Genomic DNA, 56,842 nt, shown 5'->3' with positions numbered 1-56,842 from the left:
GTCGGTCTGCAGGCCCTGGGTCGTCACGTTGACGACGTGGCCGAACCGCCGCCCGGCCATCGACGGCAGGAACCCGAGGATCAGCCGCACCGGCCCGAAGTAGTTGATCGCCATCGTGCGCTCGAAGTCGTGGAACCGTTCGGTGGACAGCGCGACCGAGCGGCGGATCGACCGGCCGGCGTTGTTCACGAGCATGTCGACCGCGCCGTGCTCGCCGAGGACGTCCTTGACCAGCGCGTCGACGGCGTCGCCGTCGGTGAGGTCGCAGGGGTACGCGGCCGCCACCCCGCCGGCCGCGGTGATCTCGTCGCGGACCTCGGCCAGCTCCGACTCCCGCCGCGCCACCAGGATCACCTTCGCGCCCTTGCGCGCCACGGCGAGCGCCGACGCCCGGCCGATGCCCGACGACGCGCCGGTGATCAGCACCGTCCGCCCGGCGAGTCCGCGAGCGCGCCGGGCGCGGTCGGGATCGAGGTGGGCCTGCCAGTACCGGTAGAGCGGCGCCGCGTAGTCCCGCAGCTCCGGCAGCTCGATCCCGCTGCCGAACAACGCGGTGGTGGTCCGCGCGGTGTCGAAGACGACGTCCATGCTGAGGTGCGGCAGCACGTCCAGGGGGACGCCCAGCTCCTCCAGGACGGCGGCGCGGGTGGCGCGGCCGCCGGGCACGCGGTCGACGCCGTTCGCGGCCGCGTGCGCGAGCCGGGTGCCCACGCGCCGCACCACGCCGGGCAGCTCGGCCCGGACCGTCGGGCCGCCGGCCGCGCGCGCGAAGGCGTTGTAGACGGAGGTGAGCGACTGCGGCCGCGCGGCGGCGAGGTGGTAGGTCGCCCCGGACGGCGCGTCCCGGTGCATCAGGAACGCAAGAGCCTCGACGACGTAGTCGACCGGCACCAGGTTCGTCGCGCCCAGGCCGGGAGCGGCCAAGGGGAGCCGCGCGGGCAGGGAAGCCAGCCGCGAGATGGCGGGCAGGAAGAAGTAGGGGCCGTCGACCTTGTCCATCTCGCCCGTGCGCGAGTCGCCGACGACGGCCGAGGGCCGGTAGACGCGGAAGGGCAGGGACTGCTCGCGGACGAGCTTCTCGGCCTGGAACTTCGTCGCGTGGTACGGCGACGAGAAGCGCTGGCCGAGGTCGAAGTCGGCCTCGGTGAACCGCCCGGCGTGGTCGCCCGCGACGGCGATCGAGGACACGTGGTGCACCAGCCCCGCCCCGGCCGCGGCGGCGAAGGCGAGCAGGTGCCGGGTGCCGTCGACGTTGGCGCGCCGGTTGGCCTCCTCGCCCGCGGTGAGGTCGTAGATCGCGCCGAGGTGGACGACGTGGTCGAGGTGGGGGAGCCCGGCGGGGTCGGTGCCGAGGCGCGGTTCGGCGAGGTCGCCGACCACCGGGTGCAGCTTCTCCGCGCCCGGCCAGGCCGCGGCCAAGGCGGTCAGGCGCTCGCGGGAGGTTTCGCGGACCAAGGCGTACACGGCGGACGTCTCCGGCCGCCGCAGCAGGCGGGCGACCAGGCGTTTGCCGATGAAGCCCGTCGCGCCCGTCACGAAGTAGGTCGTCATGGCCGGTCCCTTCGGTAGGGGGCCGACTCTAACCTACTGGAAAGTAGGAACGGTAGTTGTCAGGTTTCGGTCGTCTCGTCGGCGGTCGCCACGACGGCGTCACGCAGGGCGGCGCGCAGCCGTCCGACGTCGAGCGGGCCCAGTACGGCCGCTTCACCCGGCGGCGCGACCAGCACCACCTTGTCGTTGCTGACGAACACCGTCACGTCCCTGCGCCTGCCGGCCAGATCCCGGCAGCCGACCGACCATTCGCCCCGACTCATGGTCGCCGCCCTCCGTTTTTCTCCTCGTGGGTCGTTGCTCCGTGCGTTGAGGGGAGCACGGCGCGGAGGCGCTATGACGCCGGTTCACCCGATCTGCCTACTCGCGGGTTTTCTCTTGCGCTTCGCGGATTTCCGGCGTATCCCCCGGTCGTGGCGACGCCCGTTCGGGAGTACCGTCCGCACCGTCTCGTCGACGTGGGAGGTCACTGATGTCGGAGCCGCGGAAGATCGTCATCGTCGGTGCGGGCCTGGGCGGGGCGTCCGCCGCGGCCGCGTTGCGCGAACGCGGCTACCCCGGCGAAGTCCTGCTGATGGGATCCGACCCGCACCGGCCGTACGAGCTCCCCGCGCTGTCGAAGGGCGTCCTGCTCGGCAACGGCGACGAACCCGACTGGGTGCACGAAGAGAAGTTCTACGCGGAGAAGGACATCCGGTTCACCCCCGGCGTCACGGCCACGCGGATCGAGCTGGGCGCCCGCCTGGTCCTGGACGACGCGGGCGGCGAGCACCGCTACGACCGCCTGGTCCTGGCGACCGGCTCCCGGCCACGCTCGCTCCCGGTGCCCGGTGGCGACCTGCCCGGGCTGTACACGCTGCGCAGCCTCGACGACTCGCTCAAGCTGCGTTCGGCGTTCGCCGAAGCGGAGCGCGTGGTGATCGTCGGCGCCGGCTGGATCGGCTCGGAGGCCGCGGCGGCGGCCCGGACCCACAACGCCGACGTCACGGTCGTGGACCCGGTACCGGTCCCGCTGGCGAACGTCGTCGGCGAGACGGTCGGCGGGGTGTTCCGCGACCTGCACGTCTCCAACGGCGTGCACTACCGCCTGGGCGAGCAGGTCGCGGAGATCACGGGCGGCCCGGACGGCGTCCGCGGCGTCCGGCTCGGCAACGGCGAGGAGGTTTCGGCCGACGTGGTCCTGATCGCGGTCGGCGCGGCACCCCGGGTCGAGCTGGCCCACGCGGCGGGCCTGGAGCTGTCCGACGACGGCGGCGTGTGCGTGGACGCGGGCCTGCGCACGGCGGCCCCGGACGTGTACGCGGTGGGCGACATCGCGGCGCACTTCCACCCGCGCTACGGGCGCCGCATCCGCGTCGAGCACTGGGCGAACGCGAAGGACCAGGGGACGCACGTGGCGCAGAACCTGCTGGGGGAGAACGAACCGTTCCTCGGGTCGCCGTACTTCTTCACCGACCAGTACGACCTGGGGTGCGAGTACCGGGGTCTCGCGGACCCGGCGTCGGACGAGCTGGTCGTCCGCGGCGACCTGGCGGCCCGCGAGTTCACCGCGTTCTGGCTGCGCGACGGCGAAGTCGCGGCGGCGATGAACGTGAACATGTGGGACGACGGCGACGCACTGGGCGCTTTGGTCGACGGCCGCGCGAAGGTGACGGCGGACCAGCTCAAGACGGCTGATCTGGCGTCGCTCGGCTGAGTCCCTCGCGGATCAGCGTGTCGAGCCGCCGCCAAGCGGGGGAGGACGCGTTGACCGCGCCCTGCACCAAAGCCGGGATCGCGGAACCCCGTTCGTACGTGGGCAGATCCGAGCCGTAGCGCGCCCGCGTCGCCGCGAGGAGCTTCTCGGCGAGGGCGTCCACGCGCGGGTCGTCCGGAGGGACGTCGTGCAGCCGGTCGTACTCCAGGACCACGGCGAGCAGGTCCGGATCGTCCAGCATCGACGACTGGTCGCGGAAGTTCGCGCGAGCGGTCTCCGGGTGCGTGGCGAACACCAGCAGCCACAGATCGCTTTGCAGCGCCACCCACCGTTCGGTGAACCCGAGGTCGCGCAAGCGGGACAGGAAAGCCACCACCGGCGCGGGCAGGGCGGACAGGTGCCCGTCCGCGAGCTGCCGCAGCCGGGCCCGGGTGTCCTGCAACCCGCGGATCCGGGCGGCGAGGTCGTCGTCGATCTGCCGGAGCGCCGGCCCGAGGCCGTCGCCCGAACGGAGTTCGCGGATGCGGGCCAGCGGCACGCCCGCCTCGGCCAGCGTGCGGATCTTGATCAGCTCGACGGCGTCGGCCGCGCTGTAGCGGCGGTAGCCGGACGCGTCGCGCGGCGGCTCCGGGAGGAGGCCCTTGGCGTGGTAGACGCGGATCGTCTTGGCCGTCACCCCGACGTACCCGGCGAGCTGTCCGATGGTGAGCACCCCGCCATCGTCGCACTTGACCTTGCCCCTGGGGCAAGGTTGCACGATGGCGGGCATGGCGGACTACGAGACCCTGCGCGCGCTGGCCGACGAGGGCAACGAAACGGCGCTCGACCGGCTCGCCGACCTCGCCGAAGCCCGCGGCGACGTCGAAGAGCTGAGCGAGCTGTTGGACGAAGGCTGCGACCACGCCGGCGCGCTGCTGACCCGCCGCGCGGTCGCCGCGAACGACCTCCTGGAGCTGCAGCGGATCGCCGACGCCGGCCACGAACCGGCCGGCGAAGAGCTGGAGCGCCTGCTCAGGCCGTAGCGGGCCGCGCCAGGGTCAGGTACGCCACCAATGCCAGCGCCGCGAACCCGGCCATGGTCGCGGCCATCGGCACCGCCGTCCCCGGCCCGCCGAGCCCGACCAGCGGCGTCGCCACCGCGCCGACCACGAACTGCAGGACTCCGAGCAACGCCGACGCCGCCCCCGCCGACCGCGCGTGCGACGCCAGCGCCAGCGAACTCGCGTTCGGCATCACCAGCCCGATGCTCGACACGAGCAGGAACAACGACACCAGCAGGAACGCCAGCGGAGCCCGCGTCAAGGCAGCCACCAGAACGAGAGCCCCGCCGAAAACCCCCAGCAGCAGCCCGGAAAGCAACAGTGCTCGCTCGGAAACCCGGCCGACGAGCCGCCCGTTGAGCTGGCCCGCCAGCACGATCCCGACGCCGTTGACGCCGAACACGACGCTGTACGCCTGCGGGCTCAGCCCGTACACGCCCTGCAGCGCGAACGACGACCCGGAGATGTAGGCGAACATCGACGCGAACAGCAGCCCGGACGCCAGCGCGTACCCGGCGAACGACCGGTCCAGCGCCAGCCGCCCGTAGGTTCGCATCACCTGGCCGAGCCGCGCCGGCGACCGGACGCGCGAAGGCTCCGGCAGGAAGAACGCCACCACGGCCAGCAGCAGCGCCCCGAACGCCGTCAGGACCACGAACACCCCGCGCCACGACGTCCAGTTCAGCAGCTGCCCGCCGATCAGCGGCGCCAGGATCGGGGCCAGCCCGCTGACCAGCATCAGCGTCGAGAAGAACTTCGTCATCGCGGTGCCGTCGAACAGGTCGCGCACCGTGGCGCGGGCGATCACGATGCCGGCCGCCGCGCCGACGGCCTGCACCAGCCGCGCGGCGACCAGCAGCCACGCGTCCGGGCTCACCGCGCACAGCACCGACCCCACGACGTACAGCACGAGCCCCACCAGCAGCGGGCGACGACGGCCGAACGAGTCCGACAACGGCCCGACCACCAGCTGCCCGAGCGCCAGGCCGACGATGAACGCGCTGAGCGTGAACTGGACCGTCGTGTCCGCCGCGTGGAGGTCGGCCGCCATCCGCGGCAGCGCGGGCAGGTACATGTCGATCGAAAGCGGTCCGAACGCCGAGAGGCCGCCCAGGATGAGGACGAACTTCAGCTGCGCCCGCCTGCTCGGCGCGGTACGTTCCGCCGTGGTGGTCATGCGCCTCCTGTCGGTCTCGACATCGACCAGCGACGCGATGACCTGCGCTATTCCGGCGTGTGATCGGTGACACGCGGTGCTCGAACGAGCACTGAACCGGTACTGATCCGATCAATTTTCCGACCGATTGGGCGTCAGCTCTGGATCGAGCGAACCGGCTGCGATATACATCGGATGTCTGGTCGGGCGGGTGAAGGGAAAATCCGTGCAGCTTGTGCGTCTCGGGGAGCCGGGGAGTGAGCGTCCGTTCGTGCGTGCCGACGACGGCACGACCTACGAGCTGGGCGGGCTGACCGCCGACGTCGACGGCGGGTTCCTCGCCACCGGCGGCATCGCCCGCGTGGCCGCCGCGCTCGCCGCCGGGGAGCTCCCGAAGGCCGACGTCGAAGGGCTTCGCGTCGGCTCGCCGATCGCCCAGCCCGGCAAGGTCGTCTGCATCGGCATGAACTACCGCCGCCACGCCGAGGAAACCGGCGCGACGCCGCCCACCGAGCCGGTCGTCTTCATGAAGGCGCCGGACGTCGTGGTCGGCCCGTCCGACGACGTCCTCATCCCGCGCGGCTCCACGAGCACCGACTGGGAGGTCGAGCTCGGCGTCGTCATCGGCAAGACCGCGCGCTACCTCGACAGCGTCGAGGAGGCCCTTGACTACGTCGCCGGCTACGTCGTCTCGAACGACGTTTCCGAGCGCGCGCTGCAGTTCCGCACCGCCCAGTGGGACAAGGGCAAGTCGTGCGAGAACTTCAACCCGCTCGGCCCGGCGCTCGTCCCGGCGGATGAGGTGCCCGACCCCCAGGACCTCGGCCTGCGGCTGTGGGTCAACGGCGAGAAGAAGCAGGACTCGTCCACCAAGGACATGATCTTCGGCGTCGCCGAAATCATCCACCACCTGAGCCAGGTGATGGTGCTGCGGCCCGGCGACCTGATCAACACCGGCACGCCCGAAGGCGTCGCGCTCGGGCAGCCCGACCCGAAGCCGTACCTGCGCGACGGCGACGTCGTCGAGCTCGAGATCGACGGGCTCGGCCGGCAGCGCCAGGTCGCGAGGCAGGCCTGACCATGGCGAAGATCACCGGCATGGAGGTCCTCGACGTCCGGTTCCCGACGTCGAGGGAACTGGACGGCTCGGACGCGATGAACCCCGACCCGGACTACTCGGCCGCCTACGTCGTGCTGCACACCGACGGCGGCCCGGACGGCTACGGCCTCGCGTTCACCATCGGCCGCGGCAACGACGTCCAGGCCGCCGCGATCCGGGCGCTCGCCCCGCACGTCGTCGGCCGGGACGTCCCGGAGGACGCGGCCGCGCTCGGCGACCTGTCCCGCACGCTCGTCGGCGACTCGCAGTTCCGCTGGCTGGGCCCGGAAAAGGGCGTAGCGCACATGGCCGTCGGCGCGATCGTCAACGCCGCCTGGGACCTCGCCGCCCGCCGCGCGAACCTCCCGGTCTGGCAGTTCGCGGCACGCATGACCCCCGAGGAACTGGTGTCCCTGGTCGACTTCCGGTACCTGTCCGACGCGCTCACCGAGGCCGAAGCCCTGGAGATCCTGCGCCGCGCGGAACCCGGCCGCGCCGAACGCGCGAAGCAGCTCGAAGCGCACGGCTACCGCGCCTACAGCACGTCCCCCGGCTGGCTCGGGTACGCCGACGCGAAACTCGTCCGGCTCGCCGAACAGGCCGTCGCGGACGGCTTCGAGATGATCAAGTTGAAGGTCGGCGGCAACCTCGAAGACGACGTCCGGCGGATGAAGCTGGCCCGCGAGACGGTCGGCCCGGACGTCCGGATCGCCGTCGACGCCAACCAGCGCTGGGACGTCCAGGCCGCGGTCGACTGGATGACCGAACTCGCGCCGTACGACCCGTACTGGATCGAGGAGCCGACGTCCCCGGACGACGTCCTCGGCCACGCGGCCATCGCGAAAGCGCTTGCGCCGATCCGGGTCGCGACCGGTGAGCACGTCCAGAACCGCGTCATCTTCAAGCAGCTGCTGCAAGCGGACGCGATTTCGGTGCTGCAGCTGGACGCCGCCCGCGTCGGCGGTTTCAACGAGAACCTCGCCACCCTGTTGCTGGCCGCCAAGTTCGGCGTCCCGGTGTGCCCGCACGCCGGTGGTGTCGGGCTCTGCGAACTCGTCCGGCACCTGTCGATGTTCGACTTCGTGGCGGTGTCCGGCACCGACGCGGACCGCTCCATCGAGTGGGTCGACCACCTGCACGAGCACTTCACCGACCCGGCCGTCGTCGAGCGCGGCCGGTACCTCGCCCCGACCGCACCCGGGTTCTCCGCGCGCATGCACGACGCCACGCTGCGCCGGTTCCGGTTCCCGGACGGTCCCGAGTGGACGGAGACCGCAAGTGAGTGAATTCGAGGGCCTGGTGGCCGCCGTCACCGGAGGCGCCTCGGGCATCGGCAAGGCGGCCGCGGACCTCCTGACCGCCCGCGGCGCGCAGGTGGCCGTGCTGGACCTGAAACCGGGGGACGACGGCTTCCGCTGCGACGTCTCCTCCGACGACGAAGTCCGGTCGGCGATCGACGCCGTCGTCGAACGCTTCGGGCGCCTCGACATCCTCGTCAACAACGCCGGGATCGGTGCTCAGGGCGACGTCACGGGCAACGACGACGACGAATGGCACCGCGTGTTCGACGTCAACGTCGTCGGCATGGTCCGGCTCGCCCGCGCCGCGCTGCCGCACCTCAAGAACTCGCCGTCCGCGGCGATCGTCAACACCTGCTCCATCGCGGCCTGGGCCGGCCTGCCCAACCGCGCGCTCTACTCGGCCAGCAAGGGCGCGGTGCTCTCGCTGACCCTGGCCATGGCGACCGACCACCTGCCCGACCGCGTCCGCGTCAACTGCGTCTGCCCGGGCACGGCGGACACCCCCTGGGTGGGCCGCCTGCTCGACGCCGCCGCCGACCCGGCGGCCGAACGCGCGGCCCTCGCCGCCCGCCAGCCCATGGGCCGGCTGGTCACCGCCGAGGAGGTCGCGAACGCGATCGTCTACCTCGCGAGTCCCCTCTCCGCTTCGACCACCGGCACCGCGCTCGCGGTCGACGGCGGCATGTACGGCCTGCGCCCGCGCGGCCCGGTCCAACCCCAGTAGAACTTGATTTCCGCTGTCATCAAGGAGGATGCGGTGCGTGCAGCGTCATTCAAAAGCAGGGTGATCACGGCGGCCGCCACGGCCGCCGTCTGCGGCCTGGTCCTGGCTTCCTGCGGGTCCACAAAGGACAACGCGTCGGCGCCCGCGGCAGGTGGCGGCGCCGGCGGCAAGGTCGGCGCGACCCTGCCCCTGCTGACCTCGCCGTTCTGGCAGGCCTACAACAACTACGTGCCGAAGATGGCCGCGGAAGAGGGCGTCGACGTCCTCCCGACGGTCAACGCCGACAGCGACCCCGCGAAGCTGATCACCGACATCGGCACCTTCCTCAACCAGGGCGTCAAGGGCCTCGTCGTGACGCCGCTGGACTCGGCCGCCATCGTCGCCGGGCTCAAGCAGGCGGAGAACAAAGGCGTGCCAGTCGTCGCCGTCGACGTCGCCCCCGAGAGCGGCAAGGTCGCCATGGTCGTGCGGGCCGACAACAAGGCCTACGGCACCAAGGCGTGCGACGCGATCGGCGCGAAGGTCAAGTCCGGCAAGGTCGTGCAGATCATGGGCGACCTCGCGTCGGTCAACGGCCGCGACCGCTCGGAAGCCTTCCGCGACTGCATGAAGGCCAAGTACCCCGGCGTCCAGGTGCTGGAGATCCCGGCCGAGTGGAAGGCCGACAAGGCATCGTCCGGTTTGGACAGCATGCTGACCGCCAACCCGGACATCAAGGGCGTCTACATGCAGGCCGGCGGCGTCTACCTGGCCCCGACCGAGCAGGCCCTCAAGCGCAAGAACCTGTTCTTCCCGGTCGGCGACCCGAAGCACATCGTGCTCGTGTCCAACGACGGCATCCCCCAGGAGCTGGCCGCGATCCGCGCCGGCGAGCTGGACGCCACCGTGTCCCAGCCGGCCGACGCCTACGCGAAGTACGGCCTGTACTGGCTGAAGAAGGCCATGGCAGGAGAGACGTTCAAGGCCGGTCCGACCGACCACGACAGCACCATCGTCGAGATCAGCCCCGGCATCCTCGAAGACCAGCTGCCCGCGCCCGTCATCACCAAGGACAACGTGGACGACAAGGCCCTCTGGGGGAACAACCTGTGACCGCGCTGCCCGCCGGCGAACCCGCCGTCCCGGTGGTCAGCGCCGTAGGTGTCGGGAAGCGCTACGGCCCCACCGTGGCGCTGCACGACGTCAGCCTCACCGTGCACCCCGGCGAGTCGCACGCGCTCGTCGGGCGCAACGGGGCCGGCAAGTCGACGCTCGTCTCCATCCTCACCGGCCTGTCCGCCACGGACACCGGGCACGTCGAGTTCGGCGGCGAGCCGGCCCCGCCACTGTCCAAACAGGACGATTGGAAGGCGCGCGTCGCCTGCGTGTACCAGCACGCGATGGTCGTCCCGCAGCTCACCGTCGCCGAGAACCTGTTCCTCAACCGGCAGGCCGGCGGCGGGTTCTCGATCGGCTGGAAGTCGTTGCGGCGCAAGGCCCGCGAACTGCTGGATTCGTGGGACGTGCACGTCGACGTCGACACCCCGGCCGGCGAGCTGTCGGTCGAGGACCGGCAGTTCGTCGAGATCGCCCGCGCGCTCTCCTACGGCGCCCGGTTCATCGTCCTCGACGAACCGACCGCGCAGCTGGACAGCCAGGCGATCGAGCGGCTCTTCGAGCGGATGCGCCAGATGCAGGCGGGCGGGGTGACGTTCCTGTTCATCTCGCACCACCTGCACGAGGTGTACGAGGTCTGCCAAGCCGTCACGGTGCTGCGCGATGCGAAGCACGTGCTCACCGCGCCGGTGGCCGACGTCGGCAAGGCCGAGCTGGTCGACGCGATGACCGGCGAGCCCGGCGGTCTCTCGGTCCGTGACGCGGCTTCCCGCGAGTCGTTGGAAGCGGACGCGGCGGAAATCCTTTCGGTGGACGGCTTGTCCGGCGACGGCTTCCGGGACGTCTCCTTCCGGCTGCGCCGCGGCGAGGTCGTCGGGCTCGCGGGCAGCAACGCCAGCGGGAAGCACCAGGTCGCCGAGACGGTCTACGGCCTGCGGACGCCGTCCGCGGGCACGGTCCGCGTCGACGGCTCGCCGCTGCGGCCGGGCGACATCCCGGCGGCGATCCGGGCGGGCGTCGGGTGCGTGCCGCGCGACCGGCACCACGAAGGATTGGTGCTGGAGCACTCGATCGCGGACAACGCCACCCTGTCCATTTTGGACCGGATGGGGCGCGGCGGGATCGCGTCGCCCACCGCTCGGCGGGCGAAGGCGTCGCAGGCGTTGAAGGACTACGACATCGTGGCCGCGAGCGCCGAGCAGCCCGTGTCGGACCTCTCCGGCGGCAACCAGCAGAAGGTCGTGCTGGCCCGGGCCCTGATCGGCGACCCGCGGGTCGTGGTGCTGATCAACCCGACCGCCGGGGTGGACGTGAAGTCGAAGGAGGCGCTGCTCGCGGTCGTCGACCGGGTGCGCGCCGAGGGCAAGGCGGTGCTGATCGTCAGCGACGAGCTCGACGACCTGCGCCTGAGCGACCGCGTCCTGGTGCTGCGCGCCGGGGCCGTCGTCGCCGAACACCAGGCCGGGTGGTCCGACGGCGACCTCGTGGCCGACATCGAAGGAGTCGAGCTTTCGTGACCGACGTGATGACCTCCCCCTCGACGCAGCTGCCCGCGCCACCCCGGCGCCGCAAGGCCGTCTGGCTGCGTGAACTCGCACTCTTGCCCGCCCTGGTCGTGGTGTTCGTCATCGGCGGCCTGGTCGACGACACGTTCGTCGGCTGGAGCAACATCGTCAGCATCCTGACCGCGTCGGCGGCGCTGTCGCTGGTCGTGCTGGGCGAGTCGCTGGTGCTGATCACCGGGAAGTTCGACCTGTCGCTGGAATCGACGATGGGCCTGGCGCCCGCGCTGGGCGCGATGGTCGTGATCCCGGCGGCGTCGGCCGGCTTCGGCATGGAGCTGCCCGCCGCGATCGGGCTGCTGGTGATCCCGCTGTGCGGGGCGCTGGTCGGGTTCGTCAACGGCTTCCTGATCGTGAAGCTGAAGCTGAACGCCTTCATTGTGACGCTGGCGATGCTGACCGTGCTGCGCGGTGTGCAGGTCGGCTCGACCAAGGGCAAGACGCTGTTCAACCTGCCGGACTCGTTCACCAACCTGGCGACGACGACGTTCGCCGGGCTGCCGATGTCGGTGTGGCTGGCGGCGCTGCTGTTCGCCGTGGCCGGCTGGGTGCTGCGCTACCACCGCGTCGGCCGCGCGCTGTACGCGATCGGCGGCAACCGCGAAGCCGCGCGGGCGGCCGGGGTGCGCGTCGACCGGATCGCGTGGGCGGTGTTCGTCGTCGCCGGGATCCTCGCGGCGATCGGCGGGCTCGCGTACACGGGTTATGTCGGCGCGCTGGGCGCGAACCAGGGGTCGGGGATGATCCTGCAGGTGTTCGCGGCGGCGGTGATCGGCGGCGTCTCGCTCGACGGCGGCAAGGGCACCCTCGTCGGTGCCCTGACCGGCGTCCTGCTGCTGTCGTCGGTGTCGAGCCTGCTCAACTACGCGCACGTGACGGCGGAGTGGCAGGGCGCGATCTACGGCGCCATCATCCTGGTCGCGCTGATCATCGCCCGGTACGCGGGCGGAAAGCCCCAGACCTGATGGTCAGCCTGTGATCATCGGATCACTGTCAGGAAGCTTCGGCAGCGGGTTCCTCGGTGGCCGTCGGGTCGTCCGCGGTGCCCAGTGCGTTGCGCAGCCACTGCTCGACGCCCGCGACGTGCACGGTCGCCCACGAGCGGGCCAGCTCCGGCTCGCGCGCCGCGATGGCCTCGTAGATGGCCGTGTGCTGCTCCCGCGTCTTCGCGACCGCGCCCTCCTGGGTGAGGCCGCGCCAGATGCGGGCGCGGGCGGTCGGCCCCGACAGGCTGTCGAGCAGCGAGCACAGCACCGGGTTGCCGGAGCCGTCGGCGATCTTGCGGTGGAACTGCAGGTCGTTGGCGACGAGCGCCTCGACGGTCGGCGAGTCCTCCAGCTCGCCGAGCAGCTGGCCCAGCTCGGTGATGTCGTCGTCGCTCATGTGCAACGCGGCCAGCGCGGTCGCCGCCGGCTCGAGGATCCGCCGCACGGCGAGGAAGTCGAGCACGGTGTCGTCGCGGTGGAAGTCCACGACGAACGTCATCGCGTCGAGCAGCAGGTTCGGCTCGAGGCTGGTGACGTACGTGCCGTCGCCCTGGCGGACGTCGAGCACCCTGATCAGGCACAACGCCTTGACGGCCTCCCGCAGGGAGCTGCGCGAGAGCCCGAGCCGCTGGGCCAGCTCGGCCTCCTTCGGCAGCCGGTCGCCCGGCGCCAGCTCGCCGGAGATGATCATGTCCTTGATCTTGTCGATCGCGACATCGGTGACGGGCATCGCGTCCGCCCTCCCTGCAACAGACCTCGGATGTTTCGGTGTTCGACACCAGCGTGCCATGACCCGGCCAAGGAGTGGTGATGACCCACCAGCCCGCACCGCAAAGAGTGGCTTTGCATACCCGGCTGAAGCCCGGGAAAGAGGCCGAGTACGAGTCCGTCCACGCGGTGATCCCACCCGAGCTGGACACCGCCCTGCGCGAGGCCGGAGTGCGCGAATGGCGGATCTGGCGTAACGGTCTCGACCTCTTCCACGTCGTCGAAGTCGACGACTACGCGGCGATGCGGGCGGCCCTGCGGGACCACCCCGCGAACGTCCCCTGGCAGGCCCGGATGGCCGAGCTGCTGGCCGTCGAAGACGACTACTCCGGCGGCGACACCGGCATCGGGCTGGTCTGGGAACTGCCGGAAAAGGAGTGACGGCGTTGGAACTCTCCCTGTCCCCGCTGGGTCTCGGCTGCGCGCAGCTGGGCAACCTCTACCACGCGATCAGCGACGAGACGGCGGCCGCAACGGTGCGCCGCGCGTGGGACGAGGGCGTTCGCTACTTCGACACGGCACCGCACTACGGCCTCGGCCTCTCCGAGACCCGCCTCGGCGCGGCGCTGCGGTCGTTCCCCCGCGACGAATACGTGCTGTCCACGAAGGTCGGCCGCGTGCTGGAGCCGAACCCGGACGGCGCCGGCGACGTCGACGACGAGGGCTTCGCCGTCCCGGCCGCGTACAAGCGGCGCTGGGACTTCAGCCGCGACGGCGTTCTGCGTTCGTTGGAGGACAGCTTGACGCGGCTCGGGCTCGACCGCGTCGACATCGTCTACGTCCACGACCCCGACGACCACTTCGAGGAAGCTCTGCGCGGCGCGTTCCCGGCGTTGCGCGAACTGCGCGAGCAGGGCGTGATCGGGGCGTTCGGCGCCGGGATGAACCAGGCGCCGATGCTCACGGAGTTCGTCCGCCGGACCGATCTCGACGTGCTGCTCGTGGCCGGGCGCTACACGCTGCTCGACCAGCCGGCGCTCGACGAGCTGCTGCCGCTCTGCCTCGACCGCGGCGTGTCCGTGGTCGTCGGCGGCGCGTTCAACGGCGGCATCCTGGCGACCGCGGAGCCGGGCCGCTTCTACGACTACGCCGAGGCTTCGGCGGAGCTGGTCGAGCGCGCCGGGCGGATCGCGGCGATCTGCGCGCGCCACGGCGTCGAGCTGCCGGAAGCCGCGCTGGCGCTGCCGATGGCGCACCCCGCGGTGGCGTCCGTCGTCGTCGGCGCGCATGATCCTTCGCAGGTCAGCGTGAACGCGCGGCGCGCGCGGGCCGCCGTGCCGCCGGAACTGTGGGCCGACCTGGTCGACGCGGGCCTGCTGCGCGCCGACGTCGTCCTCGCCGAAGGAGTCTCGTGATCGATTCGCACCACCACCTGTGGGACCCGGCGCGGCGCGAGTACCCGTGGATGGCGGGGGAGGCACTGGACCCGATCCGCCGTCCGTACACGGTGGACGACCTGCGCGAGGTGACCAAGGCGGCCGGCGTGCACGCGACCGTGCTGGTCCAGACGGTGTCGTCGGCTTCGGAGACCGAGGAGTTCCTGGCGATCGCTTCCGCGGAACCGGTCGTCGCGGGCGTGGTCGGCTGGGTGGACCTGGCGGCTCCCGACGTCGCGGAGCGGTTGGCTTCTTTGGCCGGCCCGCTGGTCGGGATCCGGCACCAGGTGGAGAACGAGCCCGACGCCGGCTGGCTGCTGCGGCCGTCGGTGCTGGCGGGATTGAACGCGGTGGCGTCGGCGGGCCTGGCGTACGACCTGCTGGTGCGGGTCGACCAGCTGCCCGCGGCGGCGTCGCTGGCGGCACGGCTGCCGGAGCTGCGGCTGGTGCTGGACCACGCGGCGAAACCGCCGATCGCGGCGGGGGAGTGGGAGCCGTGGGCGTCCGGCGTCGCGGCGCTGGCCGCGCGCGAGAACGTCGTGTGCAAGCTCTCCGGGCTGGTCACGGAGGCGGACTGGACGGGCTGGGAGGTCGGGCACCTGCGCCGGTACGTCGACCACGTGCTGGACGTGTTCGGACCTTCGCGGCTGCTGTTCGGCTCGGACTGGCCGGTCTGCGAGCTGGCGGCGTCCTACGAGCTGGTCGTGGACGCGGCGATCGCGCTGACGGGCTCGCTGTCGGACGCCGAGCGGCTGGGCGTGTTCGAGCACAACGCCCGCCGCGTCTACGGCTTGGATGCGGGCGGGGAGACCCCTTCCAGGGGGTAAAAGAGGTTTCCCCGCCCGCCGCTGGGGTGGCTCAGAACTCTTCGTCGCGGATCATGCCGCGCAGCCGGGTCAGCGCCCGGTGCTGCGTCACGCGGACGTTGCCCGCGGAGATCCCGAGCGCTTCGGCGGTCTCCTGCGCGGAGAAGCCGACGGCGATGCGCAGGGTCAGGATTTCCTGCTGCACGCGCGGCAGCGAGGCGAGCAGCCGCCCGAGGCGCGCACCGAGGTCGAGGTGCAGCGCGTGCGATTCGGGCTCGTTGCCGGCGACGAGCGGGCGTTCCGGGAGCTCGGGGACGGGCTCGGAGCGGTCGCGGGCGACGGCGCGGTAGGCGTCGGCGACCTTGTTGGCCGCGATCGCGTGGACGAGGTAGAGGAAGGAGCCGCCGCGGTCCTGATAATCGGGAAGGGCCTTCAACACCGCGAGGCAGACCTCCTGCGCGACGTCGTCGGCCGAGAGGTAGGAGAGGTCGCGGCCGCCCATCCGCGCGCGGCAGTACCGCACCACGACCGGCTCGATCATCTTGAGCAGGGTGTGGACGGCGGCGGGGTTGCCCTCGCCCGCGTCCTTGACGAGCGGGTCGAGGTCCTCCTTCGTCAGCCGTCCGCTGGGCCTCGGAGATGACTCCAGAGTGCGATAATCGCGATCGCTGCCGTCGGATTGCTGGGCGGTCCTCGTCGGTGCTGTCATGAGTCGTCTCCCCGGCCGACCCTCGACCGTCGCTGCCGGGGGTTCCACTCTCCGTGACGTTCTGATCGCAGATACTCCGGCGGACCCGGTCTTACCTGCGTTCCGTGCGACGCTGGGTAATCGTAAGCACCTCATGGGGGATCAGTCCAGATTTCAACGACCAATACCCCGTTAGCAGCAGCGACCGTGATGTTACCGCGACCCGGCCGCGCACATTGCGATTAATCGGTTTCAGGATGTGCCGAGTTCACCCGTCAGTGGAAGACGGCCACGGAAGCGGCAGTCACGGTCACGGCGAGCGACGCGACGGCGGGCAGCATCGAGCCCATCGCAACGGGCCGTCCGGTCCGCAGGGTGCGTTCCCGCCGCACGCCCACGCCCGCGAGCAGGGCCGATGTGACGGCGGCGAACACCACGGGGACCAGGGCGGCACCCCCATGGCGCTGGGCGGCGGAGTGCAGGAGCAGTACGGTGCAGGCGGCGGAGGCGAGGGCGGTCCGCCGCCAGGCGAGCCCGGTCCGCTCGGCTTGAGCCCCGCCGGGGCTGGTCACGCGGGGGTCCGGGGGCGGATGACGGTACTTCTGACGTCGCGATAATCGCGAGGACGCGGTATTCGGGCAGCGAACGGGAATGAAGCCCGGTTGAGCCGAATGGCCGGAGCGACGATTTCGGCGGCGCGGGTAACCCGATCGGGTGGGGTCCAAACGAGTGCGGTCCGTGGTCGCGCGCCCGTCTGGTGCCCGCCCGGCTTGGTGGGCTGCGCGCTCGCGGGTCGCGCGGTCCGGTCGGCCTCGGCCGGCTCAGCGGGGCGCGCGCTGGTGGCCGGTTCAGTTCGAGGCGGCGGGGCCGGCTGGTCGTGCTGAACGGTGCCGGCCGCCTCAAGCCCGGCTGGTTCGGCGGGCCGCGGGCCGGGGGTCGGTTGGGTTCGAGGCGGCGCGGCCGGCGCGCCTTGTTGCGCGGTGTGGGTCGGCTCGCGCTCGGTTGGTGCGGTGCGTCGGGGGCTCGCGGCCGGCTTGGGCCGGCCGGACCTGGCTGGCTCGGTGTGCCGCGTGCCGGCGGCCGGTTCGATCCGAAGCGGCGCGGCTGGCTCAGGGTGCCGCGCATTGGCGGCCGGCTCGGCCTGAAGCCGCGCGGCCGGCTCGCCTTGCTGCGCGGTGCCGGTCGGCTCGCGCCCGGTCGGCTCGGTGTGCCGCGCGCGAGCGGCTGGCTCGATCCGCGGCGGCGCGGCTCGTTTGGTGGGCCGCGGGCCGGCGGCTGGCTCGATCCGAAGCAGCGCAGCCCGCTCGGTGTGCCGGGCGCTCGGCTCGACCCGAAGCACCTCGGCCGCCCGTCCGCCCGTGCGCACCCCGGCCAGCGTCGTCACGACACAACCAACAGCACGGCCGCCGCCACGATCAGCGCCAGCAGGCCGCCCGTCAAAACCACGATCATCCAGCTCCGCGGCAACGGCTCCCCGGCCCGCATGGCGACCTGCACCCGCCGCCACCGCGGATAAGCCGTCGCCGCCAGCGCTGCCGCCAGTACCACGCACAACCCCGCCAGTACCGCGCTTGCCGCCGCGGGGGCCGGCACCAGCTGGTGGACCGCGACCCCTCCCGCCAGCAATCCCAGCGCCGTCCGCAGCCACGCCAGGAACGTCCGCTCGTTCGCCAGCGTGAAGCGGTAGTCCGGTTCGCTGCCGCCCGAGTGCGGGGTGATGTCGTCCGAGGCCACGCCCCCAGACGCTAGCCGGTGTGGGCCGACGCGGCGCCTTCGGTGTGGTGCGCGAACACCCACCAGCGCAGCACCGCGAACCGCACGAACCCGCCGACCAGGCTGGCCAGCAGCAGCGTGCCCGTCTCTTCCCACGACGTCGGCCGGTCGACCACCGCGTCCAGGATCGCCAGCACCGCCGAGCCGTACCCCGCGTAGAACGCGAACGTCAGCAGGTCCTGCAGGTGTCGCTTCCCCGCGTTGCTCTGCCGCCCCGCGAACGTCACGCGGCGGTGGAACTCCGTGTTGCCGATGGTCGTCAGCGCGATCGCGACCAGGTTCGCCACCTGGGAGCCGAGCTGGTCGCGCAGCAGGAGGAACAGCACGGCCTGGACGCCGGTCGTCACCACGCCGGCCACGACGTACCACGCCGCGTGCGTGCCGAGCTCGTGGTGGCGTTCGGGGTCGGTGGCGAGGAGCCGGTGCTCCGGTGCGCACCTGGTGGTGGCCATGATCCCAACCTACCCTGCATTCACAAACTTGTGAATGTGTTAAACCAGTTGAAGAAATGTGATCCCGGCGACACCGCCGGAGTTTCGGCCTTCGGGGCCTCGGGTAGGTCACCACCGATGATGCCCATTGCCTACGCGCCGGGAGAGACCAGTGAGTGACCGTGACGCGGCCGAACCGGAAAGCTTGGACCCCAGCGAAGCGCTGGACGAGGACGAGCTGCGCGTGGACCCCCTCGAAGAGGGTATTGAGCCGCCCGAGCACTGGAGTGCCGCCGACCGCTTCGGCACGACGCCGAGAGAAGTCCGCGAGGGCGAGCCGATGGACCAGCGCCTCGCCGAAGAGGTGCCCGACACCGAGCCGGAGCCGGTCCCGGAGCGCCCGCTCGCGGTGACGCCGGCCGACGAGCTCGACGAGTCCGTCGAGGACGCGCCCGCCGACTTCGAGCCGGTGACCCCGGAGGACGAGGTGCCGCGCCGGCACGCCGACTCCGATCCGCGCGAACAGGCGGATTACGCGGGCGGCTCCGTGGCGGACGCCATCCGCGAGGCGCGGCAGGGCTGATCCGCTCAGACTGCACGTCCGAACGGACGCCCCTAGCGTGGGGGCTTCCAGTGCATCGGACCGCGACGAAGGGAAGGCCGTAGATGCTGACCGTGACCGAAGCCGCCGCCGAGGCGATCACCGCACTGACCAGCCAGGGGGAGGGCGACGCCGGGCTCCGCCTGGCGGTCCAGAACGCCGACGGCGAGAGCGCGCAGCTCGCGCTGTCCGTCGCCCCCGAACCCGCGGAGGGCGACAGCGTGCTCGGCGCCGAGGAAGGCCCGAAGGTCTTCCTGGAACCGCAGGCCGCGGCGCTGCTCGACGACAAGGTGCTCGACGTCCAGGAGGACGAAGCCGGCGGAGTCGCCTTCGCCGTGCTGCCGCAGCACACCAGCTGACCCCGGCGGACGGGCCTTTCGCGACGTGGCGAGAGGTCCGTTCACCGGCGCGCCGATGACATGAACGACTCTTTCATGTCGTCGGACGAGGTGAACGAGTCGTTCACGCCATCCCCGCCAGGCGCGCACCGCCTCTGCAGGCGGACCGCTGGCCCAGGTCAGTCGGCGCCAGGCGCACACCACCTCTGCAGGCGGACGGCCAGCTCGGGTCAGTCGGCGCGCCAGGTGCGCACCACCTCTGCTGGCGGGCAGCCGGACCGGGTCAGCCGGCTCGCCACGCGCGCACCGCCCTCTCCTGGCGGAGCGCCGGCTCGGGATGGCCGGCCAGGCGCGCACCAGCTCTGCCGGCGGACCGCCGGACCAGGTCAGCCCGCTCGCCAGGCGCGCACCACCTCCTCCGCGCGTGCCCGCAGCAACTCCGCGGCATGCGCCCGCGCGTATTCCAGCGACGGCGCGTGGTCGATCAACGCGCTGCTCCCCACCACCCCCAACCGCGCCAATCCCGCGGCATCGAGCTGGATCCGCCCGGCGAGCACCACCAGCGGAATCCCGCGCACCCGGTCCGCGATCCCGGCCGGCGCCTTGCCGTTGAGGCTCTGCTCGTCGAGCGACCCCTCCCCGGTGATGACGAGATCCGCACCCCGCAAGGCCTGGTCCACCCCGGTCAATCCCGCGATGAGGTCGAACCCGGACTCCACGGAAGCCCCGAGCGCGATCGCGGCCGCGGCCACCCCACCGCCGGCCCCCGCCCCCGGCACCCGCGAGACGTCCGGAGCACCACCCACCTGCAACGCGTGCGCCCACCGCCCGAGTGCTTCGTCGAGCAACTCGACCTCCGACGGCCCCGCACCCTTCTGCGGCCCAAATACCGCCGCTGCCCCCGATGGCCCCAGCAACGGGTTCGTGACGTCGGTCGCCACCGCCACACTCACCCCGTCCAGCCGCTCCCGCACCGGCGCCAGCTCGGCCGACGCGACGCGGCCCAGCGTGCCGCCGCCCAAGCCGACCGGTGCGCCGAACGCGTCCAGCACACCCGCGCCGAGCGCGCCCAGCATTCCGGCGCCGCCGTCCGTGCTGGCCGTGCCGCCGACCGTCAGGACGAGCCGGCGGGCGCCGTGCACCAGCGCGTCCATGAGCAGCTCGCCGACGCCCCACGTGTGCGCGGCCAGCGCCGTTTCCGGGCTGGGCTCGACGAACTCGATCCCGCACGCCCGCGCGGACTCCACATACGCCGTGCCGTCCAAAACCGCATAAGACGCCGCGACGGACTCCTCCAGCGGACCGCGGACCGTCAGCCGGACGATCCGCGCGCCCGCCGCTTCGAGGACGTCGAGGGTGCCTTCGCCGCCGTCGGCGACCGGGCACGTGACGACCTCGGCGTCCGGCAAGGCATCGCGCACGCCGAGCGCGATCGCCTCCGCCGCCTCGACCGCGGTGAGACTGCCCTTGAACTTGTCGGGCGCGATGACGACCTTGGTCACGGCTTCACCTCCGTCAGCGGGGCACGCCCGCCCAGCACTTCGACGACGTTGCGCGCGGCCAGCACGGCCATCGCCGTCCGCGTTTCCACCGTGGCGGACCCGAGGTGCGGGCTCAGCACGACGTCGTCGCGGCCGAGCAGCCGCGGTTCGACCTCGGGCTCCTTCTCGAACACGTCCAGCGCCGCCCCGGCGATCTCCCCGGCCTCGAGGGCGTCCGCCAGCGCGGCCTCGTCGACGACCGGGCCGCGGGTCGTGTTCACCAGGTAGGCACCGGGTTTCATGGCGTGCAACGCTGCCGCGTCGATGAGGTGCCGGGTCTCGGGCGTCAACGGGCAGTGCAGCGAAACGACGTCCGACCGCGCCAGGAGTTCTTCGAAGGACACGAATTCCGCGTCGGTGTCCTGTTTCGACCGTCCCGAGTAGACGATCGACATCCCGAACGCCTCCGCGCGGCGGGCCATCGCGCGGCCGATCTGGCCGAGCCCGACGATGCCGAGCGTCTTGCCCTGCAGGCCCGAGCCGAGCAGGAACCCGAGGTGGAACGACCACGGCGTGCGCGAGCGCAGCAGCCGTTCCCCTTCGCCGATCCGCCGCGTGACGGCGAGCAGCAGGCCGAACGCGAGGTCGGCGGTCGCGTCGGTCAGCACCCCCGGCGTGTTCGTGACGACGATCCCGCGCGACGCCAGCGCCGGCACGTCGACGTTGTCGTACCCCACGGCGACGTTCGCCACCACCTTCAGCTCCGGCCCGGCGGCGTCGGCCAGCGCGCCGTCGAGCCGGTCGTGCAGCATCCCGACGACGGCCGAAGCGCCGGAGACGAACTCGTGCAGTTCGCCCGGCGCCAACGGCCGATCGGCGGGCGACACTTCCACGTCGCCCGCCTCGGCGAGGAGCTTCACCGCGTCGTCGGGAATCCATCGGGTCACCACGATCTTGGCCACCCCGACAGACTAGTTCACGGCACCGACAATTTTAGCCTCGCTGAACCGCGTCGAGGACGATCTCCGACTGCGCGGCGGCCCCGGCTCCGTTGGGGTGGAAGGGGAACGCGAGCAGCAGCGGGTTGCTCGTCGAGATCGGGATCAGGCCCTCGACGTACCGGACAGTGGGCGCTTGGCAGGCGTCGTGCCCGAGCGTGGGGGAGTAGGTGTCGACGAGTTCGACGCCGTTGTCCGCGGCCACGCGCGCGAGCATCGCGTTCATCGAAAGGAACTTCGCCTGCAGGTAGGCGACGTCGCCATCGGCGATCGGGATGACCGGCCAGCAGCCCTTCCCGCTCGAGGGCAGCCCGGCGAGGTAGTTGACCAGCAGGATCCGCGCGTTCGGCGAGCGCTCTTTGATCGCCCGCAGCGATGCGGCGACCTTCGGTTCTGTCGCCGCGACAGCGTTTTCCAGCTGGTCGACGCCGCCCGCGGTGAACTTCGCCTTGCACGTGCTGACCGGCAGCAGGTTGAGGCACTTCGTCACGGCGGAGGCGAGTCCGATGTCGTTGCCGCCGATCCCGACGGTGACCAGGTCCGTGGTGGCCGTGAGCCGGTCGAACTGCGGCGGGTTCGTCCCGCCGAGCGGCAGCTTCTGCGGCTGCGTGAAGTCGGTCGTCGTCGCGCCGCCGCAGCTCGCGTCGCGGAACGTCTCGACGCCCAGCGCGCCGGCCAGGTCGTGCGGGTAGTCCGAAGTGGACTGCGCGCAGTCGAGCGGGGTGAACTCGGTGCTGGGCGGCAAGGTGACGAAGACGTCGGCGGTCCACGAATCGCCCAAGGCGACGTACTCGTGGTAGGCCGGGCTCGCCGACGCCGGGGCGGCGAAGGCGAGCACGGCGAGCGCGGGGATGGTGAGCAGGGCGGACAGGCGCTTGCGCATGCTGCCTCCGTTGGCGAGCAGGGTGAAGGACTTACACACTCAGCTCGCACGCGGTGAAAAGTCAATCGGCCTCACCCGGCCCGGTCACGCCGATCGGCGTGGGTAATCAGACCCTGGTCAGCCGCGCCACCGCGCTCGCGTACCCGCTTCCCGGCAGGTCGACGTCGAGGCCGTGGCTCAGCAGCACCGCCCCGTCGTGGACGACGCCGCCGGAGTCGCGGTACCGGGCCGATGGGTCCAAACCGGCCAGCCGCGGCGGCGTCACCGGCCGCGCGAACTCCGTGGGACGCCGCCAGAAGAACACGACGACCGAGCCGTCCAGCACGTACTGGACGGCGGTCAGCGCCGACGTCGCCGGGTCCGCCAGCCGGTACAGCTCGCCGTGCTGCACGACCGGCCGGATCTCCTTGTACAGCGCCACGAGTTCGGCGGCCTCGGACAGCTCGGCGGCGGACCAGCGGGGCAGGTCGCCGCCCAGCCCGAGCACGCCGGCCATCGCGACGTGGAACCGGAAGCTCAGCGGCGCTTCGCGGCCGGTCGTCGGGTTCGGGCTGTCGGTGACCCAGGCCGACATCGTGCCCGCGGGATAGATCTGCCCGTAGCCGTGCTGGATGGTGATCCGGTCGGCGGCGTCGGTGTTGTCGGACGCCCAGATCTCGTCGGTGCGCGCGAGGATCCCGAGGTCGGTGCGCCCGCCGCCGCCCGCGCAGCCCTGGATCCGCAGGGCCGGGTGGTCGGCGCGCAGCCGGTCCAGGATCGTGTGCACCGCGCGGACGTGGTCCACCCACACGCGCCCGGCCTCGCCGCCCGGCCAGCCGGCTTCGGTGAACGCGCGGTTCATGTCCCACTTGAGGTAGTCGATGCCGTGCTCGCCGACCAGCCGGTCGAGCCACTTGTGCGCCCAGTCGGCGACGTCCGCGCGCGCGAAGTTCAGCACGAGCTGGTTGCGCAACGTGGTCCGGGAGCGGTTCGCCATGTGCAGCACCCAGTCCGGGTGCGCGCGGTAGAGGTCGCTGTCCGGGTTGACCATCTCCGGCTCGACCCACAGCCCGAACTTCATCCCGTGTGCGTGGACGGCGTCGGCCAGCGGCCGCAGACCCGCGGGGAAGCGCTGTTCGTTGGGGGTCCAGTCGCCGAGCCCCGCCGTGTCGCCGGTGCGGGCGCCGAACCAGCCGTCGTCCATGACGAACAGCTCGGCCCCCAGCCGCGCCGCCGCCTCGGCGAGCGACGTTTCGGTCCGCTCGTCGACGTCCCAGCCGGTCGCCTCCCATGAGTTGTAGACGATCGGCCGCAGCTCCTCGGGGTACGGCTGGATGAACTCGCGGACGTACGCGTGCCACCGTCGGCTGGTCCCGCCGAAGCCGTCGGCCGCGTAGAGCCCGGCGAACACCGGTGTCTCCCACGTTTCGCCGCGCAGCAGCCGCCAGCCGACGTGATCGTGGCCGAACCCGCCGGTCCACGTGACGCGGCCGGTGTGCGTGTGCTCGACCGTGATCCGCCAGCTCCCGCTCCACGCGAGCGCGGTCGACCACACTTCGCCCGCCGTCTCGGTCGCGTCGCCCGCGTCGAGCATCACCCAGGGGTTCACCTGGTGGCTCGAGACCCCGCGACGGCTGGTGAGCGTGGTTTCGCCGACCGGCACGGCTTCGCGCAGCACGCCGTACTCGGCACTCCACGCGCCCGACGTCCGGGTCAGCCGCGCCCCGGCGCGCCGCGGGAGTGTCCAGGACGCGGAATCCGTGCGCAGCAACGAGATCGGGGCCTCGCCGGTGTTGCGCAGCGACGTCCAGCGCTCGACGACGTCGCCGCGGACGCGGTAGTGCAGCGAGAGTTCCAGGGGGTAGTGCCGGTCGGCGAGCCGGACGACCAGGGAGTCCTCGGTGCTGGTGTGCCCGTCGTACCGCCATTCGAGCGCCGACGTCCCGTCTTCGTAGCGCACGGCCAGGGCGGCGACGCCGAAGAACGCGCCGCCTTCGGCCGGGAATTCCTGCCGCTCGTCGCCCGGCTCGTCGAAGCTGCTGTCGGCCGGGTTGCGGCGCGCGGCGACCTGCGTGGCCTGCGACAACGTCAGCGGCGGGCCCCAGTGGACGTGCCGCGGGCGGTCGTCGGCGTCGAGCCGGAAGGCGTAGGAGCTGTCGGGGGTGCGCAGCAGCCAGAGCCGGTGCGCGGGGTCGTGTTCGACGAGCGACATGATCCGGAGCGTAGGCGTGACCAGCCGAAAAATAAATTCTTGACGAAGTTAATTAATCCTGCCTACCCTTCCGGCCATGCCTCGCAGTGCACCGGCAAGGGCGCCGATCACCAGTCCCGCGGCAGCGACCGTGTTCACCACGGTCCTGACCGAAGGGCCGGTGTCGCGTGTCGACGTCGCCCGGCGCACCGGGTTGTCGTCGGCCGCGGTCACCAAGGCGGCCAGGCCGTTCATCGAGGCCGGCTACCTGGAAGAACTCGCCTCCGAAGGCCGGACGACTCCGGGGGCCGGCCGCCCCGCCAACCCCCTGGCGATCCGGCCGGACCGCGAGTACTTCGTCGGCGTCAAGATCACCGGCGACGACCTGATCGGCGTGGTCACGGACCTGCGCGCCGACGTCCGGGCCAGCGCCCACCACGCGCTGAAGAGCCACGACGTCGGCCACGTCGTCCGCGCGCTGGCCGACCTGGTCGGCGAGCTGCTGGCCGGGCCGACGCCGGACGGCACCAGCAACCTCCGTGACCGCGCCTACTGCCTGGGCGTCGCGGTTTCCGGTGACGTCGACCGCGCTTCGGGCGTCGTCCGGTACTCGCCGTTCCTCGGCTGGCGGGACGTCCCCCTGGCGTCCCTGCTGGAAGACGCGACCGGGCTGACCGCGACGCTGGAGAACGACGTCAAGGCGCTCGCCGTGGCCGAGCAGTGGTTCGGCGAAGGCGTCGGCGCGTCGTCGTTCGCGCTGGTCACGGTGGGTACGGGCATCGGCAGCGCGCTCGTCGTGAACGGCGACCTGGTCCGCGGCGCGCACGGCGTCGCCGGCGAGATCGGGCACGTACCGGTCGCCGACGGCGGCCCGCCGTGCCACTGCGGCGGCCGGGGCTGCGTCGAGGCGATCGCGTCCACGGAAGCGATCCTGACGCTCGCTCGCGACGTCTCCGGCGAACCCGCGCTGACCATGGAAGACGCCGTGACGCGCGCCCGTGGCGGCGACGAGCCCCTGCGCGGGGTGTTCGCCGGGGCCGGGCACGCGATCGGGCTCGGCCTGGCCGCGCTGGTCAACCTGTTCGGTCCCGAGCGGGTCGTGGTCTCGGGTGAAGGCGTCGCCACCTACGACCTGTTCGAAGACCAGATCCGCCGGACCTTCGCGGTCCAGGCGTTCGGCAGCGCCGCCCGCTGCGGCCTGGTGATCCGGCCGCTGCCGTTCGAGGAGTGGGCGCGGGGCGCGGCCGCCGTCGCCATCCAAAGTCTTTTCGTCGCCGAGAGCGTCTAAGGAGTCCCTTGTGAGCCCCATGAACCGCAGAAGCTTCCTGGTCGGTTCCGTCCTCTTCGCCGGTGGTGCCGCCCTCGCGGGCTGCACTTCGGACCCGTTGAACAAGAACGCGGGCGCCGCTTCGGGCGCGAAAGTCACGTTGCAGCAGTGGTACCACGCCTACGGCGAATCCGGGACGCAGCAGGCCGTCCAGCGGTACGCGCAGGAGTTCACCAAGGCCAACCCGGACATCGCGATCAACGTCAGCTGGATCGCCGGCGACTACGAGACCAAGCTGAACTCGGCGATGCTCACCGCGCAGGCCCCTGACCTGTTCGAACTGGGCGACTTCCGGTACCAGAACGTCAAGAACGGCCTGCTCGCGCCGCTCGACGACATCGTGAACCCGGTGAAGGCCGACTTCAGCCCGGCCGCGCTGGACACCGTGACCGTCGACGGCAAGATCTACGGCGTCAAGATGATCGACGACGTCATGATGCTGTACTACCGCAAGAGCGCGCTGCAGGCCGCGGGCGTCCAGCCGCCGCAGACGTTCGCCGAGCTCCTCGAAGCGACGCGGAAGCTGAACAACGGCAAGCAGAAGGGCCTGTACGTCGGCACCGACGGCGTCGGCGAAGCGGCGACGCTCCTGCTCTGGTCGTCCGGCGGGGACTTCTTCGACTCGAGCGGCAAGAAGGTCGCGTTCGCCTCTCCCGAGGCCATCGCCGCGATCGGCGGGCTCAAGCAGCTGCACGACACCGGCGGCCTGCTCCAGGGCTACCCGACCGACTGGTCCGACCCGGGCGCGTTCGCCAACGGCGCCACCGCCATGCAGTGGGGCGGCCTGTGGTCGCTGCCGGACATCAAGAAGGCCCTGGGTGACGACTTCGGCGTCGTCGCGTGGCCGAAGTTCGGGGACACCGGCAAGCAGGTCGCGCGCGTCGGTGGCTGGTACCAGCTGGCCAACGCGAAGTCGGCCAATCTGGACGCCGTCAAGAAGTTCATCGACTGGCTGTGGATCAAGAACGCCGACCTGCAGAAGGACTGGTGCGTCAAGTACGGCTTCCACATCCCGGCCCGCAAGCCGGTCGCGGCGCAGACGACCGAGTTCTCCAGCGGTCCGGCGAAGGACGCCGTGACGATCTCCCAGCAGAACGGCAAGTCGTACTCGGGGCTGTGGAACAAGGCATCGGCGACGCTGTTCCTGCAGGCCGCGACGAAGATCGCGAACGGGCAGGCCGACCCGGCCGCCGAACTCGGCGACGCGGCGAAGAAGGCGCAGGCCGAAGTCGACAAGCAGCTGGCATGACGGCCTTGATGGACGCTCCGGCGGTCCCGGCGGCGGCTGCGAAGAAGCGTCGCCGGCGCCGGGACTGGCGCGCGATCGGCGCGTTCGCGGTGCTGACCGGGCCGGTCGTGCTCGGGCTGGGGCTGTTCAAGTACGTCGCGATCGCGTGGAGCTTCCTGCTCAGCTTCAACGACGCCCGCGGCACGATCTCCCTCGGGCATTGGATCGGCTTCGACAACTACGCGTTCCTGCTGGGTGACGACGCTTTCCTGACGTCGTTGTCGACGATCGCGGTCTTCACGGTGTTCATCGTGCCGATCACGTTCGTCGCGTCGCTGGGTCTCGCGGTGCTGATCAACAGCATCCGCCGAGGCAAAGCGTTCTTCCGGACGGTGTTCCTCATCCCGGCGGCGGTGTCGTACGTCGTCGCGGCGCTGGTGTGGAAGATGGCGCTGTTCAACGGCCTGCCGTCCGGCGTCGCGAACGTGATCGGCGGGCTGTTCGGCGCCGACCCGGTGCCGTGGCTGTCGACGACGAGCCCGCCGGTGTACTGGGTCGCGGTCGTGACGCTGCGGCTGTGGCTGCAGGTCGGGCTGTACATGATCCTGTTCCTGGCCGGGCTGCAGGCGATCTCGCCGTCGCTGTACGAGGCGGGGGAGCTGGACGGCACGACGAAGTGGCAGGCCTTCCGGTACATCACGCTGCCGCAGCTGCGGAACACGTCGGTGGCGGTGCTGCTGCTCATCCTGATCGCCGCGTTCCAGGCGTTCGACGAGTTCTACAACCTGTTCGGCACCGGGCTTTCCGGGACGGCGACCGCGCCGGTGAAACCGCCGCTCGTCTATCTGTACGACTCCGCGCTCGGCGACCAGAACTACGGCGTCGGCTCGGCGGGCGCGTTCCTGCTGACGGTGATCATCATCGTGATCACGCTGCTGCAGGGCCGGTTCGTCGGCTTCGGGAAGAAGGACTGATGGCCGTCCTCACCGCACCCCGGCGAGCGCCGAAGTACGTTCTCGCGTCCGTGCTGTCGCTGATCTTCCTGCTGCCGTTCTACATCATGATCCGCAACGCGCTGATGACGCGGCAGCAGGTCAGCTCGCCGGACTGGTCGTGGCTGCCGGACCCGTTGTCGTGGGTGAACTTCGGCGACCTGTTCGCCGACGCGTCGGTGCCCATGGCGCACTCGTTGTGGAACTCGTTCCTGGTCGCGATCGTCACCGCGCCCGTGGGGACGTTGTTCGGCTCGATGGCCGGGTACGCGCTGGCCCGGATCAACGTGCCCGGACGCCGTGCCGTGTTCACGTACGTGCTGGTCACGCTAATGATCCCGCAGTCGGTGACGTTCGTGCCGACGTTCGTCGTCGTCGGCTCGATGGGCGGCGTCAACACCGAGTGGGGCATCATCGCGCCGAACCTGTTCAGCGCGTTCACCGTGATCCTGTTCCGCAACTTCTACCTGCGGTTCCCCGCCGAAATCGAGGAGGCGGGCCGGCTCGACGGGCTGGGCTACCTCGGCGTCTACCGGCGCCTCGTGCTCCCCAATTCGGGCAGCATGATCGCGTCTCTGGGCGCGCTGATGTTCATCGAAAGCTGGAACGCGTTCCTGTGGCCACTGGTGATCGGGCAGGACCCGTCGTCGTGGACCGCGCAGATCGCGCTCTCGACGTTCCTGACCGCGCAGTCGGTCAACCTGCCGGCGCTGTTCGCCGGCGCTCTGGTCACCATCGCGCCGCTGGTCGCGATGTTCCTGGTCGCCCAGCGGTTCATCGTCCGCGGGATCGCGGCGAGCGGGCTCAAGGAGTAGGTCCCCCCCGATCGAGGAGTGTTCAGTGAAGCGCCTCCTTTCCGTTTTCCTCGCTGTACTAGGGCTTTTCTCGCTGGTCGTCGCGCCGGCCGACGCGCGGACGCCGTTCGTCAAGCCGTTCATGGGCTGGAGCAGCTGGAGCCTGGAGTCGTCGACCCGCGCGGGTTACGGCACTTCGTGGCTGAACGAGTCGCACGTCCGCGACGCGGCTGCGGCCATGGCGTCGAAGCTCAAGTCCGCCGGCTACACCTACGTCAACATCGACTCGGGCTGGAACGCCTCGCAGTCCTGGGTCTTCCACACCGACGTCAACGGCATCCCCGACCCCGATCCGACGCGGTTTCCGTCCGGGATTCCGGCTTTGGCCTCTTATGTGCACTCGCTCGGGCTGAAGCTGGGCTTGTACGCCGTGACGGGCCTCGAGAAAGAGGTCTACGACAAGAACGCGCCCATCCTCGGGACGTCGTGTCACGCCCAGGACATCGCGTACAAGCCGCTGACGCCGTCGAACGGCTGGGGCGGCAACTGGAAGGTCGACTTTCGGAACCCTTGCGCGCAGAAGTACTACGACTCGATCGTGGCCCGCTTCGCGTCCTGGGGCGTCGACTTCGTCAAGGTCGACGGGACGACCGCGGACAACGTGGCCGACATCAGGGCTTGGTCTTCCGCCATCGACCACTCGCGGCGGCCGATGTGGCTGACGGCGAGCGCGTGGCCGGTGCCGCGGTCCATCGGCTCTTCGCTGGCCCCCTACGCGAACGGCGTGCGCGTCGACACCGACGTCGAGTGCTACTGCGAGACGGTGTCCACCTGGGACAGTTCGGTGAAGGCGCGGTGGTCGGACCTGCCTTCGTGGCTGGGTGTGTTCGGCCCGCAGTACCGGCCGGACCTGGACTCGATGCCGATTTCGAACAACACGGGGTCCGGCATCCAGGACGGCATCTCCGACGTCGAGCGGCAGAGCGTGATGACGTTCTGGTCGATGGCGTCCTCGCCGCTGTACGTCGGGGGAGACATCTACTTCCTGGACGCTTCCGCGGTGTCGATCCTGACGAACCCCGAGGTCATCGCGGTCGACCATGCCGGTTCGTACCCGACTCAGGTGACCGGCGGCGATCACCAGGTGTGGACGAAGCGGGCGCCGGACGGGCGAACGTACGCAGCCGTCTACAACTTGGGCTCCACGCCCGCGGACATCACGGTGGATCTCCCTGGGGCGCGGCCGGTGCGTGACCTCGTCGCGCGCAAGGACCTCGGGCGGTTCCGCGGCTCGTGGACGGCTTCCGCGGTGCCTCCGCACGGCTCCCGGCTGGTCCGGATCGGCTGAGCTTCTCTCGAAGGGGACTTTTCTCGCTGCGGGTGCGAGGAAAGTCCCCTTCGTCGTGCGTGCGTCATCCATTGGGTGGAAGACGTCTGGTCGGCGGCGTCGGCGTCGTGCTATGTTCGGTTTCAGAACGAGTGTGCGTGATGCGAACAGATTCGGAGCGTGGGATGGCAGAGCTGCTGTCGCTGGAGGAGGCCGTGGGCCGGCTGGTGCACGACGGCGACACCGTCGCGCTCGAAGGGTTCACGCACCTCATCCCGGTCGCGGCCGGGCAGGAGATCATCCGGCAGGGCAGGCGCGGCCTGACGCTGGTGCGGATGACCCCGGACATCGTGTACGACCAGCTGATCGGCGCGGGCTGCGCGGCCAAGCTGGTGTTCTCCTGGGGTGGCAATCCCGGGGTTGGCTCGTTGCACCGGTTCCGCGACGCGGTCCAGCACGACTGGCCGGTCCCGCTGGAGATCGAGGAGCACAGCCACGCGGGCATGGCGAACCGGTACGTGGCGGGAGCGTCCGGCCTGCCGTTCGCGGTGCTGCGCGGTTACACGGGCACGGACCTCCCGGCCCAGACGGAGACGATCAAGCCGATCACGTGCCCGTTCACCGGCGAGCGGCTGACGGCGGTCCCGGCGCTGAACCCGGACGTGACGATCGTCCACGCCCAGCGCGCGGACCGCGCGGGCAACGTCCAGATGTGGGGCATCACGGGTGTCCAGAAGGAAGCGGTCCTGGCGGCGAAGCGGTCCATCGTGACGGTGGAGGAGATCGTCGACGAGCTGGAGCCCCTTCCGGGAGCGGTGATCCTCCCGGCCTGGGTGGTGACAGCGGTGGCCGAAGTTCCTGGCGGCGCGAAGCCGTCGTACGCGGCGGGGTACTACGAGCGCGACAACTCGGCGTACCAGGCCTGGGACGAAGTGGGTCGCGACCGCGAGGCGTTCACGAAGTGGCTGAACGAGCTGACCGGGGTGAAGGCATGAGCACCGACTACACCGCCGACGAGATGATGAGCATCGCGGCGGCCCGCGCCCTCGGCGACGGCATGTCCTGCTTCGTCGGCATCGGCCTCCCCAGCAAGGCGGCGAACCTCGCCCGCCGCACCCACGCCGCGAATCTCACCCTGATCTACGAATCCGGCTGCCTCGGCGCGAAGCCGTCCCGCCTCCCGCTGTCCATCGGCGACGGCGAGCTGGCCGACACCGCCGACGCCGTCGTCAGCGTCCCCGAGGTGTTCAACTACTGGCTCCAGCCGGGCCGCATCGACGTCGGCTTCCTCGGCGCCGCCCAGCTCGACAAGTTCGGCAACATCAACACCACGGTCATCGGCTCCGACTACCACGACCCGAAGGTCCGCCTCCCCGGCGCGGGCGGCGCCCCCGAGATCGCGGCCTCGTGCGGCGAGGTGTTCATCGTCCTGCGCCAGAGCCCCCGCGCCTTCGTCGAGAAGGTCGACTTCGTGACGTCCTTCGGCCACGGCACGGGCAAGGGCGACCGCGAGAAGCTCGGCCTCCCCGGCAAGGGCCCGACCCTGGTGGTGACCGACCTCGGCCTGATGCGCCCCGACCCGGAGACCGCCGAGCTGACCCTCACCGAGCTCCACCCGGGCGTCGAGCTCGACCAGGCGATCAAGGCCACGGGGTGGACACTGAAGGTCGCGGACGACCTCAAGGTCACCCCCGCCCCGACCGAGCAGGAGCTGACGGTGCTCCGAGACCTGGAGAAGGCATGACCAACGTGCTTTCCCGCCTAGCAGCGCCGGACTCGACCGCCCTCGAGCCCACCATGGCGGGTTCGGTCCGCCCCAGCACCCCGCACCGCGAGCTCCACCCAACGCCGAACTCCACCTCCGCCGCGCCCAGCCCCGCCGTCCTCGCCGTGGCAGGCTCGGCCCACCCGACCACCCCGGCACCCCGGAAGGCGAGCGCATGACCGACGTCTACGTCCTCGACGCGATCCGCACCCCGTTCGGCCGCTACGGCGGCGCCCTCGCCGGCGTCCGCCCGGACGACCTGGCCGCCGGGGTCCTCAAGGCCCTCCAGGCCCGCAACGACCTCGATCCGTCCACAGTGGACGAGGTGACCCTCGGCGACGCGAACGGCGCGGGCGAGGACAACCGCAACGTCGCCCGCATGGCCGCCCTCCTCGCCGGATGGCCGACGACCGTCCCCGGCAACACCGTCAACCGCCTCTGCGGCTCCGGCCTGGACGCGGTGATGCAGGCCAGCCGCGCGATCCAGGTCGGCGACGCCTCCCTGGTCGTCGCCGGCGGCGTCGAGTCGATGACCCGCTCGCCGCTCGTCATGCCCAAGCCGGAGAAGGCCTTCCCCGCCGGCAACCAGACCCTCTACAACACCGCGCTCGGCTGGCGCATGGTCAACCCGGCGATGCCGTCGCAGTGGACGATCTCCCTCGGCGAGTCCACCGAGCTGCTCGCCGAGCGCTACGGCATCGGCCGCGACGAGCAGGACGCCTTCGCCGCCCGCAGCCACGTCAACGCCGCGAAGGCGTGGGACGACGGCTTCTACGACGACCTGGTCGTCCCGGTCGAGGGCGTCGACCTGGCCCGCGACGAAGGCATCCGCCCGGACTCCAGCCCGGAGAAGCTCGCGAAGCTGAAGCCTGTCTTCCGCAAGGAAAACGGCACCGTCACGGCCGGCAACGCCTCGCCGCTGAACGACGGCGCCTCGGCGCTCCTCCTCGGCGACGAAGCGACCGCGAACCGCCTGAACAAGGCGCCACTGGCCCGGATCGCCGGCCGCGGCGCGGCGGGCGTCGACCCGGACGTCTTCGGCATCGGCCCGGTCCGCGCCGCGGAGATCGCCCTCGAACGGGCCGGCATCGGCTGGGACGACCTGGCCGCGGTGGAGCTCAACGAAGCCTTCGCCGCCCAGTCCCTGGCCTGCCTGCGCGACTGGAAGAAGCTCGACCCGGAGATCGTCAACACCCACGGCGGCGCGATCGCCATCGGCCACCCGCTCGGCGCGTCCGGTGGCCGCATCCTCGGCACCCTGGCCCACGACCTGCACCGCCGCGGCGGTGGCTGGGGACTGGCCGCCATCTGCATCGGCGTCGGCCAGGGCCTGGCCGTCGTCCTCGAAGGCCGGTAAGGGAGACAACAGTGGCCACTCCGACGGAATTCAGGCTCCCGCGCTACGGGCAGGACCCCGAAGGGACGCACCCGCCCCTCGGCTTCACCGGCTACCGCTCGACGGCGCTGCGGTACCCGAAGCAGGACCTCGTCCTGCTGCCGCAGATGCTGACCGAGGTCACCGGCCCGCTGCTCGGCCCCGGCCGTCTCGGCGAGTTCGACAACGACCTCACGAAACAGCACGAAGGCGAACCGCAGGGGCAGCGGATCATCGTCACCGGCCGCCTCCTCGACGGCGACGGCCGTCCGGTGCGCGACTCGCTCATCGAGATCTGGCAGGCGAACGCCGGCGGCCGCTACCGCCACACCGGCGACCGCTGGCCGTCGCCGCTGGACCCGAACTTCGACGGCGTCGGGCGCACCCTGACCGACAGCGACGGCCGCTACACGTTCACCACCATCAAGCCCGGCGCGTACCCGTGGAAGAACCACGACAACGCCTGGCGTCCCGCGCACATCCACTTCTCGGTGTTCGGCTCGGCGTTCACCCAGCGGCTGGTCACCCAGATGTACTTCCCGGACGACCCGCTTTTCTACCAGGACCCGATCTTCAACTCGATCCCGGACGAGAAGGCCCGGCAGCGCATGGTTTCGCGCTACGACCACGAGATCACGCAGGCCGAGTGGGCGCTCGGGTTCCAGTTCGACATCGTGCTGCGCGGGCGCGACGCGTCGGTGTTCGAAGAGGAAGAGGACGAGGACGAATGACCGAGCTGCTGCCCACCCCTTCGCAGACCGTCGGCCCGTACCTGTCGATCGGCCTGCCCTGGCCGGACGGCCCGCACGTGGTGCCCGAGGGCACGCCCGGCGCGTTCTGGATCCGCGGCACCGTCCGGGACGGCAACGGCGACCCGGTGCCGGACGCCATGATCGAAACGTGGCAGGCCGACCCGGACGGCGGCTTCCGCCACCCCGACGACCCGCGCGGCGAGGCGTCCGGCGAGTTCCGCGGCTTCGGCCGCTGCCCGACGGAAACCGATGGCACGTACGGAATCCTGACCTTGCTGCCAGGCCCGGTACCGGGCGAGCACGGCACCACGCAGGCGCGTCACATCGACGTCTCGGTGTTCGCGCGCGGCCTGCTCAACCGGGTCGTCACGCGGATCTACTTCGAGGACCAGGACAACTCCGCGGACGCGGTGCTGGCGACGGTCCCGGAAGAGCGCCGAGACACGTTGATCGCGAAGAAGACCGACGGCGGCTACCGCTTCGACGTGCGGCTGCAGGGCGACGGCGAGACGGTGTTCTTCGCCGTATGAACGGAGGTGGGAACGTGGGCGCCGTGCGGGTGCACCGGGTCGTGGAAGGCCCGGAAGACGGGCCGGTGGTGGTGTTCGGCGGGTCGCTCGGCAGCGACGTCCGGATGTGGGAGCCGCAGGTCGTGCCGCTGCTCGAGCGCGGCTTCCGGGTGGTCCGCTACGACACGCGGGGGCACGGCGCGTCGCCGGTGCCGCCCGGTCCGTACGACATCGACGACCTGGGTGCCGACGTCCTGGCGCTGCTCGACGACCTCGAGGTCGCGCGGGCGCACCTGGTCGGCCTGTCGCTGGGCGCGATGACCGGCATGTGGCTCGGCGCCCACGCGCCCGACCGGGTCGCGAGCCTGGTGCTCTGCTGCACGTCCGCGAAGCTGGGGCCTCCGCGGATGTGGGCCGACCGGGCCGCCAAGGTCCGCGCCGAGGGCACCGGCGCGGTCGCCGAGGCGGGCGTCGCCCGGTGGCTGACCCCGGCGTACGCCGAGCGGCACCCGGACCGCGCCGCGTTCCTGCGGTCGATGATCGCCGCGGTCCCGGCCGAGGGCTACGCGGCCTGCTGCGGCGCGATCGAGCGGATGGACCAGCTCGACGCCCTGCCGAAGATCACCGCGCCCACGCTGGTCATCGCGGGCGCCGAAGACCCGGCCACCCCACCGGAGGGGCACGCCGACCTGATCGCGGCGGGCATCCCCGGCGCGCGCCTGGAAGTCGTCGCGGACGCGGCGCACCTGGGCAGCTACGAGCGGCCCGACGAGTTCACCCGGCTGATCCTGGACCACTTGGAGCGAGCGTGACCGACCGCCACGAGCAGGGCATGAAGGTGCGGCGCGAGGTGCTCGGCGACGAGCACGTCGACCGCGCGGTCGCGGGCACGACCGACTTCAGCCGCCCGTTCCAGGACTACATCACCGAAGGCGCGTGGGGCTCGGTCTGGGCCCGCGACGGCCTGGACCGCCGGACGCGCAGCTGCGTCACGCTCGCGGCGCTGACCGCACTGCAGGCGCACAACGAGCTGGCGATGCACGTCCGGGCCGCGGTCCGCAACGGCCTGACGGCGGCGGAGATCGGCGAAGTCCTGCTGCACACCGCGGTCTACGCGGGCGCCCCGGCGGCGAACGCGGCGTTCGCCATCGCGCAGCGCACCCTGGCCGAGCTCGGCGAGCCGACGGCCCGCCCGGCCGACGCCGGATAGGGTGCGGTCATGGACGTGGGGAGGCGGATCGAAGCCGAGGTCGACACCGAACCGGCGCACCGCGGTGCCCACCACGTGCAGTCTCTGGAGCGCGGCCTGGCGGTGATCAAGGCCTTCCACGCGGACGCGGCGGAGCTGACCCTGAGCGACGTGGCCCGGTCGACGGGCCTCACCCGGGCGGCGGCCCGCCGGTTCCTGCTGACCCTGGCCGACCTGGGGTACGTCCGCACGGACGGCAAGTACTTCTCCCTGACGGCCCGCGTGCTGGAGCTGGGGTACTCGTACCTGTCGAGCATGACGCTGCCGGAGGTGGCGCAGCCGCACCTGGAGCACCTGTCGGCGGGAGTACACGAGTCCAGCTCGGTATCGGTCCTGGAGGGCACGGACATCGTCTACGTGGCCCGCGTGGCGGTCTCCCGCATCATGACGGTGAGCATCAACGTGGGAACCCGCTTCCCGGCGTACGCGACCTCGATGGGGCACGTCCTGCTGGCCGGCCTGAGCAAGGCGGAGCTGGAGGCGTACTTCGTGGTGGCGAAGCTCGACCGCCTGACGGACCGCACGGTCACCGCCCCGGAGAGGTTGCGCGACGAGCTGGCCAAGGTGACCGACCAGGGCTGGGCCATGGTCGACCAGGAGCTGGAAGAGGGTCTCCGGTCAGTGGCGGCCCCCATCCACGACCGCAGAGGCCGGGTAGCGGCGGCGGTGAATCTGTCCACGCACGCGAGCCGCACCACGGCGGAGTCGGTGGAGCGGGATTTGGTGCCCCCGTTGCTGGAGACAGCCCGAGCAATAGAGGCCGACTTGGCGATCGGCGCCCCCGGCCGAGCCCATGGCTGAGAACGCGCCCGTCGCCGGTCTCCTCCTCGCCGCCGGGGCCGGCCGGCGGTTCGGCGGCCCCAAGGCCCTCGCCGAACTCGACGGCCAACCCCTCGTCCTCCGCGCCCTCGCCACCCTCTCCACCGCCGGCTGCCACCCCATCCGCGTCGTGGTCGGCGCCGCCGCCGAGCAAGTCCGCGCCCTCCTTCCCGACCCTGGCCAAGCCGTCTTCGCCGACGGCTGGGAAACCGGCATGGGCGCCTCCCTCAAAGCCGGCCTGGCCGCGCTGGCGCAAGAACCACGCCCCGTAGCCGCCCTGGTCCACCTAGTCGACCTTCCCTGGGTCGGCGCCGGCATCCTCACCCGCGTCGCCGCCGGCGCCACCACCGAAACCGTCGCCCGCGCCTCCTACGACGGCGTCCCCGGCCACCCGGTCCTCCTCGGCCGCCGCTGGTGGCCCGAGATCGCCGACTCGGCCCAAGGCGACCGCGGCGCCCGCGACTGGCTGGCCACTCGCGAAGACCTGACCCTCGTCGAGTGCGGCGACCTCGGCAGCGGCCGCGACGTCGATCGCCGGGCCGATCTGCCCGGCCGGTGACCGGCGCGCCGCCTACGATCGACAGCGTGACCGACTCGCCTGAAGAACTCGCCGCCGCGCTGGACGCGACCGGTTACCTCGCCGACGACGGGCTCGCCACCGCAGGCTTCCTCGCCTTGAAAATGGGCCGCCCCCTCTTCTGCGAAGGCGAACCGGGCACCGGCAAGACCTCGCTCGCCCTCGCGCTGGCCACCGCGCTCGACCGCCCGCTCGTCCGCCTCCAGTGCCACGAGGGCATCGACGCCGCCCAGGCCCTGTACGAATGGGACTTCCCCCGCCAGCTCCTGCACCTGCGCGCCCTCGAAGCCGCCGGCGACGGACGCGTCGACGTCGAGACCGCCGAGCGCTCGCTCTACACCGAACGCTTCCTGCTCGCCCGCCCCCTGCTGCAGGCCCTCATCACGGCGCCGTGCGTGCTGCTCGTCGACGAGATCGACCGCGCCGACGACGAGTTCGAAGCCTTCCTCCTGCAGCTGCTCGACGAGCACGCCGTCACCATCCCCGAGTACGGCGAAGTCCGCGCCGAACAGCCGCCGCTGGTGGTGCTGACCTCGAATCGGACGCGCGAAGTGCACGACGCCCTCAAGCGCCGCTGCCTGTACCACTGGCTGGAACACCCGGACCTCGCGCGAGAGGTCACGATCCTGCGCCGTAGGATCCCCCTAATAGGGGAAACGTTGGCTCGGCAGATCGCTGAAGCGGTGCATCGGCTCCGCGAAATGGACTTGTTGAAGCCACCGGGAGTAGCAGAGTCACTCGACTGGGCGAGAGCCCTGCTGGCTTTGCAACGAGACGAGCTGGACGCGGCGACGGCGGCGCGAACGCTCGGAGCCGTTTTGAAATACAGCGAAGACCTCGACCGGGTGCGGGCCAAGCTCGACGCTTTGTTCGCCTGACCGGCGCGGGGTATCCAAAGGCATGGGAGGGCCTGAGGCATGAGCGTGGCCGAGACGACCGACGCGAGGCCGTCGACCGAGCGGGCGGCGGAACCCGCGGCGACCGACCGGCGCCGCTGGCCGGCCCGGCTCGCCGCCGTGGCGGCCGTCCTGGGCGGCACCGCGCTGATCGCCGTGCACGCTTCGTTCTACGGCCACTGGCTGATCGACGACGCCGCCATCACCTTCGCCTACTCGCGCAACGTCGCCGACGGGCTCGGGCCGGTGCTCCAGCCCGGCGTCGCGCCGGTCGAGGGCTACTCGAACCCCACCTGGATGATCCTGCTCGCCCTCGGCAAGCTCGTCGGCCTGTTCGACCACGGGACGCTCTTCGGCGTCTCCGACCAGATCCTCTTCCCGAAGGCGCTGGCGCTGGCCTGCTGCGCCGGCGTCCTGGCCCTGTTCCACGCCGGCGCGAAAGCGCTCGCCCGCCGGCCGGCGCTCGTCACGTTCGTCGCCGGCGCCGCGCTCGCCGCGAACCCGTCGTTCGTGATCTGGTGTTTCTCCGGCCTGGAGAACTCGTTCTACGCGCTGACCGTCGCCGCGTTGGCCGTGCTCCTCCTGCGGTCGGTGCTGAGCGACAAGCTGCTGACGCACCGCGTCGCGATCGGTGCCGGCGTGCTCGCCATGCTGGCCGCGCTGACCCGTCCCGACGGCCTCATCTACGCGGGCGCGTACCCGATCGCCGTCGCCGTCTTCCTCAAGCGGGCTGTGCTCGCCCGCAGCATCCGCGCGGTGGTCGTCTCGGTCGTCGCGTTCGCCCTGCCCTTCGGCGCGTACGTGGTCTACCGCTGGTTCGAGTTCGGCCGCCTGCTGCCCAACACCGCGGTCGCGAAGGGTCAGGAGCCACCCGACCTCGCCGACCTCGCGCGGCCGGGGGAGATCGTGTCGTACGCGGGTTGGCTGCTCGTCGCCGTCGTGGCCGGCTGCCTGGCCGTGCAGCTGGTCAAGCCGGGCCGGGTGCGGGTCGGGCTGATCGCGCTGCTGGTTCCGTTCAGCCTGGCCGTCGCCGCGTTCATCGTGCTCGAGTACGACTGGATGGGCCACCTGCGGTTCGCGACGCCGGTGTGGACGGTCGGCGCCCTCATCGGCGCGACCGCGGTCGTCGAGACGTTCGCGGTGGCCCGGGTGCGCGGCCGCGTCGTCCTGGCGTGCCTGCTGGTGGCCGCGTCGGTCAGCGCGGTCGGCGGCTACTGCAGCCAGGGCACGAAGTACCGCGCCGACGTGAAGACGGCGATGTGCGCGGTCGCCGAGCGCGACGACACCGCGATCAACGGCTTCGCGGACATCCTGCGGCTGCCGGACACGGCGTCGGCCGGGGTGATCGACCTCGGCGGCACGGCGCTGGGCAGCCGCCTCCGGCTGCTCGACCTCGCCGGGCTCGGCGACGCCCCGATCGCGGACTACCTGCACGTCGCCGACTTCGCCGGCCTGCGGGACTACGTCTTCACGACGGCGAAGCCCGAACTGATCGTCTTCGTCGGCTCGTGGAGCAGCACCCTGCAGTTCGACGGCGATCCGCGGTTCGAGCGCGACTACGCGACGATCTTCGTCCGCAACGACGCGAAGAACCAGGCCACGTACCACGTTCGCCGCGATCTGGTGGACGACGCGAAGCTCGCCGAACTGCAGGCGTTCGCGCAGCGGGCACTGCCGCCGGTCCTGGCGGACAACGACGTGGCGCGGCGCCGCGGCTGCGCGAACATCGTGCCGGGCTTCACGGCCTGACAGTCCACAAAGGACGGAAATTAAATGCGTTGCCCGGCGCGCCGGGCTCCGGCATCCTTTCTTCAGCACAGCGGAAACCGCCACCGAGAGGAGGAGATCGTGAACCGGCAAGCGAACCGATGCGGCACGATCTCCCGTGCCGTTCGCTGAATCTTCCTGAAGGCTCTTCGCGCCCACCCCTCGCTACCTCGGGTCGGTCGCCGCGAAGAGCGCGGTCTGCGCCCGCCCGGGGAGGGGCGTGCGCGCAGACCGCCCCCGTCCCGGTAGCTCAGCAGGACAGAGCGCGGCGCTACGAACGCCGAGGTCCGAGGTTCGACTCCTCGCCGGGACACCAAACCGCAATCGGCGGCCCACCTGGAACACCAAAGGGGTTTGCCTCCGGCCCCCGTTTTCCACGCTACCGGAGGGCACCGACATTGTCGGCTGACCGCCGAGCCCCTGTCCACAGGGCAGCTTCCGCGTCCACAGGGCGGCCCTCCGAGCCGGGTGAGCGCACAATGGACCCATGACCACCGCCGCCGATCCCGTTGCCGGGTACGTCGGGTTCGCCGCCGCCCTGCGGGAGGCCGGGGTCGCCTGCGATGCCCGGCGCGTGCAGGCCTACCTGGCCGCCGTCGCCGAGGTCGACGTCGCCGAACCCACCCAGCTCTACTGGGCCGGCCGGCTCACCCTCTGCTCCAGCCCCGACGACCTCCCCTGCTACGAAGAAGCCTTCAGCCAGTGGTTCGCCATCGAACCCACCACCCCGCAACGCGCGAAGTCCGCCGCTCCCAAGCAGGCCCGTATCGCGCCGCTCGTCGACGGCGACGGCAGCCAGTCCACCGGCGAAGACGCTCCTGACCAGCTCAAAGTCGCCGCCAGCGCGCAAGAAGTCCTGCGGCACCGCGATCTCGCCGCCCTCACCACCGCCGAACGCGAACACCTCCGCGAACTCCTCGCCACCCTGAGACCCGCGCCTCCGAAACGCCCGGCCGCGCGCAGAACGCCGTCGCACCGAGGACGGCTCGATCCCTCCCGGACCCTGCGCGCCATGCTCGCCAGCGGCGGCGAACCCGTGAAACTCGCGCACGTGCGCCGCGGCAGCAGGCCGCGGCGGGTCGTGCTGCTCATCGACGTCTCCGGCTCGATGTCGCCCTACGCCGACGCCCTGCTGCGGTTCGCCCACGTCCTGACGCGGTCCGCGCCCCAGTCCGTCGAGGTCTTCACGCTCGGCACGCGCCTCACCCGAGTCTCGCGCCAGCTGCGGCAACGCGACCCGGAACGCGCCATGCTCGCCGCGGGCTCCGCGGTGCCGGACTTCGCCGGCGGCACCCGGCTCGGCGAGACGCTGCAGGCTTTCCTCGACCGCTGGGGCCGGCGCGGGGTCGCGCGCCGCGCCGTGGTCACCGTCTTCTCCGACGGCTGGGAACGCGGCGACACCGGCCTGCTCGGCGAGCAGCTCGCCCACCTGCGCCGGCTCGCGCACGCCGTATTCTGGGTGAATCCGCACGCCGGCCGTGCGGGGTACGCTCCGGTCCAGTCGGGCATCGTGGCCGCGCTGCCCCACATCGACCGGCTCCTGGCCGGCCACACCCTGGCCACCTTGGAACGACTGCTCGGGGAGATTTCCGATGCGTGACGTACTCGACGACGTGTTCCGCCGCTGGTCCGACGGCGAGACGGTCGGCCTCGGCACCGTGGTCGCGACCTTCTCGTCGGCGCCGCGCGCGCCCGGTGCCGCGATGGTCGTCGCGCCGGACGGGACCGTCGCCGGCAGCGTGTCCGGCGGCTGCGTCGAAGGCGCGGTCTACGAGCTCGCGCAGGACGTCGTCGCCGAGCGCAAGCCGGTGCTGCAGCGCTACGGCGTCACCGACGACGACGCTTTCGCGGTCGGCCTGACCTGCGGCGGGATCATCGACATCTACGTCGAGCACGTCGACCGCGACTCGATGCCGGAGCTCGGCGACGTCGTCGCGTCGGTGCGCGGCGGCGAGCCGGTCGCGGTCGTCACGATCATCGAGCACGAACGCGAGGGCCTGGTCGGCGAGCACATGATCGTCTGGCCGGACCGGACCGCGGGCTCGCTCGGGTCGTCGCGGATGGACGACGCCGTCGCCGACGACGCGCGCGGCCTGCTGGCCAGCGGCCGCACCGGCACCCTGCACTACGGCCCGGACGGGCAGCGCCGCGGCGAGGGCATGGCGGTGTTCGTCAACTCCTTCGAGCCGCCGCCCCGGCTGCTGGTCTTCGGCGCGATCGACTTCGCCGCCGCGATGGCCCGCATGGGCGCCTACCTCGGCTACCAGGTCACGGTCTGCGACGCGCGGCCCGTGTTCGCCACCAGCAGCCGTTTCCCGGACGCGCACGACGTCGTCGTCGACTGGCCGCACCGCTACCTGACGGCGGAGGCCGACGCGGGCCGCATCGACCAGCGCACGGCGATCGCGGTGCTGACCCACGACCCGAAGTTCGACGTGCCGCTGCTGGAGGTCGCGCTGCGCCTCGACGTCGGCTACGTCGGCGCGATGGGCTCCCGCAAGACGCACGACGACCGCTTCGCCCGCCTGCGCGAAGCCGGGATCACCGAGGGGGAGCTGGAACGGCTGTCCTCGCCGATCGGCCTCGACCTCGGCGCCCGCACCCCGGAGGAGACGGCGGTTTCCATCGCGGCGGAAATCATCGCCTTGCGGTGGGGCGGCGGCGGAAAACGCCTCGCCGAGCTGACCGGACGGATCCACGGCTGACTGGTCCAGGTGGCCCACAAAAGTTCACCCATCCGGACTTCCGCAGATGCGGCTGCATCTTCACGAGCAAGGCGCAGCTGCGGCACAGGTAGTTGAACGTGTGACATCAGGACTTGTCCGCGCGAAGGTCGCGTAGCACGCTCGGGAGTCTGTGAGCCCGATCACGGTCGGGCAGGCCGCTCCCGAACCGGCTTTTGGAGGCCTGATGCGCATCACCGTCACCGTCGACGGGACGAAGTACACCGACGAAGTCGAGCCCCGCACCCTGCTCGTGCACCACCTGCGCGAAAAACTCGGCAAGGTCGGCACCGTCGTCGGCTGCGACACCAGCAACTGCGGCGCCTGCACCGTCCACCTGGACGGGCACAGCGTGAAGTCCTGCTCCGTGCTCGCCGTGCAGGCCGACGGCTGCGAGGTCACCACCATCGAAGGCCTCGCCCGCGACGGGCAGCTGCACCCCGTGCAGAAAGCCTTCAACGAAAACCACGCGCTGCAGTGCGGGTTCTGCACCCCGGGCATGATCATGCAGTCGATCGACCTCCTGGCCGACAACCCGGACCCCGACGAACAAGCCGTTCGCGAGGGCCTCGAAGGCAACCTCTGCCGCTGCACCGGCTACCAGAACATCGTCCGCGCGGTCCGCGACGCCGCCCAGCACATGAGCCCCGGCGCCGGGCCCGAAGCCGAGCGCATCGCCGAGACCAAGCACGTCGGCGTGGGTGGTGACTGATGACCGCGACGATCGAACCGGAGGTCGGCAAGTCCCGCCGCCGCAAGGAGGACGAGCGGCTGATCACCGGCCGCACCCGCTGGACCGACAACATCACCCTGCCCGGCCTGCTGCACATGGCGGTCCTGCGCAGCCCGTTCGCGCACGCCAAGATCGTCTCGATCGACACGTCGGCGGCGAAGAGCGCATCGGGTGTCGTCGCCGTCTACACCGGCAAGGACCTCGACCCGGACGGCGCGATCGGCATGCCCTGCGCGTGGCCGATCACGCCGGACATGAAGGCGCCGCGCCGTCCCGTGCTCGCGTCCGACACGGTCAACTTCGCCGGTGAGGGCGTCGCGGTCGTCGTCGCGCGGTCGTCCGCCGAAGCGCACGACGCGCTCGAGGAGATCGACGTCGAGTACGACGAGCTGCCGGTCGTCCTCGACATGGAAGCCGCGATCGCCGACGGCGCCGCGCTGGTCCACGAGGACCTCGGCACCAACACGAGCGCCGTCTGGAAGTTCGACTCCGCCGAGGCCGGCACCGGCGGCAACGTCGAGGACGCGATCAGCTCGTCGGAGGTCGTGCTCAAGCGCCGCTTCCGCCAGCAGCGCCTCGTCCCGGCGTTCATGGAGCCGCGTGCCTGCGTCGTCGACCCGACCGGCACGCAGATCACCATGTGGTCGGCCACCCAGGTGCCGCACATCCTGCGCGTGATGTCGGCCCTGACGCTCGGCATCCCCGAGCACAAACTGCGCGTGATCGCCCCCGACGTCGGCGGCGGCTTCGGCGGCAAGATCGGCGTCCTGCCCGAAGAGATGATGTCGCTGCTCGTCGCGCAGAAGCTCGGCAAGCCGGTCAAGTGGAACGAGACGCGGTCGGAGACCATGCTCGCCGCCCACCACGGCCGCGACCAGATCCAGGACATCACGATCTCCGCGACCCGCGACGGCCGGGTCACCGGCCTCAAGGTCGAGCTGCTCGCCAACCTCGGCGCGTACAACGGGCTCGTCGGCCCCGGCGTGCCGATCCTCGGCGCGTTCATGTTCAACGCGATCTACAAGATCCCGGCGTACCACTTCGCGTGCACCAACGTCTACACGACGACGACGCTGACCGACGCCTACCGCGGCGCCGGCCGCCCCGAGGCGACGTTCGCGATCGAGCGGATCATGGACGAGCTCGCCGTCGAACTCGGCGTCGACCCGATGGAGCTGCGCGAAAAGAACTGGATCAAGCACGAGGAGTTCCCGTTCACCACGGTGTGCGGGCTGACCTACGACTCCGGCAACTACGAGGCCGCCACCGAAAAGGCCAAGCAGCTCTTCGACTACGACGGCCTGCGCGCCGAACAGGACAAGCGCCGCAAGGCGGGCGACAAGGTCCAGCTCGGCATCGGCATCTCGACGTTCACCGAGATGTGCGGGCTCGCGCCGTCGCGGGTGCTCGGCTCGCTCGACTACGGCGCCGGCGGCTGGGAGTACGCGTCCATCCGGATGCTGCCCACCGGCAAGGTCGAGGTCACGACCGGCGCGTCCGCGCACGGCCAGGGCCACGAGACGGCGTGGAGCCAGATCGTCGCCGACCAGCTCGGCGTCGCCTTCGAGGACGTCGAGATCCTGCACGGCGACACCCAGTCGTCGCACAAGGGCATGGACACCTACGGCTCGCGGTCGCTGGTGGTCGGCGGCATCGCCGTCATCAAGGCCGCCGAAAAGGTGATCGCCAAGGCGAAGCCGATCGCGGCGCACCTGCTCGAATGCGCCGAAGACGACCTCGAGTTCGCCGGCGGCAAGTTCACCGTCAAGGGCACCGACACGGCCACGACCATGGGCGACATCGCGCTCGCGGTGTTCGCGGCGCACAACCTGCCCGACGGGATCGAGCCGTCGCTCGACTCGGACGCCACGTTCGACCCGGAGAACTTCTCGTTCCCGCACGGCACGCACCTGTGCGCCGCCGAGGTGGACACCGAGACGGGCCGGATCAAGCTGCGTTCCTACGTCTGCGTCGACGACGTCGGCGTCGCGGTGAACCCGCTGATCGTCGAGGGCCAGGTGCACGGCGGGCTCGCGCAGGGCATCGCCCAGGCGCTGTTCGAGGGCACCGAACACGACGACAGCGGCACGCTCACCACCGGCACGTTCGCCGACTACCTGCTGCCGTCGGCGGCCGACCTGCCGTCGTTCACCACCGACCGCACGGAGACGCCGGCGACGTCCAACCCGCTCGGCGCCAAGGGCGTCGGCGAGGCGGGCACCATCGCGTCCACCCCGGCGGTGGTCAACGCGGTGATCGACGCGGTGCGGCACTTCGGCGTCGACGACATCGAGATGCCGTTGACCCCGATGCGGGTGTGGCACGCCATCCAGCACGGCACGACCGACGCGGGCGGCCCCGGCCGCGACGAAGCGGGCGGCGGGCTCGGTTCCATCGACGCCACCGGAGGTGCGCAGTGATCCCGGCTTCCTTCGACTACGTCCGCCCGTCCACAGTGGACGAAGCGGTGCAGGCGCTGGCGTCGGCGGGCGAGGACGCCAAGGTCATCGCCGGCGGGCAGAGCCTGCTGCCGGTGCTGCGGATGCGCCTCGCCGCGCCGACGACGCTGGTCGACCTCGGGCGCGTCGCGGAGCTGCGCGGCGTGCGGGAGGAGGGCGACGAGCTGGTCATCGGCGCGATGACGACGCACTACGAAGTCCAGCGGGACGCGCTGATCGCCGCGCACGCGGAGCTGTTGAAGTCGGCCACCGACACGGTGGCCGACCCGCAGATCCGCCACCGCGGCACCCTCGGCGGTGCGATCGCGCACGCCGACCCGGCCGGTGACCTGCTGGCGCCGGTGCTGGCGCTGGACGCGTCGCTGGTGGTGGCCGGGCCCTCGGGGCGCCGGACGGTGCCCGCGGCGGAGTTCTTCCAGGACCTGTTCACGACGGCGCTGGCGCCGGACGAGCTGCTGGTCGAGGTCCGCGTGCCCAAGCACACCGGGTGGCGGGCGCACTACGAGAAGTTCAACCGGGTCGCCCAGGCGTGGTCGATGGTCGCGGTCGCGGTCACCGTCCGCACCGAGGCGGGCGTCATCGAGGAGGCACGCGTCGCGCTGACGAACATGGGCTCGACGCCGGTCCGGGCTTCCGGTGTCGAAGCGGCACTGGTCGGCGTCCAGGCATCGGCCGATTCGATCGCGGCGGCGGCGTCGCACGCGGCGGAGGGCACGAATCCGCCGGTGGACAGCAACGCCGACGTCGAATACCGCCGTCACCTGGCCCAGGTGCTGACGGGTCGCGCGATCGCGGCGGCGGCGGGAGCCTGACTGTCACCCTGGCCGCCGCTCCGGCGGCGGCTAGGGTGGGCAGCGGACCCGTCGTCTTCAGGAAGGAGGTCGGCCCGTGCGGCTCGACCACGAATTCACCGTCCCGGCACCGATCGGCGAGGTCTGGCAGGCGGTCGTCGACCCCGAGCGCGTCGCCCCGTGCATGCCGGGGGCCACGCTGACGAAGGTCGAAGGCGACAAGTTCAGCGGGACGGTGAAGGTCAAGCTCGGGCCGATTTCCCTGCTGTACAAGGGCAACGGCGAGTTCCTGGAGAAGGACGACGCGGCCCACAAGGTGACGATCAAGGCCTCGGGCAAGGATTCGCGAGGAGCGGGCACGGCGGCGGCAACGGTGACGTTGACGCTCACGGAAGCCGACGGCGGAACCCACGGAGCGGTGGCAACGGACCTGTCGATCACGGGCAAGCCGGCCCAGTTCGGTCGCGGGTTGATCAGCGAGGTGGGCGGCAAGATCCTGGACACGTTCGCGGGTTGCTTATCGGGCAAACTGGCCCCGTCGCCGGAAGCAGCCCCGGTGGCCGAGGCTCCGGCGGCAGCGGCCCCGGCGCCGGCCCCGGTGGCCGAGTCGCCGACGCCGGAGCCGACTTCGACGCCGGAGCCGGTGGCGAAGCCCGCGGTGAAGCCGGCCCCCACGACGGCGGAGATCAACACGGACCCGAAGCCGGCCTCCTCTGACCGGCCACCGCTGCGAAGCGTCCCGGCAGCCCCGGAGACGGAAGCGATCGACTTGCTCGACTACGCGGGCCAGTCGGTGCTGAAGCGGGTGGCGCCGGTGCTGCTGGGGATCGCGGCGGTGGTGGGTTTGGTGGCCATCATCCGGGCGCTGCGCAAGTAACGGCCTGATCGGCGCCGGCCCTGGTCGCCCCGCGGTGCGGAGTCGCGCAGGCCGGGGCTTTACGTAAGAGCGGGCAGGTTGCCCGCGGCGCGGAGTCGAGCTGGGCCCGCGTGCGCCGGAGTTGAGCAGCCGGCTGCGGTGTGGAGCTGGGCTGGGCGCGGCGTGCGCCGGAGTTGAGCGGCCGCCTGCGGTGTGGAGTTGAGCTGATGCGGTTTGCGCCGGGTTGAGCGGTTGCCTGCGGTGCCGAGTTGAGCTGATGCGGCTCGCGTTGGGGTTGAGCGGTTGCCCGCGGTGCCGAGTCGAGCTGATGCGGCTCGCGTTGGGGTTGAGCGGTTGCCTGCGGTGTGGAGTCGAGCTGATGCGGTTTGCGCGGGGTTGAGCGGTTGCCTGCGGTGTCGAGTTGAGCTGATGCGGTTTGCGCGGGGTTGAGCGGTTGCCCGCGGTGCCGAGTCGAGCTGATGCGGCTCGCGTTGGGGTGAGTGGATGCCCGCGGTGGGGAGTCGGGCCGGTCGGAGGCTTGCGGCGAGGTGAGCCGGGCGCATGGCGTGGCCTTTGAGCTGGGTGCGCCGGTCGGCTGGCTGTGTGTCGCGTCGTCGAGAGCTTGCGTTGCATGAGCCGGCCGCGCGGTGTTCGTGCGCAGCCGGGTCGACCTGCGTCGGCGGGTTCGTTTGTGTGCCGGGCCCGCGTCGCCGGGCTGCGGGTGCGCGGTGTTCCCGCTCTTCCCTCCCGTGGGATCGCTGCCGTGGGATTCCCACTTCCGCGTTCCCGGGTTCGCGTTCCCGCCTCTGCGATCTCGGGGCCGGATTCCCTGCGCGATGATCCGGTTGGGTAGCGCTGAGCTGGGTGGATCTACCCTGCGCGGGTCTTTGGGCAGGTGCGTTGCCCCCAAATCGCCCGGACTGGCGACGCGCGTCGTCGGAACGGCTACGCTGGGCTACCTGGTCGGCCGAACTTCGCGCAAGGGGTACGTCACGATGCCGGTCCGTCACTTCTGTGGCTTCGGCTCTTGAGAGCCCAGGCCGCCGTGCGCCGGGAAGCGCTTTCCGCCTGGCCGGGCTGGCCTGCGCGGTGGGAAATGTGGACCGGCGCGAAAGTTCGCTGGATCACCTACGCGCTCGGGTGTGAACTCGTCGCCGTCGTCGCCACCGGGACCGCGCTGGTCACCGGGTTCGGTGGGCCCGTGCGGCCGGTTTGGTTCGTGGTGCTCGTGGGTCTCGGCGTCGCCCAGGCCGAGATGTCGCGCCGGATCGAGCGGCTGCGGCGGTGGATGAGCGGGCAGACCCACATCAACGTCACTTCAGTCTGGTACCTCGCAGGCGTCGTGCTGCTGCCGCCGGCGTGGGTCGCGTTGCTGGCCCTCGTGCTCTACGCGCACCTGTGGGTGCGCGTGTGGCGTCAGGTGCGTACGCGGCCCGCGCACCGCTTCGTCGCGAGCACCGCTTGGGCGATGCTCTCGTGCTTCGCCGCTTCTTCCGTTCTCGCGGTGTCCGGGTTGCACGGGACGCCACTGCAGACGGCACGCGGGCTGTTCGCGCTCTGCCTGGCCGCGGCGGTGTTCGAGCTGGTGAACGTCGGCCTGGTCGCGGCCGGCATCTACCTCTACACGAGCCAGCGCTCGGCGGCCGACCTGATGGGCACGTGGGAGGACAACGCTTTCGAGCTGGCGACGCTCTGCCTCGGCGGCCTCGCCGCGCTGGCGCTGGCCGAGCAGCCGGTTTTGGTGGTGTTCGTCGTCGCGCCGCTGTTGCTGCTGCACCGCTATCTGTTGCTGAAACAGCAACTGCAGGTGGCGGCGGTGACGGACGAGAAGACGGGTCTGCTCAACACGGCGGGCTGGCACGAGTCCGCGGTGCGCGAACACGCCCGCGCGCAGCGGCGCGGCTCGGCGGGTGGCGGGTTCGCGGTGCTGATGATCGACCTCGACCACTTCAAGCGCATCAACGACACGTACGGCCACCTGACCGGCGACGACGTCTTGGCCGCGGTGGCGGTGGCGATCTCGGGATCGGTGCGCCAGGGCGACACGGTCGGCCGGTTCGGCGGCGAGGAGTTCGTGGTGCTGCTGCCGGGCATCGGCCGCGCGGACGTGCTGGGCATCGCCGAACGCGTGCGGGCGGCGGTGGGGGAGCTGAACGTGGTGATCTCGACGGGCGGCGGCACGGTCCGGGTGAGCGGCTTGTCGGTATCGATCGGGGTGGCGCGCTTCCCGGACACAGGCCCGGCCCTGGACGACGTGCTTCGGTCGGCTGATGCGGCTTTGTACCGGGCGAAGGAGGCCGGGCGGAACCGCGTTGCCGTGTGAGGGGCATGGCGAGTGGGTTGAGCCGGTCGAGATGCCGCGGGGTGGCGGAATGTGCGCGCGGGCCGGTGGTCGCGGACAGTGCGCGAGTCTGGCTGGTCGATGGGGCTGCCGGAGGACGCTGGGAAAGCGGTGTGCGGAAGTGTGGACGGGCCGGCGCGACGGAGCGGGTGGCTGGCTTCGGTAGCGGCGCCTGAGTGGGCCGCGGGCGGGGCGGGAAGATCGGCGCCGTGGGTTCCGCCGAGCGGGCCGCCCGACTCGCCGACGTGTGATGAACGGCGCGAAATACCTCCTGTCCACAGCCGTTGAACCCCACATGAGCCGTGCGGATCACGAGACCGACGTCGTGGTGATCGGGGCTGGGCAGGCAGGCCTCTCCGCCGCCTATCACCTGCGGCGGGCCGGGTTCGCCAATGGTGACGGCTTCGTCGTGCTCGACCACGGGAAGCGGGCCGGGGGTGCGTGGCAGTACCGGTGGCCCTCTCTGGTGCTCGGCAAGGTGCACGGCATCTACGACCTGCCCGGCATGGCCTTCGGCACTCCGGACGTGACGCGTCCCGCCTCCGAGGTCGTCTCGGAGTACTTCGCTCGCTTCGAAAGCGTCTATGACCTCCCTGTTCTGCGGCCCGTCGACGTCCAGTCCGTGACGCGGGCGGGGGATCGGCTGCTCGTCACCAGCCCCGCGGAGTCCTGGGCCGCCAAGGCCGTCATCAGTGCCACCGGTACCTGGGACCGGCCCTTCTGGCCGCGTTACCCCGGGCAGGACACCTTCGCCGGCCGTCAACTGCACACGGCCGACTACACCGGGCCCGAGGACTTCCGTGGCCGGCGGGTTGTCGTGGTCGGGGGTGGGGCCTCGGCCGTTCAGCTACTCATGGAGTTCGCCCCGCTCGCCCGCTCGACGGCGTGGGTGACCCGGCGGCCGCCCGTGTGGCGGGACGAGCCGTTCAGCGAAAACTGGGGACGCGACGCCGTCGCGAAGGTCGATGAACGGGTTCGTGCCGGATTGCCTCCCGAGAGCGTGGTGAGCGTGACCGATCTGGCCGTGACGCCCGAGGTGCGCGCCGCGCGGGCTGCCGGGATCCTCGAGCGGCGGCCCATGTTCGAGCGCATCACGCCCGACGGGGTCGTCTGGGCGGACGGCTCGCGGTTCGACGCCGACGTCATCCTCTGGGCGACGGGTTTCCGCGCGGCGATCGACCACCTCGCGCCCTTGCACGTGCGGGAACCCGGGGGCGGGATCCGGGTGGACGGCACGCGCGTGGTGCGCGAGCCGCGTCTGCAATTGGTCGGGTACGGGCCCTCGGCGAGCACTGTCGGGGCGAACCGGGCGGGCCGGGCGGCGGTCGGTGAGATCAAGAAGCTGGTGCGTCATACATCCGAAGCTACCGAACACCTGAGCGAACGTCATCGCTGAACCGGGTGAACCTCAAAGCGGCGGAAATGAGCCGGTTTTTCTTGCGGGAGAACGAAAGGCGTTGGGCGCTGCCCCCGGTTCTCATGCTACCCGCGACCCCCGACAAAACTGAGACCGCCGCAAAAGGTCAGACCTCCGCATCCCGGTCCGCGGTGCAGTAGACCGCTCATCGGCACATGCTCTGAACTGCGGAAACCGTCGAAAACTCACCCTCTTGACCGATTCAACGACAAGACACGTCTTGTCAGCCGAATCCGATCATCGATACAGTCCGACTCTGTTAGGAAACTTTCCTAACAAAACGCCGCAGCCCACCGCCACCGCCGAGGCCCCCAAGGAGCGCGACGTGCCGTCGACCCGCCTGCGAAAACTCACCCCCGTGCTAGCCGCGGTCACCCTGCTGCCCTCGGCGATCGTCGTCGCCGACGCCAGCGAACAAGCCGATGTCCTGCTCTCGCAGGGAAAACCCGTCGCGACCTCCACCGTCGAAAGCTCGTCGTACGCCGGGAGCAAAGCCGTCGACGGCAGCACCACCACGCGCTGGGCCAGCGCTGAAGGCGCCGACCCGCAGTGGTTGCGGATCGACCTCGGCCAGTCCGCCGCGATCCACCGCGTCCTCCTGAACTGGGAAGCCGCCTACGCCAAGAAGTACCGCATCGAAGTCTCGGACGACGGCGCCAACTTCACCGCCGCCACCGCCGTCGACAACGGGGACGGCAAGACCGACGACCTCACCCTGAACGCCCACGGCCGGTACGTCCGCTTCGTCGGCGTCACCCGCGCGACGAGCTACGGCTACTCCTTCTGGGAAATGCAGGTGTTCGGCAGCACGGACTCCTCCGGCGACACCCAGGCCCCGACCACCCCGGCCGGCCTCACCGCCGGCACGACCACCGCCGGCAGCGCCGCCCTGACGTGGACCGCCGCCACGGACAACGTCGGCGTCGCCGGGTACGACGTCCTCCGCAATGGCACCCCCGTCGCGACCAGCGCCACGACGTCCTACACCGACACCGGCCTCACGCCCGACACCAGCTACACCTACGCCGTCCGCGCCCGCGACGCCGCCGGGAATCTCTCGGCCGCGAGCGCGCCCATCACCGTCAAGACCAAGGCGGGCAGCGGCACCAGCTTCGTCCTCGCCGCCGCAGGTGACATCGCCGAACGCTGCACGTCCAGCAGTTCGAGCTGCGCCCACGTCAAAACCGCGAAGCTCGTCGAGAACATGAACCCCGCCGCCGTGATCACCATGGGCGACAACCAGTACGACGACGCCCACCTCTCGGACTTCAAGTCCTACTACGACAAGACGTGGGGCAAGTTCAAGAGCATCACCCGCCCGATCCCGGGCAACCACGAGTCCTACGACGACACGCCGTTCAAGGGCTACGAGGACTACTTCGGCGCCATCGCCAAACCGCAGGGAAAGCGCTACTACAGCTGGGAAATGGGCAACTGGCACTTCATCGCCCTCGACTCCAACGACTTCGTCACCCACGACGACTTCGCCGAGCCGCCCCAGATCACCTGGCTCAAGCAGGACCTGGCCAGCAACAAGAAGGGCTGCGTCGCCGCCTACTACCACCACCCGCGGTGGAGCTCGGGCGACCACGGCGACAACCCCGACAGCATCGAGCTGTGGAACCTCATGACGGCCAACAAGGTCGACCTCGTCCTCAACGGCCACGACCACGACTACGAGCGGTTCGTCCCGCAGAACGCCGACGGCCAGGCGGACGGAGGAGGCCCCGTCGAGATCGTCGGCGGCAGCGGCGGCGCGAACCTCTACACCATCCACACCGCTCACCCGACGACCGCGAAGCTGCTGAAGACCTTCGGCGTCCTCAAGCTGTCGATGACGGACACCTCGTTCCAGTCGCAGCTCATCGGCGTCGACGGCAAGGTCCTCGACAGCAGCCCGACCTACACCTGCCACTAGGAGCCGGGCATGTACATCGCGGCGAGCCGTACCTCGGACCTGGCGACCGGCGAGAACCGGAAACCCGCACTGAAAAGAGTTTCCGCCAACGTCGTCGCGCTCGGGATGGTCAGCCTGGTCACCGACGTCTCCTCGGAGATGGTGACCGCCGTCCTCCCGCTCTACCTGGTGCTCGGCCTCGGCCTGAACCCGCTGCAGTTCGGGCTGCTCGACGGGCTCTACGCCGGCGCCACCGCGCTGGTGCGGGTGCTCGGCGGCCACCTCGCCGACCGGTGGCGGCGCCTGAAGGCCGTCGCCGGGTTCGGGTACGGCTTGTCCGCGGTGTGCAAGCTCGGCCTGGTCGCGGCCGGCTCGTCGGTCGCGGCGATCGGCGTCGTCCTCGCCGCCGACCGCACCGGGAAGGGCGTGCGCACCGCCCCGCGCGACGCCCTGATCTCGCTGTCCAGCGAGCCGGACGCGCTCGGCCGGTCGTTCGGCGTGCACCGCGCGCTCGACACCGTCGGCGCGTTCCTCGGCCCGCTCGTCGCGATGGCCGTGCTCGCGCTGAGCCTCGGCAGCTACACCAGCGTGTTCTTCACCAGCTTCTGCGTCGCGGCGATCGCCGTGCTGCTGCTCGCCCTCTTCGTCCGCGACCACCCGGGTGGCGTCGATCGCGCCGCGGTGTCACTGCGCACGGCAGTGGGACTGCTCAAGCAGAGCGACTTCCGGCGCGTGACGCTCTGGGCGGCGCTGCTGGGCCTGGTGACGGTCGGCGACTCCTTCGTCTACCTCGCCCTGCAACGGCGCTGGGAGATCGCGGCGACGTTCTTCCCGCTGCTGCCGCTCGGTACCGCCGGGGTCTACCTGGTGCTCGCCGTGCCGCTCGGCAAGCTCGCCGACCGGATCGGCCGCTGGCCGGTGTTCCTCGGCGGGCACGTCGCGCTGTGCCTGGCGCTCGTGCTGCTCTGCGGACCCGCCGCGCTGGTGTTCGCGGTGGTCGCGCTCGGCCTGCACGGCGTCTTCTACGCGGCCACCGACGGCGTCCTCATGGCCGCCGCCGGCCCGCTCATCCCGCGTGACCTCCGGGCCACCGGGATGGCCGTCGTGCAGACCGGGCAGGCCGTGGCCCGCATGCTGTCGTCTGTCCTCTTCGGACTGGCCTGGACGCTCTGGGACCTGACGCCCGCGGTGCTCGTCGCCGCCGGCTGCCTGGCCGTCGTCGCCCTCGCCGCCGCCTTCGTGAAACCGGTGCGCCCGTGAAGAAGATCGTCCTCGCCCTGGCCGGCACGGCCCTGCTCATCGCCGCGGCCGTCGTCTACACCGTCAGCGCCCGCCACGACTCCGCGGACGCCGCCCCCGCCGCCCAGCTCACGCTGAGCCCCGGTCAGCTGTTGTTCCGGGACACCGCCACCGGCCGCGTCGGCGTCCTCAGCCAGGGAGAACGCCGGCTCAGCGGCCTGAAGTGCGACCGGTTCGCGGTGGCGAAGCAGACGGCCGTGTGCCTGGCCGTCCAGCCGGGGACACTCCCGGCGGTCACCGACGTCCTCGTCCTCGACGACCACCTCGCCGTCCGCCACACCGAGACCCTGCCGGGCACACCGAGCCGCGCCCGGGTGTCCCCGGACGGCGAGCGCGTCGACTGGACGCTGTTCGTCACCGGGGATTCGTATGCGCAGACGGGATTTTCGACTCGCGCTGGACTGTACGAAGTGGACACCGGGCGGCTGGTCAAGACGATCGAAGAGCTGCCGGTGTTCGTCGGCGACAAGCGCTACTTCGCCGCCGACGTCAACTACTGGGGTATCACCTTCGCCCCCGACGGCAACCGCTTCTACGCCACGCTCGGCAGCAAGGGCAAGACGTACCTCGTCGAAGCCGACTACAAGCGCTACCGCGGGAAGACCGTGCGGGAGAACGTCGAATGCCCGTCGCTGTCCCCGGACGCCACCCGGGTCGCCTTCAAGAAGAAGGTCGGCGACGGCGTCTGGCGGCTCTCGGTCCTCGACCTGAAGACGATGGCGGAAACCGAGCTGGCGGAAACCCGCAGTGTCGACGACGAGGCCCTGTGGCAGGACGACCACACCGTCCTCTATGGACTGGACAACGCCGTCTGGGCGGTCCCGGCCGACGGCTCCGGCGCGCCGCGGAAGCTCGTCGACGGCGCCGCGTCGCCCGCCGTCACGGGGTGACGCCGACCGCCGCGAACAGCGTCCGGACGCAGAGGTCGCGCAGCTCGTCCTGGGTGACCTTCGGGTGTTCCAGCCACTCGAGGATGGTCGTCGCGACGAACGTCAGCCAGCCGCGCACGGCCAGCCGCGTCACCTCGGTGACCGGGGTCAGCACGCTCACCGCGTCCAGGATGCGGGTGGCGTTGGCGGACATCCCGGCCTCGCGGATCTCCTGGATCTCGCGGTCGGCGCCGCTCGCGGCGCGGTGCACGATGCGGTAGCCGTCCGGGTGCGAGCGTGCGAACTCGAGGTAGACGTCGAGCCCGGCCCGCAGCTGCTCCGCCACGGGCAGCGCCGGGTCGGGCTCGCTCATCGCCAGGAGCTGGTCGCGTTGCGCGCGGACGATCGAGGCGAAGAAATCCTTCTTGGTGGGGAAGTAGTGGTACAGCAGGCCGCGGGAGACCTGCGCGATCTCGGCGACCTCCTCGATCCACACCTCGTCGTACGGCCGGTTCGCGAACAGGCCGGCGCCGATCGCCAGCAGCTGCTCGCGACGCTGTTCGGTGCTCAGCCGCGTCCGCATCCCCCGAGCTTACTTGACACGGGTTCAGTAGCGGGGGATCGTGACCCTATTGGATACGGGTTCAATAGAGGGGCTTGCCGTGGACACCACCGGGATTCCGCACCGGCCGGGCCGCCTGCCGGTGATCGGCGACCTGATCGGCGCCAACCCGCGCACGCCGCTGCAGGACACGCTGCGCATCGGCCGGCGCGTCGGCCCGGTCTTCACGCGCAAGATCTTCGGCTTCGAGATCGTCTTCGTCGGCGGCGTCGACCTGGTCACCGAGCTGAACGACGAGACGAAGTTCGGCAAGCACGTCGGCCTGGGCATCGAGAACCTGCGCGCGGTGGCCGGCGACGGGCTGTTCACCGCGCACACCCACGAGCCGAACTGGCGGCTGGCCCACGACATCCTGCAGCCGGCGTTCTCCGCCGAGGCGATGCGCCGCTACCACCCGGTGATGCTGGAGGTCGCCCGCGAGCTGACCGCGGCCTGGGACGCGGCGGACGGCCCGGTCGACGTCGCCGCCGACATGACCCGGCTGACCCTCGAAACGATCGGCCGCGCCGGCTTCGGCTACCGGTTCGGCTCGTTCGAGCGCACCGAGCCGCACCCGTTCGTGACGGCGATGATCCGCGCGCTGCGGTACGCGCAGCTGCAGAACGTCAAGCTCCCGTTCGTGCGACGCGCGTTCGCCGGGACGGCCGAGCAGAACCGGGCCGACATCGCGACCATGACGAACCTGGTCGACGAGGTCATCGAAGCCCGCGCCGGCTCGGACAACCTGCTGGAGCTGATGCTCACCGAGGGCCACCCGGTGACGGGGGAACGCCTCGATCCGGTGAACATCCGCAACCAGGCCATCACGTTCGTCGTCGCGGGCCACGAGACGACGTCCGGCGCGCTGTCGTTCGCGTTGTACTACCTGACGCGCCACCCGGAGCTGCTGGCGAAGGCGCGTGCGGAGGTCGACGCGGTGTGGGGCGACCGCGAGC

The 56,842-nt window shown here is 71.2% G+C and carries 55 protein-coding genes and 1 tRNA gene (2 of these 56 running past the window's edge); 42 read left to right on the top strand and 14 right to left on the bottom strand.

What is annotated here, in order from left to right:
- Together ACIQWX_RS41865 and ACIQWX_RS41860 are read right to left on the bottom strand one after the other, a co-directional pair.
- Positions 1–1,551: the 5' portion of an SDR family oxidoreductase gene (locus ACIQWX_RS41865; protein ID WP_400883704.1), read on the bottom strand. 417 nt of this gene lie to the left of the window's left edge; only the first 1,551 of its 1,968 coding nucleotides appear in the window; the start codon lies at positions 1,549–1,551; the stop codon falls past the left edge of the window.
- Between the two features lie 59 nt (positions 1,552–1,610).
- Positions 1,611–1,814, bottom strand: a complete 204-nt coding sequence (locus tag ACIQWX_RS41860; RefSeq protein WP_364450795.1) for a hypothetical protein — start codon at positions 1,812–1,814, stop codon at positions 1,611–1,613.
- A 209-nt stretch (positions 1,815–2,023) separates the two neighbouring features.
- On the opposite strand from ACIQWX_RS41860, the gene ACIQWX_RS41855 reads away from it, so the two are divergent.
- Positions 2,024–3,247 (top strand): NAD(P)/FAD-dependent oxidoreductase, encoded by a 1,224-nt coding sequence (locus tag ACIQWX_RS41855; protein WP_400883702.1) that lies wholly within the window; start codon positions 2,024–2,026, stop codon positions 3,245–3,247.
- Here the strand turns inward: ACIQWX_RS41855 and ACIQWX_RS41850 are convergent.
- Entirely contained in the window at positions 3,216–3,959 is a 744-nt protein-coding gene (locus tag ACIQWX_RS41850; protein ID WP_400883700.1) for a MerR family transcriptional regulator, read from the bottom strand. The genes ACIQWX_RS41855 and ACIQWX_RS41850 overlap by 32 nt on opposite strands.
- Before the next feature lie 55 nt (positions 3,960–4,014).
- On the opposite strand from ACIQWX_RS41850, the gene ACIQWX_RS41845 reads away from it, so the two are divergent.
- Positions 4,015–4,269, top strand: a complete 255-nt coding sequence (locus ACIQWX_RS41845) for a hypothetical protein (RefSeq protein WP_400883698.1) — start codon at positions 4,015–4,017, stop codon at positions 4,267–4,269.
- Here the strand turns inward: ACIQWX_RS41845 and ACIQWX_RS41840 are convergent.
- Positions 4,259–5,464 carry a multidrug effflux MFS transporter gene (locus ACIQWX_RS41840; protein WP_400883696.1) on the bottom strand — a complete coding sequence of 402 codons (1,206 nt, stop codon included), beginning with the start codon at positions 5,462–5,464 and terminating at the stop codon, positions 4,259–4,261. The two genes, ACIQWX_RS41845 and ACIQWX_RS41840, sit on opposite strands and share 11 nt — an antisense overlap.
- 205 nt (positions 5,465–5,669) lie before the next feature.
- On the opposite strand from ACIQWX_RS41840, the gene ACIQWX_RS41835 reads away from it, so the two are divergent.
- From ACIQWX_RS41835 to ACIQWX_RS41810, 6 genes are read left to right on the top strand one after another with little or no spacing between them, the layout of a single operon-like run.
- Positions 5,670–6,521: a fumarylacetoacetate hydrolase family protein gene (locus ACIQWX_RS41835; protein WP_400883694.1), complete on the top strand. Its 852-nt coding sequence runs from the start codon at positions 5,670–5,672 to the stop codon at positions 6,519–6,521.
- A 2-nt stretch (positions 6,522–6,523) separates the two neighbouring features.
- Positions 6,524–7,828, top strand: a complete 1,305-nt coding sequence (locus ACIQWX_RS41830; RefSeq protein WP_400883692.1) for an enolase C-terminal domain-like protein — start codon at positions 6,524–6,526, stop codon at positions 7,826–7,828.
- The gene (locus ACIQWX_RS41825; protein WP_400883690.1) at positions 7,821–8,567 is read left to right on the top strand and encodes an SDR family NAD(P)-dependent oxidoreductase; all 747 of its coding nucleotides are present in this window, start codon (positions 7,821–7,823) and stop codon (positions 8,565–8,567) included. The genes ACIQWX_RS41830 and ACIQWX_RS41825 overlap by 8 nt, the downstream gene beginning before the upstream one ends.
- Positions 8,568–8,627: 60 nt before the next feature.
- A complete protein-coding gene (locus ACIQWX_RS41820; RefSeq protein WP_400884336.1) occupies positions 8,628–9,659 on the top strand; it encodes a sugar ABC transporter substrate-binding protein in 1,032 nt (343 codons plus the stop codon).
- Entirely contained in the window at positions 9,656–11,179 is a 1,524-nt protein-coding gene (locus ACIQWX_RS41815) for a sugar ABC transporter ATP-binding protein (RefSeq protein WP_400883688.1), read from the top strand. Before ACIQWX_RS41820 ends, ACIQWX_RS41815 begins: the two co-directional genes overlap by 4 nt.
- Positions 11,176–12,189 carry an ABC transporter permease gene (locus ACIQWX_RS41810; RefSeq protein ID WP_400883686.1) on the top strand — a complete coding sequence of 338 codons (1,014 nt, stop codon included), beginning with the start codon at positions 11,176–11,178 and terminating at the stop codon, positions 12,187–12,189. Before ACIQWX_RS41815 ends, ACIQWX_RS41810 begins: the two co-directional genes overlap by 4 nt.
- A 28-nt stretch (positions 12,190–12,217) precedes the next feature.
- Here the strand turns inward: ACIQWX_RS41810 and ACIQWX_RS41805 are convergent, their stop codons facing one another.
- Positions 12,218–12,940 carry a FadR/GntR family transcriptional regulator gene (locus ACIQWX_RS41805; RefSeq protein ID WP_400883683.1) on the bottom strand — a complete coding sequence of 241 codons (723 nt, stop codon included), beginning with the start codon at positions 12,938–12,940 and terminating at the stop codon, positions 12,218–12,220.
- Between the two features lie 80 nt (positions 12,941–13,020).
- On the opposite strand from ACIQWX_RS41805, the gene ACIQWX_RS41800 reads away from it, so the two are divergent.
- Genes ACIQWX_RS41800 through ACIQWX_RS41790 form a run of 3 tightly spaced genes read left to right on the top strand, consistent with a single transcriptional unit; the run spans position 13,021 to position 15,181 of the window.
- Entirely contained in the window at positions 13,021–13,359 is a 339-nt protein-coding gene (locus ACIQWX_RS41800) for an L-rhamnose mutarotase (RefSeq protein WP_086674969.1), read from the top strand.
- Between the two features lie 5 nt (positions 13,360–13,364).
- Positions 13,365–14,333: an aldo/keto reductase gene (locus ACIQWX_RS41795; protein WP_400883681.1), complete on the top strand. Its 969-nt coding sequence runs from the start codon at positions 13,365–13,367 to the stop codon at positions 14,331–14,333.
- Entirely contained in the window at positions 14,330–15,181 is an 852-nt protein-coding gene (locus ACIQWX_RS41790; RefSeq protein ID WP_400883679.1) for an amidohydrolase family protein, read from the top strand. The genes ACIQWX_RS41795 and ACIQWX_RS41790 overlap by 4 nt, the downstream gene beginning before the upstream one ends.
- Positions 15,182–15,212: 31 nt before the next feature.
- Here ACIQWX_RS41790 and shbA read toward each other — a convergent pair whose 3' ends face one another.
- The 4 genes from shbA to ACIQWX_RS41770 all read right to left on the bottom strand — a co-directional run bounded on the left by shbA (position 15,213) and on the right by ACIQWX_RS41770 (position 18,073).
- Positions 15,213–15,869, bottom strand: a complete 657-nt coding sequence (gene shbA, locus ACIQWX_RS41785) for an RNA polymerase sigma factor ShbA (protein ID WP_400883676.1) — start codon at positions 15,867–15,869, stop codon at positions 15,213–15,215.
- Positions 15,870–16,123: 254 nt separating this feature from the next.
- On the bottom strand, positions 16,124–16,420 hold the full coding sequence (locus ACIQWX_RS41780; protein WP_400883673.1) for a DUF202 domain-containing protein: 297 nt from the start codon (positions 16,418–16,420) through the stop codon (positions 16,124–16,126).
- An 808-nt stretch (positions 16,421–17,228) separates the two neighbouring features.
- Positions 17,229–17,582, bottom strand: coding sequence for a YidH family protein (locus tag ACIQWX_RS41775; protein ID WP_400883670.1), 354 nt, complete (start codon positions 17,580–17,582; stop codon positions 17,229–17,231).
- A gap of 11 nt (positions 17,583–17,593) precedes the next feature.
- A complete protein-coding gene (locus ACIQWX_RS41770) occupies positions 17,594–18,073 on the bottom strand; it encodes a GtrA family protein (protein ID WP_400883668.1) in 480 nt (159 codons plus the stop codon).
- Positions 18,074–18,224: 151 nt separating this feature from the next.
- Between ACIQWX_RS41770 and ACIQWX_RS41765 the strand changes: the two genes are divergently transcribed.
- Positions 18,225–18,635, top strand: a complete 411-nt coding sequence (locus tag ACIQWX_RS41765) for a hypothetical protein (protein WP_400883665.1) — start codon at positions 18,225–18,227, stop codon at positions 18,633–18,635.
- An 83-nt stretch (positions 18,636–18,718) separates the two neighbouring features.
- Positions 18,719–19,012 carry an iron-sulfur cluster biosynthesis family protein gene (locus ACIQWX_RS41760; protein WP_020644357.1) on the top strand — a complete coding sequence of 98 codons (294 nt, stop codon included), beginning with the start codon at positions 18,719–18,721 and terminating at the stop codon, positions 19,010–19,012.
- 365 nt (positions 19,013–19,377) lie between these two features.
- On the opposite strand, the gene ACIQWX_RS41755 is transcribed toward ACIQWX_RS41760, so the two are convergent.
- From ACIQWX_RS41755 to ACIQWX_RS41740, 4 genes are all read right to left on the bottom strand, one after another.
- The gene (locus tag ACIQWX_RS41755) at positions 19,378–20,493 is read right to left on the bottom strand and encodes a glycerate kinase (RefSeq protein WP_400883661.1); all 1,116 of its coding nucleotides are present in this window, start codon (positions 20,491–20,493) and stop codon (positions 19,378–19,380) included.
- Positions 20,490–21,434, bottom strand: a complete 945-nt coding sequence (locus tag ACIQWX_RS41750) for a 2-hydroxyacid dehydrogenase (protein ID WP_400883658.1) — start codon at positions 21,432–21,434, stop codon at positions 20,490–20,492. The genes ACIQWX_RS41755 and ACIQWX_RS41750 overlap by 4 nt, the downstream gene beginning before the upstream one ends.
- Positions 21,435–21,465: 31 nt before the next feature.
- Complete coding sequence (locus ACIQWX_RS41745) at positions 21,466–22,353, bottom strand: SGNH/GDSL hydrolase family protein (protein WP_400883656.1); 888 nt, start codon at positions 22,351–22,353, stop codon at positions 21,466–21,468.
- A gap of 106 nt (positions 22,354–22,459) precedes the next feature.
- Positions 22,460–24,544 carry an alpha-galactosidase gene (locus ACIQWX_RS41740; protein WP_400883653.1) on the bottom strand — a complete coding sequence of 695 codons (2,085 nt, stop codon included), beginning with the start codon at positions 24,542–24,544 and terminating at the stop codon, positions 22,460–22,462.
- Positions 24,545–24,620: 76 nt separating this feature from the next.
- Between ACIQWX_RS41740 and ACIQWX_RS41735 the strand changes: the two genes are divergently transcribed.
- From ACIQWX_RS41735 to ACIQWX_RS41600, 28 genes are all read left to right on the top strand, one after another.
- Positions 24,621–25,811, top strand: coding sequence for an ROK family protein (locus ACIQWX_RS41735; protein ID WP_400883650.1), 1,191 nt, complete (start codon positions 24,621–24,623; stop codon positions 25,809–25,811).
- 19 nt (positions 25,812–25,830) lie between these two features.
- Positions 25,831–27,099, top strand: coding sequence for an ABC transporter substrate-binding protein (locus ACIQWX_RS41730; protein WP_400883647.1), 1,269 nt, complete (start codon positions 25,831–25,833; stop codon positions 27,097–27,099).
- Positions 27,096–28,052: a carbohydrate ABC transporter permease gene (locus ACIQWX_RS41725; protein WP_400883644.1), complete on the top strand. Its 957-nt coding sequence runs from the start codon at positions 27,096–27,098 to the stop codon at positions 28,050–28,052. Before ACIQWX_RS41730 ends, ACIQWX_RS41725 begins: the two co-directional genes overlap by 4 nt.
- On the top strand, positions 28,052–28,885 hold the full coding sequence (locus ACIQWX_RS41720; RefSeq protein WP_400883642.1) for a carbohydrate ABC transporter permease: 834 nt from the start codon (positions 28,052–28,054) through the stop codon (positions 28,883–28,885). Before ACIQWX_RS41725 ends, ACIQWX_RS41720 begins: the two co-directional genes overlap by 1 nt.
- Positions 28,886–28,910: 25 nt before the next feature.
- Positions 28,911–30,212: a glycoside hydrolase family 27 protein gene (locus ACIQWX_RS41715; RefSeq protein ID WP_400883640.1), complete on the top strand. Its 1,302-nt coding sequence runs from the start codon at positions 28,911–28,913 to the stop codon at positions 30,210–30,212.
- Between the two features lie 164 nt (positions 30,213–30,376).
- On the top strand, positions 30,377–31,186 hold the full coding sequence (locus ACIQWX_RS41710; protein WP_400883637.1) for a CoA transferase subunit A: 810 nt from the start codon (positions 30,377–30,379) through the stop codon (positions 31,184–31,186).
- The gene (locus tag ACIQWX_RS41705; RefSeq protein WP_400883635.1) at positions 31,183–31,935 is read left to right on the top strand and encodes a CoA-transferase subunit beta; all 753 of its coding nucleotides are present in this window, start codon (positions 31,183–31,185) and stop codon (positions 31,933–31,935) included. The genes ACIQWX_RS41710 and ACIQWX_RS41705 overlap by 4 nt, the downstream gene beginning before the upstream one ends.
- Positions 31,936–32,131: 196 nt before the next feature.
- A complete protein-coding gene (locus ACIQWX_RS41700; RefSeq protein ID WP_400883632.1) occupies positions 32,132–33,313 on the top strand; it encodes a thiolase family protein in 1,182 nt (393 codons plus the stop codon).
- 11 nt (positions 33,314–33,324) lie between these two features.
- Entirely contained in the window at positions 33,325–34,062 is a 738-nt protein-coding gene (gene pcaH / locus ACIQWX_RS41695; RefSeq protein WP_400883630.1) for a protocatechuate 3,4-dioxygenase subunit beta, read from the top strand.
- Positions 34,059–34,613: a protocatechuate 3,4-dioxygenase subunit alpha gene (pcaG, locus tag ACIQWX_RS41690; protein WP_400883627.1), complete on the top strand. Its 555-nt coding sequence runs from the start codon at positions 34,059–34,061 to the stop codon at positions 34,611–34,613. Before pcaH ends, pcaG begins: the two co-directional genes overlap by 4 nt.
- Before the next feature lie 14 nt (positions 34,614–34,627).
- The gene (gene pcaD / locus ACIQWX_RS41685; RefSeq protein ID WP_400883624.1) at positions 34,628–35,404 is read left to right on the top strand and encodes a 3-oxoadipate enol-lactonase; all 777 of its coding nucleotides are present in this window, start codon (positions 34,628–34,630) and stop codon (positions 35,402–35,404) included.
- A complete protein-coding gene (pcaC, locus tag ACIQWX_RS41680) occupies positions 35,401–35,802 on the top strand; it encodes a 4-carboxymuconolactone decarboxylase (RefSeq protein ID WP_400883621.1) in 402 nt (133 codons plus the stop codon). Before pcaD ends, pcaC begins: the two co-directional genes overlap by 4 nt.
- A gap of 9 nt (positions 35,803–35,811) precedes the next feature.
- The gene (locus ACIQWX_RS41675; protein ID WP_400883619.1) at positions 35,812–36,642 is read left to right on the top strand and encodes an IclR family transcriptional regulator C-terminal domain-containing protein; all 831 of its coding nucleotides are present in this window, start codon (positions 35,812–35,814) and stop codon (positions 36,640–36,642) included.
- Entirely contained in the window at positions 36,635–37,219 is a 585-nt protein-coding gene (locus ACIQWX_RS41670) for an NTP transferase domain-containing protein (protein WP_400883616.1), read from the top strand. Before ACIQWX_RS41675 ends, ACIQWX_RS41670 begins: the two co-directional genes overlap by 8 nt.
- A gap of 26 nt (positions 37,220–37,245) precedes the next feature.
- Positions 37,246–38,115 (top strand): AAA family ATPase, encoded by an 870-nt coding sequence (locus ACIQWX_RS41665; RefSeq protein ID WP_400883614.1) that lies wholly within the window; start codon positions 37,246–37,248, stop codon positions 38,113–38,115.
- Positions 38,116–38,154: 39 nt separating this feature from the next.
- Positions 38,155–39,882 (top strand): hypothetical protein, encoded by a 1,728-nt coding sequence (locus ACIQWX_RS41660; RefSeq protein ID WP_400883611.1) that lies wholly within the window; start codon positions 38,155–38,157, stop codon positions 39,880–39,882.
- A 257-nt stretch (positions 39,883–40,139) separates the two neighbouring features.
- Positions 40,140–40,216, top strand: a tRNA-Arg gene (locus tag ACIQWX_RS41655).
- Between the two features lie 171 nt (positions 40,217–40,387).
- Positions 40,388–41,500, top strand: a complete 1,113-nt coding sequence (locus ACIQWX_RS41650; protein WP_400883609.1) for a VWA domain-containing protein — start codon at positions 40,388–40,390, stop codon at positions 41,498–41,500.
- The gene (locus tag ACIQWX_RS41645; RefSeq protein ID WP_400883607.1) at positions 41,493–42,605 is read left to right on the top strand and encodes an XdhC family protein; all 1,113 of its coding nucleotides are present in this window, start codon (positions 41,493–41,495) and stop codon (positions 42,603–42,605) included. The genes ACIQWX_RS41650 and ACIQWX_RS41645 overlap by 8 nt, the downstream gene beginning before the upstream one ends.
- A 205-nt stretch (positions 42,606–42,810) precedes the next feature.
- The gene (locus ACIQWX_RS41640; RefSeq protein WP_400883605.1) at positions 42,811–43,335 is read left to right on the top strand and encodes a (2Fe-2S)-binding protein; all 525 of its coding nucleotides are present in this window, start codon (positions 42,811–42,813) and stop codon (positions 43,333–43,335) included.
- Positions 43,335–45,776 carry a xanthine dehydrogenase family protein molybdopterin-binding subunit gene (locus ACIQWX_RS41635; protein WP_400883603.1) on the top strand — a complete coding sequence of 814 codons (2,442 nt, stop codon included), beginning with the start codon at positions 43,335–43,337 and terminating at the stop codon, positions 45,774–45,776. The genes ACIQWX_RS41640 and ACIQWX_RS41635 overlap by 1 nt, the downstream gene beginning before the upstream one ends.
- Positions 45,773–46,627, top strand: a complete 855-nt coding sequence (locus tag ACIQWX_RS41630; RefSeq protein ID WP_400883600.1) for an FAD binding domain-containing protein — start codon at positions 45,773–45,775, stop codon at positions 46,625–46,627. Before ACIQWX_RS41635 ends, ACIQWX_RS41630 begins: the two co-directional genes overlap by 4 nt.
- A 76-nt stretch (positions 46,628–46,703) precedes the next feature.
- Entirely contained in the window at positions 46,704–47,483 is a 780-nt protein-coding gene (locus ACIQWX_RS41625; protein WP_400883598.1) for an SRPBCC domain-containing protein, read from the top strand.
- 1,075 nt (positions 47,484–48,558) lie between these two features.
- Positions 48,559–49,785, top strand: coding sequence for a diguanylate cyclase (locus tag ACIQWX_RS41620; protein WP_400884335.1), 1,227 nt, complete (start codon positions 48,559–48,561; stop codon positions 49,783–49,785).
- A 313-nt stretch (positions 49,786–50,098) separates the two neighbouring features.
- Positions 50,099–51,199 carry an NAD(P)-binding domain-containing protein gene (locus ACIQWX_RS41615; protein ID WP_400884333.1) on the top strand — a complete coding sequence of 367 codons (1,101 nt, stop codon included), beginning with the start codon at positions 50,099–50,101 and terminating at the stop codon, positions 51,197–51,199.
- A 379-nt stretch (positions 51,200–51,578) separates the two neighbouring features.
- The gene (locus ACIQWX_RS41610) at positions 51,579–53,138 is read left to right on the top strand and encodes a discoidin domain-containing protein (protein WP_400884331.1); all 1,560 of its coding nucleotides are present in this window, start codon (positions 51,579–51,581) and stop codon (positions 53,136–53,138) included.
- 9 nt (positions 53,139–53,147) lie between these two features.
- Positions 53,148–54,377 carry an MFS transporter gene (locus tag ACIQWX_RS41605; RefSeq protein ID WP_400883596.1) on the top strand — a complete coding sequence of 410 codons (1,230 nt, stop codon included), beginning with the start codon at positions 53,148–53,150 and terminating at the stop codon, positions 54,375–54,377.
- Complete coding sequence (locus ACIQWX_RS41600) at positions 54,374–55,306, top strand: hypothetical protein (RefSeq protein WP_400883593.1); 933 nt, start codon at positions 54,374–54,376, stop codon at positions 55,304–55,306. The genes ACIQWX_RS41605 and ACIQWX_RS41600 overlap by 4 nt, the downstream gene beginning before the upstream one ends.
- Here the strand turns inward: ACIQWX_RS41600 and ACIQWX_RS41595 are convergent.
- A complete protein-coding gene (locus tag ACIQWX_RS41595) occupies positions 55,296–55,868 on the bottom strand; it encodes a TetR/AcrR family transcriptional regulator (RefSeq protein WP_400883591.1) in 573 nt (190 codons plus the stop codon). The genes ACIQWX_RS41600 and ACIQWX_RS41595 overlap by 11 nt on opposite strands.
- A 79-nt stretch (positions 55,869–55,947) precedes the next feature.
- Here ACIQWX_RS41595 and ACIQWX_RS41590 point away from each other — a divergent pair, with 79 nt between their 5' ends.
- On the top strand, positions 55,948–56,842 hold the 5' portion of the coding sequence (locus ACIQWX_RS41590; RefSeq protein WP_400883588.1) for a cytochrome P450. 482 nt of this gene lie beyond the right edge of the window; only the first 895 of its 1,377 coding nucleotides appear in the window; its start codon is at positions 55,948–55,950; the stop codon falls past the right edge of the window.

The sequence above is a fragment of the Amycolatopsis sp. NPDC098790 genome, assembly GCF_044759945.1.
Classification (GTDB): domain Bacteria; phylum Actinomycetota; class Actinomycetes; order Mycobacteriales; family Pseudonocardiaceae; genus Amycolatopsis.
Note: the sequence above shows the minus strand (reverse complement) of the source record. Positions and strands in the feature narration are given on the sequence as shown.

Bases quoted from the DNA above. Each gene is read 5' to 3' on its own strand.
- ACIQWX_RS41860 (WP_364450795.1), bottom strand. From the start codon at position 1,814: ATGAGTCGGGGCGAATGGTCGGTCGGCTGCCGGGATCTGGCCGGCAGG.
- ACIQWX_RS41855 (WP_400883702.1), top strand. From the start codon at position 2,024: ATGTCGGAGCCGCGGAAGATCGTCATCGTCGGTGCGGGCCTGGGCGGG.
- ACIQWX_RS41845 (WP_400883698.1), top strand. From the start codon at position 4,015: ATGGCGGACTACGAGACCCTGCGCGCGCTGGCCGACGAGGGCAACGAA.
- ACIQWX_RS41840 (WP_400883696.1), bottom strand. From the start codon at position 5,464: ATGACCACCACGGCGGAACGTACCGCGCCGAGCAGGCGGGCGCAGCTG.
- ACIQWX_RS41830 (WP_400883692.1), top strand. From the start codon at position 6,524: ATGGCGAAGATCACCGGCATGGAGGTCCTCGACGTCCGGTTCCCGACG.
- ACIQWX_RS41805 (WP_400883683.1), bottom strand. From the start codon at position 12,940: ATGCCCGTCACCGATGTCGCGATCGACAAGATCAAGGACATGATCATC.
- ACIQWX_RS41800 (WP_086674969.1), top strand. From the start codon at position 13,021: ATGACCCACCAGCCCGCACCGCAAAGAGTGGCTTTGCATACCCGGCTG.
- shbA (WP_400883676.1), bottom strand. From the start codon at position 15,869: ATGACAGCACCGACGAGGACCGCCCAGCAATCCGACGGCAGCGATCGC.
- ACIQWX_RS41770 (WP_400883668.1), bottom strand. From the start codon at position 18,073: ATGGCCACCACCAGGTGCGCACCGGAGCACCGGCTCCTCGCCACCGAC.
- ACIQWX_RS41760 (WP_020644357.1), top strand. From the start codon at position 18,719: ATGCTGACCGTGACCGAAGCCGCCGCCGAGGCGATCACCGCACTGACC.
- ACIQWX_RS41745 (WP_400883656.1), bottom strand. From the start codon at position 22,353: ATGCGCAAGCGCCTGTCCGCCCTGCTCACCATCCCCGCGCTCGCCGTG.
- ACIQWX_RS41740 (WP_400883653.1), bottom strand. From the start codon at position 24,544: ATGTCGCTCGTCGAACACGACCCCGCGCACCGGCTCTGGCTGCTGCGC.
- ACIQWX_RS41735 (WP_400883650.1), top strand. From the start codon at position 24,621: ATGCCTCGCAGTGCACCGGCAAGGGCGCCGATCACCAGTCCCGCGGCA.
- ACIQWX_RS41730 (WP_400883647.1), top strand. From the start codon at position 25,831: ATGAACCGCAGAAGCTTCCTGGTCGGTTCCGTCCTCTTCGCCGGTGGT.
- ACIQWX_RS41725 (WP_400883644.1), top strand. From the start codon at position 27,096: ATGACGGCCTTGATGGACGCTCCGGCGGTCCCGGCGGCGGCTGCGAAG.
- ACIQWX_RS41720 (WP_400883642.1), top strand. From the start codon at position 28,052: ATGGCCGTCCTCACCGCACCCCGGCGAGCGCCGAAGTACGTTCTCGCG.
- ACIQWX_RS41710 (WP_400883637.1), top strand. From the start codon at position 30,377: ATGGCAGAGCTGCTGTCGCTGGAGGAGGCCGTGGGCCGGCTGGTGCAC.
- ACIQWX_RS41705 (WP_400883635.1), top strand. From the start codon at position 31,183: ATGAGCACCGACTACACCGCCGACGAGATGATGAGCATCGCGGCGGCC.
- ACIQWX_RS41700 (WP_400883632.1), top strand. From the start codon at position 32,132: ATGACCGACGTCTACGTCCTCGACGCGATCCGCACCCCGTTCGGCCGC.
- pcaG (WP_400883627.1), top strand. From the start codon at position 34,059: ATGACCGAGCTGCTGCCCACCCCTTCGCAGACCGTCGGCCCGTACCTG.
- ACIQWX_RS41675 (WP_400883619.1), top strand. From the start codon at position 35,812: ATGGACGTGGGGAGGCGGATCGAAGCCGAGGTCGACACCGAACCGGCG.
- ACIQWX_RS41670 (WP_400883616.1), top strand. From the start codon at position 36,635: ATGGCTGAGAACGCGCCCGTCGCCGGTCTCCTCCTCGCCGCCGGGGCC.
- ACIQWX_RS41660 (WP_400883611.1), top strand. From the start codon at position 38,155: ATGAGCGTGGCCGAGACGACCGACGCGAGGCCGTCGACCGAGCGGGCG.
- ACIQWX_RS41650 (WP_400883609.1), top strand. From the start codon at position 40,388: ATGACCACCGCCGCCGATCCCGTTGCCGGGTACGTCGGGTTCGCCGCC.
- ACIQWX_RS41645 (WP_400883607.1), top strand. From the start codon at position 41,493: ATGCGTGACGTACTCGACGACGTGTTCCGCCGCTGGTCCGACGGCGAG.
- ACIQWX_RS41640 (WP_400883605.1), top strand. From the start codon at position 42,811: ATGCGCATCACCGTCACCGTCGACGGGACGAAGTACACCGACGAAGTC.
- ACIQWX_RS41635 (WP_400883603.1), top strand. From the start codon at position 43,335: ATGACCGCGACGATCGAACCGGAGGTCGGCAAGTCCCGCCGCCGCAAG.
- ACIQWX_RS41620 (WP_400884335.1), top strand. From the start codon at position 48,559: ATGTGGACCGGCGCGAAAGTTCGCTGGATCACCTACGCGCTCGGGTGT.
- ACIQWX_RS41615 (WP_400884333.1), top strand. From the start codon at position 50,099: ATGAGCCGTGCGGATCACGAGACCGACGTCGTGGTGATCGGGGCTGGG.
- ACIQWX_RS41605 (WP_400883596.1), top strand. From the start codon at position 53,148: ATGTACATCGCGGCGAGCCGTACCTCGGACCTGGCGACCGGCGAGAAC.
- ACIQWX_RS41595 (WP_400883591.1), bottom strand. From the start codon at position 55,868: ATGCGGACGCGGCTGAGCACCGAACAGCGTCGCGAGCAGCTGCTGGCG.